The organism is Hymenobacter sp. HD11105, assembly GCF_054051685.1.
Map to the genome: position 1 here is coordinate 859,276 of NZ_JBSWBR010000001.1, position 55,245 is coordinate 914,520.

At 50.2% G+C, this 55,245-nt stretch carries 63 protein-coding genes and 4 tRNA genes (1 of these 67 only partly in view); 60 read left to right on the forward strand and 7 right to left on the reverse strand.

What is annotated here, in order from left to right; all coding sequences use genetic code 11:
* Positions 1–40 precede the first annotated feature (40 nt).
* From frr to ACW9KT_RS03800, 3 genes are all read right to left on the reverse strand, one after another.
* On the reverse strand, positions 41–604 hold the full coding sequence (frr, locus tag ACW9KT_RS03790; protein WP_457078058.1) for a ribosome recycling factor: 564 nt from the start codon (positions 602–604) through the stop codon (positions 41–43).
* 99 nt (positions 605–703) lie between these two features.
* Positions 704–1,480, reverse strand: coding sequence for a UMP kinase (gene pyrH, locus ACW9KT_RS03795; RefSeq protein ID WP_457078059.1), 777 nt, complete (start codon positions 1,478–1,480; stop codon positions 704–706).
* A 68-nt stretch (positions 1,481–1,548) separates the two neighbouring features.
* A complete protein-coding gene (locus tag ACW9KT_RS03800) occupies positions 1,549–2,052 on the reverse strand; it encodes a biotin/lipoyl-containing protein (RefSeq protein WP_457078060.1) in 504 nt (167 codons plus the stop codon).
* Positions 2,053–2,148: 96 nt separating this feature from the next.
* On the opposite strand from ACW9KT_RS03800, the gene ACW9KT_RS03805 reads away from it, so the two are divergent.
* The 52 genes from ACW9KT_RS03805 to ACW9KT_RS04060 all read left to right on the forward strand — a co-directional run bounded on the left by ACW9KT_RS03805 (position 2,149) and on the right by ACW9KT_RS04060 (position 42,053).
* Entirely contained in the window at positions 2,149–4,749 is a 2,601-nt protein-coding gene (locus tag ACW9KT_RS03805; protein ID WP_457078061.1) for a M1 family aminopeptidase, read from the forward strand.
* Positions 4,750–5,004: 255 nt separating this feature from the next.
* A tRNA-Tyr gene (locus ACW9KT_RS03810) sits at positions 5,005–5,087 on the forward strand.
* Positions 5,088–5,189: 102 nt separating this feature from the next.
* A tRNA-Gly gene (locus ACW9KT_RS03815) sits at positions 5,190–5,262 on the forward strand.
* Positions 5,263–5,276: 14 nt separating this feature from the next.
* A tRNA-Thr gene (locus ACW9KT_RS03820) sits at positions 5,277–5,348 on the forward strand.
* Between the two features lie 173 nt (positions 5,349–5,521).
* Positions 5,522–6,712, forward strand: a complete 1,191-nt coding sequence (gene tuf / locus ACW9KT_RS03825) for an elongation factor Tu (protein WP_187309859.1) — start codon at positions 5,522–5,524, stop codon at positions 6,710–6,712.
* 119 nt (positions 6,713–6,831) lie between these two features.
* Positions 6,832–6,902, forward strand: a tRNA-Trp gene (locus ACW9KT_RS03830).
* A gap of 51 nt (positions 6,903–6,953) precedes the next feature.
* Complete coding sequence (gene secE, locus ACW9KT_RS03835) at positions 6,954–7,148, forward strand: preprotein translocase subunit SecE (RefSeq protein ID WP_133271645.1); 195 nt, start codon at positions 6,954–6,956, stop codon at positions 7,146–7,148.
* An 11-nt stretch (positions 7,149–7,159) separates the two neighbouring features.
* On the forward strand, positions 7,160–7,720 hold the full coding sequence (gene nusG / locus ACW9KT_RS03840) for a transcription termination/antitermination protein NusG (protein ID WP_457078062.1): 561 nt from the start codon (positions 7,160–7,162) through the stop codon (positions 7,718–7,720).
* A 129-nt stretch (positions 7,721–7,849) separates the two neighbouring features.
* Positions 7,850–8,293: a 50S ribosomal protein L11 gene (gene rplK, locus ACW9KT_RS03845; RefSeq protein ID WP_084445961.1), complete on the forward strand. Its 444-nt coding sequence runs from the start codon at positions 7,850–7,852 to the stop codon at positions 8,291–8,293.
* A gap of 21 nt (positions 8,294–8,314) precedes the next feature.
* Positions 8,315–9,010 carry a 50S ribosomal protein L1 gene (rplA, locus tag ACW9KT_RS03850; RefSeq protein WP_133271648.1) on the forward strand — a complete coding sequence of 232 codons (696 nt, stop codon included), beginning with the start codon at positions 8,315–8,317 and terminating at the stop codon, positions 9,008–9,010.
* A 17-nt stretch (positions 9,011–9,027) separates the two neighbouring features.
* Entirely contained in the window at positions 9,028–9,582 is a 555-nt protein-coding gene (gene rplJ, locus ACW9KT_RS03855; protein WP_457078063.1) for a 50S ribosomal protein L10, read from the forward strand.
* Positions 9,583–9,649: 67 nt separating this feature from the next.
* Positions 9,650–10,030, forward strand: a complete 381-nt coding sequence (rplL, locus tag ACW9KT_RS03860) for a 50S ribosomal protein L7/L12 (RefSeq protein ID WP_187734061.1) — start codon at positions 9,650–9,652, stop codon at positions 10,028–10,030.
* A gap of 203 nt (positions 10,031–10,233) precedes the next feature.
* A complete protein-coding gene (gene rpoB / locus ACW9KT_RS03865) occupies positions 10,234–14,124 on the forward strand; it encodes a DNA-directed RNA polymerase subunit beta (RefSeq protein WP_457078064.1) in 3,891 nt (1,296 codons plus the stop codon).
* Between the two features lie 115 nt (positions 14,125–14,239).
* The gene (gene rpoC, locus ACW9KT_RS03870; RefSeq protein WP_457078065.1) at positions 14,240–18,589 is read left to right on the forward strand and encodes a DNA-directed RNA polymerase subunit beta'; all 4,350 of its coding nucleotides are present in this window, start codon (positions 14,240–14,242) and stop codon (positions 18,587–18,589) included.
* Between the two features lie 108 nt (positions 18,590–18,697).
* On the forward strand, positions 18,698–19,030 hold the full coding sequence (locus ACW9KT_RS03875; protein ID WP_188547350.1) for a DUF3467 domain-containing protein: 333 nt from the start codon (positions 18,698–18,700) through the stop codon (positions 19,028–19,030).
* A 269-nt stretch (positions 19,031–19,299) separates the two neighbouring features.
* Positions 19,300–19,728, forward strand: a complete 429-nt coding sequence (gene rpsL / locus ACW9KT_RS03880) for a 30S ribosomal protein S12 (RefSeq protein ID WP_084445982.1) — start codon at positions 19,300–19,302, stop codon at positions 19,726–19,728.
* Positions 19,729–19,814: 86 nt separating this feature from the next.
* Positions 19,815–20,282 (forward strand): 30S ribosomal protein S7, encoded by a 468-nt coding sequence (gene rpsG / locus ACW9KT_RS03885; protein ID WP_100337277.1) that lies wholly within the window; start codon positions 19,815–19,817, stop codon positions 20,280–20,282.
* 98 nt (positions 20,283–20,380) lie between these two features.
* Positions 20,381–22,522 (forward strand): elongation factor G, encoded by a 2,142-nt coding sequence (gene fusA / locus ACW9KT_RS03890; protein WP_457078066.1) that lies wholly within the window; start codon positions 20,381–20,383, stop codon positions 22,520–22,522.
* A gap of 21 nt (positions 22,523–22,543) precedes the next feature.
* Positions 22,544–22,849: a 30S ribosomal protein S10 gene (gene rpsJ, locus ACW9KT_RS03895; RefSeq protein WP_084445992.1), complete on the forward strand. Its 306-nt coding sequence runs from the start codon at positions 22,544–22,546 to the stop codon at positions 22,847–22,849.
* Between the two features lie 119 nt (positions 22,850–22,968).
* Positions 22,969–24,246: an O-antigen ligase family protein gene (locus tag ACW9KT_RS03900; RefSeq protein ID WP_457078067.1), complete on the forward strand. Its 1,278-nt coding sequence runs from the start codon at positions 22,969–22,971 to the stop codon at positions 24,244–24,246.
* A gap of 186 nt (positions 24,247–24,432) precedes the next feature.
* Positions 24,433–25,053: a 50S ribosomal protein L3 gene (gene rplC, locus ACW9KT_RS03905; RefSeq protein ID WP_457078068.1), complete on the forward strand. Its 621-nt coding sequence runs from the start codon at positions 24,433–24,435 to the stop codon at positions 25,051–25,053.
* Positions 25,054–25,059: 6 nt separating this feature from the next.
* A complete protein-coding gene (gene rplD / locus ACW9KT_RS03910) occupies positions 25,060–25,698 on the forward strand; it encodes a 50S ribosomal protein L4 (protein WP_457078069.1) in 639 nt (212 codons plus the stop codon).
* The gene (gene rplW, locus ACW9KT_RS03915) at positions 25,698–25,985 is read left to right on the forward strand and encodes a 50S ribosomal protein L23 (RefSeq protein WP_457078070.1); all 288 of its coding nucleotides are present in this window, start codon (positions 25,698–25,700) and stop codon (positions 25,983–25,985) included. The genes rplD and rplW overlap by 1 nt, the downstream gene beginning before the upstream one ends.
* Positions 25,986–26,019: 34 nt before the next feature.
* Positions 26,020–26,847 carry a 50S ribosomal protein L2 gene (gene rplB, locus ACW9KT_RS03920; RefSeq protein ID WP_457078071.1) on the forward strand — a complete coding sequence of 276 codons (828 nt, stop codon included), beginning with the start codon at positions 26,020–26,022 and terminating at the stop codon, positions 26,845–26,847.
* 3 nt (positions 26,848–26,850) lie between these two features.
* On the forward strand, positions 26,851–27,129 hold the full coding sequence (gene rpsS, locus ACW9KT_RS03925; RefSeq protein ID WP_457078072.1) for a 30S ribosomal protein S19: 279 nt from the start codon (positions 26,851–26,853) through the stop codon (positions 27,127–27,129).
* 1 nt (position 27,130) lies between these two features.
* A complete protein-coding gene (gene rplV / locus ACW9KT_RS03930; RefSeq protein WP_457078073.1) occupies positions 27,131–27,610 on the forward strand; it encodes a 50S ribosomal protein L22 in 480 nt (159 codons plus the stop codon).
* Between the two features lie 5 nt (positions 27,611–27,615).
* Positions 27,616–28,503: a 30S ribosomal protein S3 gene (rpsC, locus tag ACW9KT_RS03935; protein ID WP_457078074.1), complete on the forward strand. Its 888-nt coding sequence runs from the start codon at positions 27,616–27,618 to the stop codon at positions 28,501–28,503.
* Positions 28,504–28,541: 38 nt separating this feature from the next.
* Complete coding sequence (gene rplP / locus ACW9KT_RS03940) at positions 28,542–28,964, forward strand: 50S ribosomal protein L16 (RefSeq protein ID WP_084446017.1); 423 nt, start codon at positions 28,542–28,544, stop codon at positions 28,962–28,964.
* Between the two features lie 4 nt (positions 28,965–28,968).
* Positions 28,969–29,181: a 50S ribosomal protein L29 gene (gene rpmC, locus ACW9KT_RS03945; protein ID WP_457078075.1), complete on the forward strand. Its 213-nt coding sequence runs from the start codon at positions 28,969–28,971 to the stop codon at positions 29,179–29,181.
* Between the two features lie 2 nt (positions 29,182–29,183).
* Entirely contained in the window at positions 29,184–29,474 is a 291-nt protein-coding gene (gene rpsQ / locus ACW9KT_RS03950) for a 30S ribosomal protein S17 (protein ID WP_457078076.1), read from the forward strand.
* A gap of 1 nt (position 29,475) precedes the next feature.
* Positions 29,476–29,844, forward strand: a complete 369-nt coding sequence (gene rplN / locus ACW9KT_RS03955; protein WP_073107059.1) for a 50S ribosomal protein L14 — start codon at positions 29,476–29,478, stop codon at positions 29,842–29,844.
* A 12-nt stretch (positions 29,845–29,856) separates the two neighbouring features.
* Positions 29,857–30,159 carry a 50S ribosomal protein L24 gene (gene rplX, locus ACW9KT_RS03960; RefSeq protein WP_084446029.1) on the forward strand — a complete coding sequence of 101 codons (303 nt, stop codon included), beginning with the start codon at positions 29,857–29,859 and terminating at the stop codon, positions 30,157–30,159.
* Between the two features lie 15 nt (positions 30,160–30,174).
* Positions 30,175–30,735 carry a 50S ribosomal protein L5 gene (gene rplE, locus ACW9KT_RS03965; protein WP_133271662.1) on the forward strand — a complete coding sequence of 187 codons (561 nt, stop codon included), beginning with the start codon at positions 30,175–30,177 and terminating at the stop codon, positions 30,733–30,735.
* Positions 30,728–30,997 (forward strand): 30S ribosomal protein S14, encoded by a 270-nt coding sequence (gene rpsN / locus ACW9KT_RS03970; protein WP_084446035.1) that lies wholly within the window; start codon positions 30,728–30,730, stop codon positions 30,995–30,997. The genes rplE and rpsN overlap by 8 nt, the downstream gene beginning before the upstream one ends.
* A gap of 201 nt (positions 30,998–31,198) precedes the next feature.
* On the forward strand, positions 31,199–31,597 hold the full coding sequence (rpsH, locus tag ACW9KT_RS03975; RefSeq protein WP_457078077.1) for a 30S ribosomal protein S8: 399 nt from the start codon (positions 31,199–31,201) through the stop codon (positions 31,595–31,597).
* Between the two features lie 18 nt (positions 31,598–31,615).
* The gene (gene rplF / locus ACW9KT_RS03980; RefSeq protein ID WP_457078078.1) at positions 31,616–32,170 is read left to right on the forward strand and encodes a 50S ribosomal protein L6; all 555 of its coding nucleotides are present in this window, start codon (positions 31,616–31,618) and stop codon (positions 32,168–32,170) included.
* Positions 32,171–32,179: 9 nt separating this feature from the next.
* Positions 32,180–32,533 (forward strand): 50S ribosomal protein L18, encoded by a 354-nt coding sequence (gene rplR, locus ACW9KT_RS03985; protein WP_457078079.1) that lies wholly within the window; start codon positions 32,180–32,182, stop codon positions 32,531–32,533.
* A gap of 6 nt (positions 32,534–32,539) precedes the next feature.
* Positions 32,540–33,136, forward strand: coding sequence for a 30S ribosomal protein S5 (rpsE, locus tag ACW9KT_RS03990; RefSeq protein WP_133271666.1), 597 nt, complete (start codon positions 32,540–32,542; stop codon positions 33,134–33,136).
* Between the two features lie 5 nt (positions 33,137–33,141).
* Positions 33,142–33,321 carry a 50S ribosomal protein L30 gene (gene rpmD / locus ACW9KT_RS03995; RefSeq protein ID WP_133271667.1) on the forward strand — a complete coding sequence of 60 codons (180 nt, stop codon included), beginning with the start codon at positions 33,142–33,144 and terminating at the stop codon, positions 33,319–33,321.
* A gap of 13 nt (positions 33,322–33,334) precedes the next feature.
* Positions 33,335–33,781 (forward strand): 50S ribosomal protein L15, encoded by a 447-nt coding sequence (gene rplO, locus ACW9KT_RS04000; protein ID WP_457078080.1) that lies wholly within the window; start codon positions 33,335–33,337, stop codon positions 33,779–33,781.
* A gap of 13 nt (positions 33,782–33,794) precedes the next feature.
* Positions 33,795–35,111: a preprotein translocase subunit SecY gene (gene secY, locus ACW9KT_RS04005; RefSeq protein ID WP_187309877.1), complete on the forward strand. Its 1,317-nt coding sequence runs from the start codon at positions 33,795–33,797 to the stop codon at positions 35,109–35,111.
* Positions 35,112–35,114: 3 nt separating this feature from the next.
* Entirely contained in the window at positions 35,115–35,885 is a 771-nt protein-coding gene (gene map / locus ACW9KT_RS04010; protein WP_457078081.1) for a type I methionyl aminopeptidase, read from the forward strand.
* A 4-nt stretch (positions 35,886–35,889) separates the two neighbouring features.
* Complete coding sequence (gene infA / locus ACW9KT_RS04015) at positions 35,890–36,108, forward strand: translation initiation factor IF-1 (RefSeq protein ID WP_086592757.1); 219 nt, start codon at positions 35,890–35,892, stop codon at positions 36,106–36,108.
* Between the two features lie 15 nt (positions 36,109–36,123).
* Positions 36,124–36,240 (forward strand): 50S ribosomal protein L36, encoded by a 117-nt coding sequence (gene rpmJ, locus ACW9KT_RS04020; protein ID WP_071890035.1) that lies wholly within the window; start codon positions 36,124–36,126, stop codon positions 36,238–36,240.
* Positions 36,241–36,262: 22 nt separating this feature from the next.
* A complete protein-coding gene (rpsM, locus tag ACW9KT_RS04025; RefSeq protein WP_084446066.1) occupies positions 36,263–36,640 on the forward strand; it encodes a 30S ribosomal protein S13 in 378 nt (125 codons plus the stop codon).
* A gap of 75 nt (positions 36,641–36,715) precedes the next feature.
* Complete coding sequence (gene rpsK, locus ACW9KT_RS04030) at positions 36,716–37,108, forward strand: 30S ribosomal protein S11 (RefSeq protein ID WP_084446069.1); 393 nt, start codon at positions 36,716–36,718, stop codon at positions 37,106–37,108.
* Positions 37,109–37,251: 143 nt separating this feature from the next.
* On the forward strand, positions 37,252–37,857 hold the full coding sequence (gene rpsD / locus ACW9KT_RS04035) for a 30S ribosomal protein S4 (RefSeq protein WP_457078082.1): 606 nt from the start codon (positions 37,252–37,254) through the stop codon (positions 37,855–37,857).
* A 53-nt stretch (positions 37,858–37,910) separates the two neighbouring features.
* Positions 37,911–38,900, forward strand: a complete 990-nt coding sequence (locus tag ACW9KT_RS04040; RefSeq protein ID WP_133271671.1) for a DNA-directed RNA polymerase subunit alpha — start codon at positions 37,911–37,913, stop codon at positions 38,898–38,900.
* Between the two features lie 181 nt (positions 38,901–39,081).
* Positions 39,082–39,693 carry a 50S ribosomal protein L17 gene (rplQ, locus tag ACW9KT_RS04045; protein WP_457078083.1) on the forward strand — a complete coding sequence of 204 codons (612 nt, stop codon included), beginning with the start codon at positions 39,082–39,084 and terminating at the stop codon, positions 39,691–39,693.
* A gap of 204 nt (positions 39,694–39,897) precedes the next feature.
* Positions 39,898–41,169 (forward strand): phosphopyruvate hydratase, encoded by a 1,272-nt coding sequence (gene eno, locus ACW9KT_RS04050; RefSeq protein ID WP_457078084.1) that lies wholly within the window; start codon positions 39,898–39,900, stop codon positions 41,167–41,169.
* Between the two features lie 90 nt (positions 41,170–41,259).
* On the forward strand, positions 41,260–41,577 hold the full coding sequence (locus ACW9KT_RS04055; RefSeq protein WP_457078085.1) for an FtsB family cell division protein: 318 nt from the start codon (positions 41,260–41,262) through the stop codon (positions 41,575–41,577).
* A gap of 71 nt (positions 41,578–41,648) precedes the next feature.
* Positions 41,649–42,053: a hypothetical protein gene (locus tag ACW9KT_RS04060; RefSeq protein ID WP_457078086.1), complete on the forward strand. Its 405-nt coding sequence runs from the start codon at positions 41,649–41,651 to the stop codon at positions 42,051–42,053.
* A gap of 2 nt (positions 42,054–42,055) precedes the next feature.
* Here ACW9KT_RS04060 and hscA read toward each other — a convergent pair whose 3' ends face one another.
* Entirely contained in the window at positions 42,056–43,915 is a 1,860-nt protein-coding gene (gene hscA, locus ACW9KT_RS04065; RefSeq protein ID WP_457078087.1) for a Fe-S protein assembly chaperone HscA, read from the reverse strand.
* 508 nt (positions 43,916–44,423) lie between these two features.
* On the opposite strand from hscA, the gene ACW9KT_RS04070 reads away from it, so the two are divergent.
* The gene (locus tag ACW9KT_RS04070) at positions 44,424–45,254 is read left to right on the forward strand and encodes a murein L,D-transpeptidase catalytic domain family protein (RefSeq protein WP_457078088.1); all 831 of its coding nucleotides are present in this window, start codon (positions 44,424–44,426) and stop codon (positions 45,252–45,254) included.
* 71 nt (positions 45,255–45,325) lie between these two features.
* Here ACW9KT_RS04070 and ACW9KT_RS04075 read toward each other — a convergent pair whose 3' ends face one another.
* Genes ACW9KT_RS04075 through ACW9KT_RS04085 form a run of 3 tightly spaced genes read right to left on the reverse strand, consistent with a single transcriptional unit; the run spans position 45,326 to position 48,280 of the window.
* Positions 45,326–46,387, reverse strand: a complete 1,062-nt coding sequence (locus tag ACW9KT_RS04075; RefSeq protein WP_457078089.1) for an Ldh family oxidoreductase — start codon at positions 46,385–46,387, stop codon at positions 45,326–45,328.
* A gap of 18 nt (positions 46,388–46,405) precedes the next feature.
* On the reverse strand, positions 46,406–47,350 hold the full coding sequence (locus tag ACW9KT_RS04080; RefSeq protein WP_457078090.1) for a Ppx/GppA phosphatase family protein: 945 nt from the start codon (positions 47,348–47,350) through the stop codon (positions 46,406–46,408).
* 48 nt (positions 47,351–47,398) lie between these two features.
* Positions 47,399–48,280, reverse strand: a complete 882-nt coding sequence (locus tag ACW9KT_RS04085; protein WP_457078091.1) for a class I SAM-dependent methyltransferase — start codon at positions 48,278–48,280, stop codon at positions 47,399–47,401.
* Between the two features lie 152 nt (positions 48,281–48,432).
* On the opposite strand from ACW9KT_RS04085, the gene ACW9KT_RS04090 reads away from it, so the two are divergent.
* From ACW9KT_RS04090 to ACW9KT_RS04120, 7 genes are all read left to right on the forward strand, one after another.
* Positions 48,433–48,924, forward strand: a complete 492-nt coding sequence (locus tag ACW9KT_RS04090) for a DinB family protein (protein ID WP_457078092.1) — start codon at positions 48,433–48,435, stop codon at positions 48,922–48,924.
* A gap of 63 nt (positions 48,925–48,987) precedes the next feature.
* Positions 48,988–49,782 carry a diaminopimelate epimerase gene (gene dapF / locus ACW9KT_RS04095; RefSeq protein WP_457078093.1) on the forward strand — a complete coding sequence of 265 codons (795 nt, stop codon included), beginning with the start codon at positions 48,988–48,990 and terminating at the stop codon, positions 49,780–49,782.
* A 62-nt stretch (positions 49,783–49,844) separates the two neighbouring features.
* Entirely contained in the window at positions 49,845–50,357 is a 513-nt protein-coding gene (locus ACW9KT_RS04100) for a GNAT family N-acetyltransferase (protein ID WP_457078094.1), read from the forward strand.
* A 225-nt stretch (positions 50,358–50,582) separates the two neighbouring features.
* On the forward strand, positions 50,583–51,800 hold the full coding sequence (locus ACW9KT_RS04105; RefSeq protein ID WP_457078095.1) for a glycosyltransferase family 1 protein: 1,218 nt from the start codon (positions 50,583–50,585) through the stop codon (positions 51,798–51,800).
* Between the two features lie 100 nt (positions 51,801–51,900).
* Entirely contained in the window at positions 51,901–53,082 is a 1,182-nt protein-coding gene (glf, locus tag ACW9KT_RS04110) for a UDP-galactopyranose mutase (protein ID WP_457078096.1), read from the forward strand.
* A gap of 191 nt (positions 53,083–53,273) precedes the next feature.
* Positions 53,274–54,581, forward strand: a complete 1,308-nt coding sequence (locus ACW9KT_RS04115) for a family 1 glycosylhydrolase (protein WP_457078097.1) — start codon at positions 53,274–53,276, stop codon at positions 54,579–54,581.
* Between the two features lie 3 nt (positions 54,582–54,584).
* A protein-coding gene (locus tag ACW9KT_RS04120; protein WP_457078098.1) for an SDR family oxidoreductase crosses the window boundary here: on the forward strand, positions 54,585–55,245 show its 5' portion. It continues 272 nt past the right edge of the window; 661 of the gene's 933 nt are visible here — the first part of the coding sequence; its start codon is at positions 54,585–54,587; its stop codon lies beyond the right edge, outside the window.

Genomic DNA, 55,245 nt, shown 5'->3' on the forward strand with positions numbered 1-55,245 from the left:
AGCTTCTGAGGGGCTTTTTGTGATTGAGAAACAAGAAGTCTTAAATCGTCATAATTTCAGCTTCTTTCTTACTCATCAGCTCATCAATTTTGGTGATGTAGCTATCAGTAGCCTTCTGCACTTTTGCCTCCGCATCCTTTACCGAATCTTCAGCAGCACCTTCTTTTAGGAGTTTACGGAGCGAGTCATTCACGTCTTTGCGAATGCCGCGGATGCGCACCTTACCGCCTTCCGACTCATTCTTTACTTGCTTCACTAAGTCGCGGCGACGCTCTTCCGTCATGGGTGGAATGTTGAGACGTACGCCTTCTGCATCTGTTTGGGGATTAAGACCTAAATCACTGTTTTTAATAGCTTTTACGATCTCCCCAACAATATTTTTCTCCCATGCTTTAATGTAAAGCGTGCGGGCATCGGGTACAGAAATATTGGCTACCTGACTGATAGGAGTGGGAGTACCATAATAATCTACACGCAAACTCTCAAGCATAGCTGGCGACGCTTTGCCTGCCCGAATACGGCTTAACTCTTGACCAATGTGCTGCAAAGCCTTCCCCATCGATTCCTCCGCCTCGCTCAGATAAAACTGAATTTCTTCGTCCATTGTGGAAATATTGAATGTTAAAAGTTGAGTACTGAATAAGAATCACCAATTAATTCGGCAGTCACTATTCAGAACTCATGGTTTTAGGTGTGCGCGTTACTATGCTGGTAAATTGAGATTAGGCTGCAGACTACTGTGCTTGGCATCCAGAATTTGCCCCCCAGCGCCCTCCATCGACACTCGCGTACCGATATTCTCGCCGTCAATTAGCCGTTGCAAGTTGCCGGTTTTGTTCATGTCGAATACAACGATGGGCAGGTTGTTTTCCTTGCAGAGCGTGAAAGCAGTCATATCCATCACGTTCAGGTTCTTCTCTATCACCTCATCAAATGAGATTTCAGGAAAGCGCACCGCAGAAGGGTCTTTCTCTGGATCAGCCGAGTAGATACCATCTACACGAGTGCCTTTTAGCACCACGTCGGCCTCAATCTCGATGGCTCGCAACGAAGCAGCTGAGTCGGTTGTGAAGTAAGGCGAGCCAATACCAGCTCCAAAAATAACCACGCGGCCCTTTTCCAGATGTCGCAGCGCACGTCGCCGGATGTAAGGCTCGCACACTTGCTGAATAGTAAGGCCGGAAAGCAGCCGAGTATTTACCTCAAGCTTCTCTAGGGCGCTCTGCAAGGCCATGGAGTTGATAACTGTGGCCAGCATACCCATATAATCACCTTGGACCCGGTCGAGGCCAAAGGTTTCGGCCTGCACGCCCCGAAATATGTTGCCGCCACCAATTACTACCGCCAACTGCGTACCCGTAGCAGCCACAGCCTTTATTTCTTCAGCATACTGCATGAGTCGGGCAGCGTCGATACCGTATTGCTGTTGGCCCATTAGCGCCTCACCGCTTAGCTTGAGCAGAATTCGTTTGTACTTCAAAGTGGTGGAAGTTGGTGAATAAGATGCTTACAAAAAAAGGTAGCCTTCACTACCCATTCCAAACGCATTTACGTGAACTGTACGAGCACTTGACCCTTCTGCACGTTATCACGCAAATTTATTTTGATGGCACCGATTGTGACGTCGCTCGGCGCTTTAAGAATGTTCTCCATCTTCATCGCTTCCAAAACTAAAAGCGGCTCCCCCTTCTGCACCGTTTGGCCAACCTCTACCCGAATATCTACAATCAGACCAGGCATTGGGGCTTTCAGTTCGTTCACTTTGTTAGCCGTGGCATTACTCATACCCAGCTTATCGAGCAGTAGGTCAAATCGGTCTTTAGCCTGCACCTCCACAAAACGATTGTTCAGCTTCAACTGAAATGTTTTAGCGACATAGTCAGCACTAATCACCTCCGCTGAGTATGAGCGGCCTTCATAAAGCAGATGATAGCGCCCATCGCCGAGTGCTACAAGGTCCCAGTCAAACGGCTCATTATTTACACTTGTGGTGCCATTGGGTTGGTAGTCAATATCCCAAAGTTGATGGGAACCGGTGCGTACTTGCAGCATAGGGGAGAAGCAAAAAGGGCGGAATGGGGCTTAAAGATAGGCCAAATCTGAAATAATTTCGGAACTTTAGCCGTCCTTTCCTTACTCTCACCCAGCATGAAATACTCGGTCCTCGGCGCTCTTTGCCTGGTCCTTACGTGTCACTTCGGGGCTTCGGCTCAAGCGGTGAAGTCCAATAAACCGGCGGTAAATAAAACGGCTACAAGCAAAAAAACGCCTTCTACTGCCCCTTCTCCAGCCACCTCAATTGTTCCATCTGCTCCCCTTGTAGTGCCCTCGTGGCTGCCGCCCACAAATCCTATTCAGCCTGCTGCTACTATCCTGACCGACGTAATTGATACCAAGCTTGACGTCCGCTTCGATTGGACTAAACAGCAACTCATCGGCACGGCTTTACTCACGCTACGGCCTCACTTCTACGCTCAGAACCAAGTTGTACTAGATGCTAAAGGCTTTGATATCAAAAGTGTGCGGCTCGTAACGGGCAACAAGGAGAAAACACTCAACTACGGCTATGACAAACGTAAGTTGACGGTAACCCTGGATCGGCAGTACACTCGTTCGGAGCTTTACCAAGTGCGTATTAGCTATGTAGCCAAGCCCAATGAACTGCCGACTAATGGTAGTGCAGCTATTACTTCTGAGAAAGGTTTATACTTCATCAATCCTTTAGGCACCGAAAAAGGCAAGCCTAAGCAAATCTGGACTCAGGGCGAGACGGAGGCTAATTCCTGCTGGTTTCCAACTATCGATAAGCCTAACCAGCGCATGACTCAAGAAATTACCATGACTGTGGAAGCGCAATACAAGACGCTCTCGAATGGATTGCTAATTTCTACTAAGAATAACTCGGATGGCACCCGCACTGATGTGTGGAAGCAGACACTGCCCGCTGCTCCTTACTTGACCATGCTGGCTGTCGGCAATTTTGCTGTCGTCAATGACTCGTGGCGCGGTAAGGCCATACAATACTATGTTGACCCAGAGTTTCAGAATACGGCCAAAGCCGTGTTTGGTAATACGCCCGAGATGATGGAGTTCTTCTCCCAGCTTCTCGGAGTAGCCTTTCCATGGGAAAAATATGCCCAAGTCGCCGTGCACGACTTTGTATCGGGAGCTATGGAGAACACAACGGCTGTCACATTTGAGCAGTCTATTGTGCAGCACCGGGCGCGCGATATTCAAGATATGGGCTACGATGCTGAGTCAACTATCGCCCACGAACTATTTCACCATTGGTTCGGCGATTACGTCACTAGTGAGTCGTGGTCTAACCTTCCACTGAATGAGTCATTCGCAGACTACTCAGAATTTCTTTGGGCAGAACACAAGTATGGCGCCGATGCCGCTGCCTTAGTACAGCAGAAAAGCTTGGCTCAATACATTGATGAAGCTCGTAGCAAACGAGAGCCTTTGGTGCGCTATCGTTATGCCAGCCAAGAAGATATGTTTGATCGCCATTCTTATAATAAGGGTGGGCGAGTGCTCCATATGTTGCGCAAGCATGTCGGTGATGAAGCTTTTTTCACAGCGCTTAACCACTACTTAACTCAACATAAATACTCGGCTGTCGAGCTCTCAGAGCTACGAACTGCATTTGAGGATGTGACCGGGGAGGACTTGATGTGGTTCTTCGATCAATGGTTTCTACAACGCGGCCATCCCGAGCTACGCATCACCCACAGCTACGCCGGAGGACAAGTTGCGCTGCGAGTTCAGCAGCTTCAGGATTCGACGTTCTCCCCTATTTATCGTTTGCCTATCACTGTTACCACTTGGGCAAACAACCAGCCTACCGATCATCGCATTGTTGTTACCAAAGCCAATCAAACATTCCAGCTACCTAGTACTCAAAAGCCTAGCTTAGTAAAGTTTGACAACGGGGGGCAATTATTAGCTGATATTGATGAAGAACTAAGTCAAGAAGAGCTTCTGTATCAGTACTACCACGCCCGCAACTATTTACAGAAGTACGAAGCTATTGAGCGCTTGCGCCCTAAACTCGCCGATTTAGCGGTCAGCGGAATGATGCGCAATGCCTTAAACGATAATTTCTGGGCTGTACGTCAGGCCGCTGCTGAAGCTTTGCGCCGTTATAAAGGTCCCGAAGGCAATGCCGTTCGTACTGAACTGAGGCGGGTAGCAGCGAAAGACAAGAAAAGCCAGGTAAGAGCCGCTGCCCTAAACACACTATCTAGCTTTCAAAATGAAGATTTTGGATCTGTGTATGCTACCGCCTTGGCCGATAGCTCTAATCTAGTTGTAGGGGCAGCCATCAATGCATTAGCTAAGGCACCTACAATTGAATCCCGGAAGCAAATCAACGACTTGCAGCAGAGTGCAAGTCCGAGCTTGTTAGGAGCTTTATCTAACTACTATGCACTCAATGGAGGCACGGAACACTACCAGTGGTACTTAAGCCGTATGGGTGAGGTGAGCGACGAGGATTTATATGAGTCCTACTTGCAAAACTTTGCCACATTCATGTTGCGAATGCCACCTGTAGAGCGTGACAAAGGTGTGCAACGCTTAGAAAGCTATGCCCGCACTCACTCCCGGGACATCGTTAGGCTTGGTGCCTACAAAGCACTAAGTACGATGGCTCCAAGCATGCCCACGCTAAAATCGACCTTGTTAGACATTCGCACTAAAGAAAAAGATACCAATCTAAAGACGCTATATACACTATTACAATAGGGGCATCTATAGAGCTTGAGAGCTCTTGAGCAGGCAATTGACTATAGCTATCTCCTATAAGGACAGTGTTGATTAGGGGGCAATTTCTGGGATTTGCCCCCCAGCTGAAGAAAAAATATTAAAAGCTTTTGGACAATGAGCTTGACTTGCATCAGAAAGCCGTTAATTTTGCAACTCCTTTTGCCACCCTACCACTTGGGAAGGTGATTTTGCAGAAGGAGAATTGTTTCTACGAACGGTGGAGACGATACACTTGGGGAGGTTCCAGAGCGGCCAAATGGGACAGACTGTAACTCTGTTAGCGTAAGCTTTCGAAGGTTCGAATCCTTCTCTCCCCACAGAGTTAGTTTAAAGAGTTGAGGTTAAGGTTAATAGGTGAAACAGGTCGCTGCCAATCGCTTTTTTGACTTATTAATTCTCAACTCTTACACTAGTACAATGCGGGAGTAGCTCAGTTGGTAGAGCGACAGCCTTCCAAGCTGTAGGTCGCGAGTTCGAACCTCGTCTCCCGCTCATTAAGTAGATAAGCCGTTTTAGCTCAGTGGTAGAGCACTTCCTTGGTAAGGAAGAGGTCATGGGTTCAAATCCCATAAATGGCTCATAATATCCAGTAACAATACCGGCGGAGCAGCGCGACTGCACCGTTTGGATCTGTCAGCAAGGTAAAGCGACATGCAGAAGCTTCTAAAATAGCACTGCGTTTCGCTTTCTTGTAGGTTAGCTCAGTCGCGTTTTCCTCTCATCACCACTACATTTCTCTAATCTCATTACAATGGCTAAAGAAAATTTTGATCGTTCCAAACCGCACGTGAACATCGGTACCATCGGGCACGTCGACCACGGCAAAACAACCCTGACCGCTGCTATCACCACGGTATTGGCGGGCAAAGGTTTGGCCGCTAAGCGTGACTTCTCCTCGATCGACAATGCTCCTGAGGAAAAAGAGCGTGGTATCACTATCAACACGGCTCACGTTGAGTACGCTACCGAAAACCGTCACTATGCACACGTTGACTGCCCTGGTCACGCTGACTATGTGAAGAACATGGTAACTGGTGCTGCTCAGATGGACGGTGCTATCCTCGTAGTAGCTGCTACTGACGGCCCAATGCCTCAGACCCGTGAGCACATCCTGTTGGCTCGCCAGGTAGGTGTACCTCAGTTGGTAGTGTTCATGAACAAAGTCGACATGGTCGACGACCCTGAGTTGCTCGAACTCGTTGAGATGGAAATCCGCGAGCTTCTCTCTTTCTATGACTTCGACGGTGACAATATTCCAGTTATTCAGGGTTCTGCTCTGGGTGGCTTGAATGGTGATGCTGCTTGGGTTCCTAAGATCGAGGAACTGATGGCTGCTGTTGATAGCTTCATTCCGATTCCAGCTCGTCTAACTGATCTGCCCTTCCTGATGCCTGTAGAGGACGTGTTCTCTATCACAGGTCGTGGTACAGTAGCAACTGGTCGTATCGAGCGTGGTATCATTAACTCTGGTGAGCAAGTTGATATCCTCGGTATGGGTGCCGCTCCCGGCTTGAAGTCGACGGTTACAGGTGTGGAAATGTTCCGCAAAATCCTTGACCGTGGCGAAGCTGGTGACAACGTTGGTCTGTTGTTGCGTGGTATTGAAAAAGAAGCCATTCGTCGCGGCATGGTAATCTGCAAGCCAGGCTCAGTAACTCCTCACCAAAAGTTCAAGGCCGAGGTGTATGTGCTGTCGAAAGAGGAAGGTGGTCGCCACACTCCTTTCTTCAACAACTATCGTCCTCAGTTCTATCTGCGTACCACTGACGTAACGGGTATCATCACCCTGCCAGAAGGCGTAGAAATGGTAATGCCTGGTGACAACATCACTATTCAAGTGGAGTTGATCAGCAAAGTAGCTATGGAAAAAGGTCTGCGTTTCGCTATTCGCGAAGGTGGCCGTACTGTAGGTGCTGGTCAGGTAACCGAGATCCTCGACTAATTATTAGTAATCAAGACGATCCGCCTCCGATTTTTTCGGGGGCGGATTTGTTTTGAACATAGTTTACCTTACATTTGCACTCCCAATTTAGACTTTCATTTCATGGGGGTGCATTTTTTACGGGCGTAGTTCAAGGGTAGAATAGAGGTCTCCAAAACCTTTGATGGGAGTTCGAATCTCTCCGCCCGTGCAAAAAGGCCGCTAGTGCGGTCAAATTTTAAAGCCTAACCTGGCTCCAGACATGAGTAAGCTGACAAATTACATCCGCGAGACTACTGAGGAGATGCGTTATAAAGTAACGTGGCCTTCTTTTGAAGAACTCCAGAAGAGTGCCGGTCTGGTGCTCCTTGGCTCACTCATCTTTGCTGCTGTCGTTGGTCTAATGGACTTGGTGTTCAATACAGGCTTGGAGGCTTTCTATAACTCATTCCGTTAATCGGCTGATCAATGGGAGAGTTGAAGTGGTATGTAGTTCGCTCCGTGAGCGGACAGGAGAAGAAAGCTAAGCAGTATCTGGAAACAGAACTGGGCCGACACAATCTAACGGAAATGGTACCTCAAGTACTCATTCCAATTGAGAAAGTGTTCGAAATGCGTAACGGTAAGAAGCGCGTTCGGGAGCGTAACCTTTATCCAGGTTATATTATTATTCACGCTGACCTCACCCATGGTGAGGTGGACCATATCATCACCAGCACTCCTGGAGTTATTGGCTGGGTAGGTGACAAGGACAATAAGACTGCTTCCAGTAAGCCAGCTCCACTACATATCTCAGAAGTCAACCGCATCCTGGGAATCGTAGATGAGCAAGAAGAACAGACTGCTTCGTTAGAAACTCCTTTTATCACAGGAGAGCTAGTAAAAGTGATTGACGGCGCGTTTAGCGGCTTCTCTGGTACTGTCTCTGAAGTCTTTGAAGAGCGAAAGAAGCTTAACGTAATCGTTAAAATCTTCGGTCGTAGCACTCCAATGGAGTTGAGCTACACGCAAGTAGAAAAAGAATCATAATCCTAAGATTTTATTGTCGCTAGCTAGTCGCTTCGAGCCAGTGATGCTTCCACATAGTAATTCGAAGCAAATTTAAAAACTGAGGGCCCAAGGTGTTACGACCTGCAAGCCTGAAGCCTTTCAAACCCAATGGCCAAAGAAATTAGAGGTTATCTGCGACTGCAGATAAAGGGAGGCGCTGCGAATCCTTCGCCGCCGGTTGGACCTGCACTTGGTAGCAAAGGCCTTAACATCATGGAGTTTTGCAAGCAATTCAATGCTCGCACCCAGGATAAGGCCGGCCAAGTATGTCCCGTTTTGATCACCATGTACACCGACAAGTCATTCGACTTTGTGGTGAAAACGCCCCCCGCGCCGGTATTGCTGCTCGAAGCCGCAAAAATCCAGAGCGGGTCGAAAGAGCCTAACCGGAATAAGGTAGGCTCGGTTACCTGGGATCAGGTGCGCCAGATTGCTGAGACCAAAATGGCTGACCTCAATGCTTTTAAGATTGAGTCGGCTATGAAGCTTGTGGCTGGTACAGCCCGTAGCATGGGTATCACCGTCAAGGGCGATTCTCCCTTTGCCAACTAACTTTTAATCCTAGAAAAGCTCATGGCAAAAGTTAGCAAGAAACGCAAGGAAGCCCTTGCCAAGCATGACCTGACGCAAGTACGCTCATTAGTTGAGGCCGCGAAAATAGTGAAGGACATTACCTACACTAAATTCGACTCATCTGTTGACATCGACGTGCGTCTGGGCGTTGATCCCCGTAAAGCCGACCAAATGGTACGTGGCGTAGCTACGTTGCCCCATGGTACCGGCAAAACTGTTCGTGTACTAGCTCTAGTAACGCCTGACAAAGAAGCTGAAGCAACCGCTGCTGGTGCTGACTTTGTTGGCCTTGACGACTATATCTCGAAAATCGAGAAAGGCTGGACTGATATCGACGTGATTATCACGATGCCATCCGTAATGGCTAAAGTAGGCCGTTTGGGTCGTGTACTCGGTCCCCGTGGTTTGATGCCTAACCCTAAGTCGGGTACGGTTACTACTGACGTAGCTAAGGCTGTGCAAGAAGTAAAAGCTGGTAAAATCGACTTTAAAGTTGACAAGACTGGTATTATTCACTGCAGCGTAGGCAAAGTGTCTTTCGACGATAACAAACTCGCCGAAAATGCTTTCGAAGTAATTCAAACGTTAACGCGTCTGAAGCCTTCGTCGGCTAAGGGTACCTACATCAAGAGCATCACGCTTTCGAGCACGATGAGCCCGGCTGTTCCGGTAGACACGACGGTAACTTCCGCCTAACTAACTGACGACGAACTATGACCCGGGAAGAAAAACAAGACCTCGTCAACGAGTTGAGCGAAAAGTTTCAATCGCACAACGCGTTCTATATCACGGATGCCTCTACGATGTCCGTGGCGAAGATCAACGATTTCCGTCGCCTGTGCTTCAACCGCGGGATGGAGTACAAAGTGTACAAGAACACGTTGATCCGCAAAGCCCTCGATACCCTTGGTGGTGATACCACCGAGATGGATGAGGCTTTGAAAGGCCAATCAGGCATCCTATTCTCGAAAGAGTCAGGCAATGCCCCGGCCAAACTGTTAAAGGATTTCTATAAGCAGCAGAACTATAGCAAAACTGCAGTTCCAAAGCCGGCCTTAAAAGGCGCATTTATTGACAGCGGCGTTTACGTTGGTGTTGATAAGCTAGAAATGCTTAGCACTATCAAAGGCAAGCAAGAACTCCTCGGTGAGATCATCGGCTTGCTGCAGTCGCCTGCAAAGAATGTTATCTCTGCTCTGTCGAGCGGCGGCAGCAAACTGGCTGGTATCCTCAAGACACTTTCCGAAAAAGAAGAGGTTGCAGGCTAACCGCTGCTCATCTTTTTCACTTTCAATTTCCAAACGATTCAATAACCTTTTTTAACAATCTACAGAAATGGCAGATTTGAAAGCATTCGCTGAGCAGCTCGTTAGCCTGACGGTGAAAGAAGTAAACGAACTAGCTACTATCCTGAAGGACGAGTATGGCATTGAGCCTGCAGCAGCTGCTCCAGTAATGATGGCTGGTGGCGGTGGTGGCGCTGCTGCTGACGCTCCTGAGGAGAAGACCTCGTTCGACGTAATTTTGAAGGCTGCTGGCGGTGCTAAGCTGGCTGTAGTTAAATTGGTAAAAGACCTGACTGGCCTTGGCTTGAAAGAAGCTAAAGAACTAGTTGACGGTGCTCCCAAGCCTTTGAAAGAAGGTGTTACCAAGGATGAAGCCGACACGCTGAAGAAGCAACTGGAAGAAGCCGGCGCTGAAGTAGAAGTTAAGTAAGCTGCGGCCCGCTTTTTCTCCTATAAACTTGGATAGGCCTGGCAACTAAGCCAGGTCTTTTCCTGTTTGTAGGCTATAAGTTTTAATAAATTGCCCCCCAGCGCCGCATTGCGGCTTTTCGTGCCTACAGGTACGAAGGTGGGAACGGTCAGGTTGACCAGAGTTAGTAAGCTTCAGTGTCCATTTCTTAAGACCCAAACGCATTGGCTACACCGAAAGCAGAGGCTTTGCAGAAAGCCGTTGAGCGAATCAATTTCGCCAAGATTAAAAAAGTTATCGAGTATCCAGACTTCTTGGACGTGCAGTTGCAATCGTTCCAAGATTTCTTCCAGTTGGAAACTGCGGCCGAAAGCCGTGCCGATGAAGGCCTCTTCAAGGTGTTCGCTGAGAACTTTCCAATCTCGGACTCGCGCGAGAATTTCGTGCTGCAGTTTATGGATTATCACGTCGATCCGCCGAAATATTCGGTCGACGAATGTATTGACCGTGGCTTGACTTACTCTGTACCGTTGAAGGCTAAGCTCCGCCTTATCTGCAACGATACGGATAACGAGGACTTCGAGACGATTGAGCAGGAAGTGTTTTTGGGAAATATCCCATACATGACCGAAAAGGGCTCATTTGTTATCAATGGAGCCGAACGTGTTATTGTATCTCAGCTGCATCGCTCACCTGGTGTGTTCTTTGCCCAGAGCAAGCACACCAATGGTACTAAGCTGTACTCAGCACGTATCATCCCGTTCAAAGGCTCGTGGATTGAGTTTGCCACGGACGTAAACAACGTGATGTATGCTTACATTGACCGGAAGAAGAAGTTTCCGGTAACTACGCTGCTCCGTGCTATCGGTTACGGCACTGACAAAGACATTCTCGACCTATTCGGATTGTCAGAGGAAGTGAAGGCTGAGAAGAAGAGCCTGAAGAAAGCAGTTGGCCGTAAGTTGGCTGCACGGGTGCTTCGCACTTGGACAGAGGACTTCGTGGACGAGGATACCGGTGAAGTGGTATCGATCGACCGTAACGAAGTTCTGTTGGAGCGTGACTCCACGATTCAAGAAGAAGACATCGATGTAATTCTCAACGCAGGCCCCAAGTCCATCATTCTTCACAAGGAGAATGTGAACATTGCCGACTTCGCTATTATTTATAACACCCTACAGAAGGACAATTCCAACTCGGAGAAGGAAGCTGTGGAGCAGATTTATCGTCAGCTCCGTAACACGGAAGCTCCTGATGAAGAAACTGCCCGCGACATCATCCAGAAGTTGTTCTTCTCTGACAAGCGCTACGATCTCGGCGACGTTGGTCGTTACCGCATCAATAAGAAACTAGGCCTTGATAAGAACTGGGAAGCTCGCGTATTGACTAACGAGGACATTGTTCTCATCGTGAAATACCTAATCGGTCTTATCAACTCGAAGGCAGTAGTCGATGATATTGACCACTTGTCTAACCGTCGGGTACGTACGGTAGGGGAGCAGCTTTATGCCCAGTTTGGTGTTGGTCTGGCCCGTATGGCGCGTACTATTAAGGAGCGTATGAACGTGCGCGACAATGAGGACTTTAAGCCAGTTGACTTGATCAACGCTCGTACGTTGTCGTCGGTTATCAACTCCTTCTTCGGTACGAACCAGCTTTCTCAGTTCATGGACCAGACCAACCCGCTGGCCGAGGTGACGCATAAGCGTCGCGTATCAGCACTAGGGCCAGGAGGTCTGTCGCGTGAGCGTGCTGGTTTCGAGGTTCGTGACGTACACTATACCCACTACGGGCGTTTGTGCACTATCGAAACTCCTGAAGGACCTAACATTGGTCTGATCTCTTCATTGTGCGTTCACGCCCGCGTGAATGGCATGGGCTTTATCGAAACTCCTTACCGTGCTGTAAAAGAGGGTAAGGTAGACGTGAGCCACGAAGTGAAGTACCTGACTGCTGAAGAAGAAGATACTCACCACATCGCGCAGGCTAACGCTCGCATCGATGATAAGGGTAACTTCTTGTCAGAGTTGGTTAAAGGCCGTTTCGAGGGCGACTTCCCAGTAGTAGAGCCGGCGGAGTACTCCTATATGGACGTTGCGCCAAACCAAATTGTATCGGTAGCTGCTTCGTTGATTCCGTTCCTGGAGCACGATGACGCTAACCGGGCACTGATGGGCTCGAACATGCAACGTCAGGCTGTGCCGCTGCTCCGTCCCGAGGCTCCTATCGTGGGCACGGGTCTGGAAGGCCGGACGGCTATTGACTCTCGCACGCTTGTTGTAGCCGAAGGCGATGGCGAAATTGATTATGTAGACGCTAATAAGATCATTGTTCGTTATGATCTGACTGCTGAAGATGTACTCGTAAGCTTCGATGCTGAGCGAGTATCATATGATTTGATAAAATTCCGTCGTACTAACCAGGATACTTGTATCAACCTTACGCCGCTGGTGAAGAAAGGTCAGCGCGTAACGAAGGGTGAGCCACTGTGCGAAGGGTATGGCACTAATAAAGGTGAGCTGGCCCTCGGTCGTAACATGCAGGTGGCCTTTATGCCATGGCAGGGTTACAACTTCGAGGATGCTATCGTTATTTCGGAGCGTGTCGTTCGCGACGACATTTTTACTTCTATCCACATTGAGGAGTTCGAGTTAGAAGTTCGGGAGACCAAGCGTGGTGAGGAAGAGTTGACTTCGGAAATTCCGAACGTAAGTGAAGAAGCTGTCCGTAACCTCGACGACAACGGTATCATCCGTTTGGGTGCTGAGGTGAAGGAAGGTGACATTCTCATTGGTAAGATTACTCCTAAGGGCGAAACTGATCCAACGCCGGAAGAGAAGCTACTACGTGCCATCTTTGGTGACAAAGCTGGTGACGTGAAAGACGCTTCGCTTAAGGCGCCGCCATCCCTGAACGGTGTGGTTATCGGTACTAAGCTGTTCTCGCGTCCGAAGAAAGACAAGAACCTGCGCGCTAAGTCGAAGAAGGAAGTAGAGGAGTTGAAAGACCGCTACGCCCAAGAGCTTCGCAGCGTGAAGGCAGTAATGGTTGACAAACTAGTGCAGCTTCTGGAAGGCAAAACTTCTCAGGGTGTAAAGCACAAGTTTGGTGACGAGATCTTATCTAAAGGAGTGAAGTTCGGTAAGAAGAACATCACCGAGGCGCTCTTCCCCGAGAAGAACCCTTACAAGGATGAGAGCAATTACGCTGTACCCGAAGAGGTGAACATGTTCAAGGACCTAATCCTGGAGAACTGGACCGCCGACGAGAAAGTGAATGGGATGCTGCTGCAATTGGTGAAGAACTACGCCAAGCGTCGCAACACCATCACAGCTCGTTTCAAGCGCGACCGGTTTACTCTGGAAGTAGGTGATGAACTCCCCGCAGGTATTGTACAGTTGGCCAAAGTATACATCGCCAAGAAGCGCAAGCTGAAGGTGGGGGACAAAATGGCTGGTCGTCACGGTAATAAGGGAGTTGTAGCCCGCATCGTGCGCGATGAGGATATGCCTTTCTTGGCTGACGGTACGCCAATGGACATCGTGCTTAACCCGCTCGGTGTACCAAGCCGTATGAACATTGGTCAGATCTACGAGACCGTACTTGGTTGGGCTGGCTTGAAGCTGGGCCGTACTTATGCTACTCCAATTTTCGATGGTGCTACCGAAGAGGAAGTATCACGTGAGTTGGCGGAGGCTGGGCTGCCGCACTTCGGTCGTTCTTACCTACACGATGGTTTGACTGGCCAACAGTTTGACCAGCCGGTAACGGTAGGTGTTATCTATATGCTGAAGCTGGGTCACTTGGTGGATGATAAGATGCACGCCCGTTCTATCGGACCATACTCGCTCATTACGCAGCAGCCGCTGGGTGGTAAAGCGCAGTTTGGTGGTCAGCGCTTCGGCGAAATGGAAGTGTGGGCGTTGGAGGCCTTCGGTGCGTCAAACGTACTACAGGAAATTCTGACAGTGAAGTCGGACGATGTTGTCGGCCGTGCCAAAGCATACGAAGCCATTGTGAAGGGCGACGTACTACCCAAGCCAAATATCCCCGAGTCATTCAACGTACTCATTCATGAGTTACGTGGTCTGGCGTTGGAAATTACGCTCGACTAATTAGAAAAGGCGCGGTTCGCTTCTAAGCAATTGGAACGGGCCGTGCCAGCTCTAGTGTTACGATAGGCTGCAAAGCACATTTTACTTCTGACATAGTTTTTAGAAAAACGACAGTATGGCGTTTGCAAAGAATAAAAAACTGGTGCAGGACTTCTCGAAAGTTACTATTTCGCTGGCCTCGCCCGAATCCATCTTGGAGCGGTCGAACGGAGAAGTAGTTAAACCCGAGACGATCAACTACCGGACGTATAAACCCGAGATGGGGGGGCTTTTTTGCGAGCGGATTTTTGGTCCTGTGAAGGACTGGGAATGCCACTGCGGCAAATACAAGCGCATCCGCTACAAGGGCATCATCTGCGACCGTTGCGGCGTAGAGGTAACGGAGAAAAAGGTGCGTCGGGAGCGGATGGGCCACATCGAACTGGTGGTGCCTGTTGCTCACATCTGGTATTTCAAATCTCTGCCCAACAAAATCGGTTACTTGCTGGGCTTGCCTACCAAGAAGCTTGACCAGATTATCTACTACGAGCGCTATGTGGTAGTACAGCCTGGTGTATTAGCCGAAGAAGGCGTACAGCAGCTTGACTTCCTCACCGAAGACGAGTACTTGGACATCATCGATAAACTCCCCCGCGAGAATCAGATGTTGCCCAATGAAGACCCGAACAAATTCATTGCCCGTATGGGTGCTGATGCGCTGCAACTCCTGTTGGAGCGTACCAACCTCGATGAGCTTTCCTATAGCCTCCGCGACTCTGCCGCGCACGAAACTTCGCAACAGCGTAAGGCTGATGCGTTGAAGCGTCTGCGCGTAGTAGAAGCCTTCCGCGATGCGGCTACTCGTATTGAGAACAAACCTGAGTGGATGGTAATCCGCATGGTGCCGGTGATTCCACCGGAGCTGCGTCCGCTTGTTCCATTGGATGGGGGGCGTTTTGCTACCTCCGACTTGAATGACCTGTACCGTCGTGTTATCATCCGTAACAACCGCCTCAAGCGCCTGATCGAAATCAAGGCTCCTGAAGTGATTCTGCGGAACGAGAAGCGTATGCTGCAGGAAGCGGTAGACTCACTCTTCGACAACTCGCGTAAGGTTAACGCTGTGCGCGCCGAAGGTAACCGTGCTCTGAAGTCGCTGTCTGATATGCTGAAAGGCAAGCAGGGCCGCTTCCGTCAGAACTTGCTCGGTAAACGTGTTGACTACTCTGGCCGTTCAGTTATCGTTGTTGGTCCTGAGCTGAAGCTGCACGAGTGCGGTCTGCCTAAGAATATGGCGGCTGAGCTGTTTAAGCCATTCATTATCCGTAAGCTCATTGAGCGCGGTATAGTCAAGACGGTAAAATCAGCGAAGAAAATTGTTGACCGCAAGGACGCTGTAGTGTGGGACATTCTGGAGAACGTGCTGAAAGGCCATCCAGTCCTGCTCAATCGTGCTCCTACCTTGCACCGCTTGGGCATTCAGGCATTCCAGCCTCGTCTCATTGAGGGTAAGGCTATTCAGTTGCACCCGCTCGTTTGTACAGCATTCAACGCTGACTTTGACGGTGACCAGATGGCTGTGCACGTTCCGCTCGGACCGGCCGCTATCCTAGAAGCCTCCACGTTGATGTTGGCTTCGCACAACATCCTGAACCCAGCCAACGGCGCGCCCATCGCGGTACCGTCGCAGGACATGGTACTCGGTCTGTACTACGTGACCAAAGGCAAGCGCAGCACTGATGAAGAAAAGGTACAAGGCGAAGGCCGTATCTTCTACTCGGATGAAGAAGTTGTAATTGCTATCAACGAAGGACAACTTTCGAAGCACGCTTATATTAAGGTGCGTACGAAAGTTCGGAACGAGAACGATGAGTTGGTTACCAAGATCATCGAGACCGTAGCCGGTCGTGTTCTGTTCAACCAGCTGGTTCCTGAGGAAGTAGGTTTCGTTGACGAACTGCTGACCAAGAAGAAGCTGCAGCAGATCATCTCGCTCGTGTTTAAGCGTACGGGCATGGCCCGCACGGCTCAGTTCCTCGATGACATCAAGACGCTGGGCTTCCAGTCGGCATACAAAGGTGGTTTGTCGATGGGTCTGGGCGATATTCAGATTCCTAAGGAGAAGGATGCCCTTATCGCTCAGGCTCAGGCCGACGTGGTAGCGGTAACCCAGAACTACCAGATGGGTCTGATTACCGACAATGAGCGTTACAACCAGGTTATTGACATCTGGACACGTATCAACAACCAGATCACGGAGACACTCATGGGGCGCCTCGAAAAGGAGAACCAGGGTTTCAATTCGATCTACATGATGATGCACTCAGGTGCTCGTGGTTCGCGTGAGCAAATTCGTCAGCTCGGCGGTATGCGGGGTCTGATGGCTAAGCCACAGAAGTCGTTGCAAGGCTCGGTAGGTGAGATTATCGAAAACCCGATTCTGTCTAACTTCAAAGAAGGTCTGGACGTTATCGAGTACTTCATCTCAACTCACGGTGCTCGTAAAGGTCTTGCCGATACAGCTCTGAAAACGGCTGACGCCGGTTACCTGACTCGTCGTCTAGTAGACGTATCGCAAGACGTTATTGTGAACGAAGTAGACTGCGGTACTCTCCGTGGCCTAGAGGTTTCGGCCTTAAAGGACAATGAGGACATCGTAGAGTCTTTGGCTGAGCGTATCCTTGGTCGTGTAGCAGTTCACAATGTTGTGGACCCGCTGACGGACGAGATAATCCTAGCTGCTGGTGAGGAAATCACCGAGGAAATCACTCGTTTGATTGACAACACCGCTATTGAGACAGTGGAAATCCGTTCAGTACTGACTTGTGAGTCGAAGCGTGGTATCTGCGCTAAGTGCTACGGTCGTAACCTGTCTTCTGGCCGCATGGTACAGAAAGGTGAAGCTGTTGGTGTAATTGCTGCTCAGTCCATCGGTGAGCCTGGTACTCAGCTTACCCTGCGTACCTTCCACGTAGGTGGTACAGCTTCGAACATTGCTGTTGAAGCTAGCATCCGTGCTAAGTTCGCTGGTACGGTTGAGTTTGAAGACATTCGTACGGTAGCCACTACCACTGATGAAGGTGTGAAGGGCAAAGTAGTAATGGGTCGTTCGGGCGAAGTTCGAATTGTAGATTCTGCCACTGGCAAAGTCTTTATCTCGAACCACGTTCCTTATGGCTCCTTCCTGATTGTTGACGAAGGTCAGCAAGTAGAGAAGGGTGATGAGCTTTGCAACTGGGATCCTTACAACGCTGTCATCCTTTCTGAGTTCGACGGTACTGTTCAGTACGATGCTATCACGGAAGGTATCACCTATCGTGAGGAGTCGGATGAGCAGACGGGTCACCGTGAGAAGGTTATTATCGAGTCGAAAGCCAAGGATCAGAACCCATCGATCATCGTTAGAGCTGGTAAGAAAGGCGATACCGAAGGTCAGAAGGGTTATAGCATTCCCGTAGGCTCTCACCTTAACGTAGAGAATGGCGACAAGATCAAGGCTGGTCACATTCTGGCTAAGATTCCTCGCGCTATTGGTAAGACTCGTGACATCACCGGTGGTCTGCCCCGCGTGACAGAGCTATTCGAAGCCCGTAACCCATCGAACCCGGCTGTTGTGTCGGAAATCGACGGTGTGGTAACGTATGGTACGGTGAAGCGTGGTAACCGTGAAATCTTCATTGAGTCGAAAGACGGCGTGAAGAAGAAGTACATGGTGCCGCTGTCCAAGCACATTCTAGTGCAGGACAATGACTTCATTCGTGCTGGTATGCCGCTCTCCGATGGTGCCATCACGCCATCCGACATCCTGAGCATTCAGGGTCCGGGTGCTGTGCAGGAGTACCTCGTGAACGAGATTCAGGAAGTATACCGCTTGCAGGGTGTGAAAATCAACGATAAGCACATCGAGGTGGTAGTTCGCCAGATGATGCAGAAGGTGGTTATCCTCGATGCCGGTGACACGACTTTCCTCGAAAATCAAGTGATCGATAAGATCGTCTTCATGGAGGAGAACGATACCATCATCGACATGAAGGTGGTTACCGACGCTGGCGACTCTACGGAGCTGAAGCCTGGTCAGATTGTGAGTGCCCGCCGCCTGCGCGACGAGAACTCCAGCCTGAAGCGCCGCGACCTGAAACTGGTGGAAGTGCGCGACGCACAGCCTTCCGTTTCGCGTCCGACCTTGCAAGGTATCACCCAAGCCTCGTTGGGTACGCAGAGCTTTATCTCGGCCGCTTCCTTCCAGGAGACGACCAAGGTGCTTAGCGAAGCGGCCATCCGTGGCAAGGCTGATGAGCTGCTGGGCCTGAAGGAGAACGTAATTGTTGGTCACCTCATCCCGGCTGGTACCGGCCTGCGCGAGTACACGCGTCAGGTTGTGGGCTCGAAGGAAGAGATGGAAGCGGCAGCCGCTGCTCCCAAGGCTGACACTGAAACGAAGCGCCCCGCTCGCGCAAGCAAGCGTGAGGCTTCTATTCAGGAGTAGTATTTAATACGTGAGTAAAGAGAAAAGCCGACTGGATACTTTCCGGTCGGCTTTTCTCTTTTCACTAATTTTGACTTCATTTTATTATTTGCCTCCCAACCTTAACCTATGAATCAACCTCCTGATCAGAATGCCCCCCAGGACCCAAACGCAATCAATATTGAGTTGTCAGAACAAATTGCGGAAGGCGAGTATGCTAATCTGGCAATGATAGCGCATAGCAGCGGGGAGTTTGTAATTGACTTTATCCGCTTAATGCCGGGCTTGCCAAAAGCAAAGGTTAAAGCCCGTATTGTGATAACGCCAGAGCATGCTAAGCGCTTGCTAGCTGCACTAGCCGATAACGTAGACCGCTTCGAGCAGACTTTTGGGCCGATAAAAACGCAGCCTGACATGCCAAACTTCCCGATGAACTTTGGGGGTACGATGGGTGAAGCGTAAACATTATAAGTAAGCTAAAACCTTATCAGGGTCTTTGCAGCTTATTTATAAACGACTCGAAAAAGCCCCCCAGTTGCTATTTGCGGCTTTTGGTGGGCAAATATGGTAGTGTTATGTATGGTTAAGTGGAGCGAGAGATAAGTCACTTGCTATAAAGCACTTTCCCTAAAACAAACTATTTCAACCTGTTTGCTATTGTAAAGCAACTTCTATACCTTTGCAAGCCTAATTTTTTGGGAGAGAACCCTCCTTGACAAACCATTCCGTAGATGCCTACCATCAATCAGTTAGTACGAAAGGGAAGAGAAAAGCTGACGACTAAGTCAAAGTCGCCGGCACTCGATTCCTGCCCGCAGCGCCGTGGCGTTTGCACCCGTGTATATACCACTACGCCCAAGAAGCCAAACTCGGCGATGCGTAAAGTCGCTCGTGTGCGCCTCACCAACGGCAAAGAAGTCAACGCCTACATCCCAGGCGAAGGCCACAACCTGCAGGAGCACAGCATCGTGCTGATTCGCGGTGGCCGCGTGAAGGACCTTCCCGGGGTACGTTACCACATCATCCGCGGTGCTCTTGACACTGCTGGCGTAGGTGGTCGTACTCAGCGTCGTTCGAAGTATGGCGCTAAGCGTCCGAAGCCAGGGCAGCCCGCTGCAACCGGCAAAGGCGGTAAGCCAGCACCCGGCAAGAAAAAGTAATTAAATAAGAGATGAGTAGTAAGAAGTGAGAGGTGAGACGTAGTTCTTATCTCACTTCTCACTTCTCGGTACTCACTTCTGATAAAATGAGAAAGTCAAAACCAAAGAAGCGCATTCTCCTGCCCGACCCTAAGTACAAGGAGACGTTGGTAACCCGTTTCGTCAACTATATGATGTATGACGGAAAGAAGAACCTAGCCTACACCATTTTCTATGATGCATGCGAACTAGTTGAGCAGCGTACCAAGGAGAATGGCCTCGAAATGTGGCGCAAGGCTCTGAACAACGTAATGCCGACTGTAGAAGTAAAGAGCCGCCGTGTAGGTGGTGCTACCTTCCAAGTGCCGATCGAAGTTCGTCCTGATCGTCGTATTTCAGTAGGTGCCAAGTGGATGATTCAGTACGCTCGTCGTCGTGGTGAGAAGACCATGAAAGATAAGCTGGCCGGCGAAATCATTGCCGCCGCTAAAGGCGAAGGTGCTTCAGTGAAAAAGAAAGACGATACGCACCGGATGGCGGAAGCCAACAAGGCTTTCTCGCACTTCCGTTTCTAAAGGAGAAAATTAGGGACTTGGGGACTAAGGAGCTTCAGGAGATGTTGTATCATTTCTACGCTCTTTGGTCCCCAAGCTCTTAAGACCCTACAAATAAAATGGCTAAACAAGACCTCAAGTACCTCCGCAACATTGGGATTATGGCGCACATCGACGCCGGTAAAACCACGACCTCGGAGCGCATTCTGTATTATACAGGCAAAACCCACAAGATCGGGGAAGTGCACGAAGGTGCAGCCACGATGGACTGGATGGAGCAAGAGCAGGAGCGGGGCATCACGATTACGTCGGCTGCCACCACTACCTTCTGGAACTACCCAACGGACGCCAGTGGCGAACCCACTGACGAAACCAAGCAGTACAAGATCAACCTGATTGACACTCCTGGCCACGTAGACTTTACCGTAGAGGTAGAGCGCTCGTTGCGTGTACTGGATGGCGCTGTAGCGTTGTTCTGTGCAGTATCAGGTGTAGAGCCTCAGTCAGAGACTGTATGGCGTCAGGCTGACAAGTATAAAGTACCACGTATCTGCTTTGTCAATAAGATGGACCGTGCTGGTGCTGACTTCTTCAAGGCAGTGACTGAGATTAAGGATAAGCTAGGTGCTAACCCAGTTCCATTGCAAATCCCAATCGGAGCTGAAGACACTTTCAAAGGTGTTGTCGATCTGCTGACCGGTAAGGCAATCGTATGGGATGATGCTACGCAAGGCAAAGCTTATCACGAGATTCCCGTCCCTGAGGATCTGGTTGAGACAGTAGCTGAATGGCGTCAGAAGCTCGTAGAAAGCGTTGCTGAGTATGATGACGCTTTGCTAGAGAAATTCTTCGAAGATCCAGAAAGCATAACGCGCGAGGAAATGATGGTTGTTATCCGCAAAGCGGTTATCGACATGAAGTTCTCGCCTGTAATGTGTGGCTCAGCCTTCAAAAATAAAGGAGTTCAGTCGATGCTAGATGGCGTTATGGCTTATTTGCCTTCGCCTCTGGATATGCCTCCTATCATTGGTACCAATCCGGATACCAACGAAGAAGAGGTTCGCCTACCTACTACCGAGGCGCCCTTCGCTGCTTTGGCTTTCAAAATTGCTACTGACCCATTCGTAGGTCGGTTGTGCTTCTTCCGTTGCTACAGCGGTACACTGGAAGCTGGTTCGTATGTGTTTAACAACCGTACGGAGAAGAAAGAGCGTATTTCGCGTTTGATGCAGATGCACTCCAACAAGCAGAACCCTATCGACCGTCTTGAGGCTGGTGATATCGGTGCTGGTGTTGGTTTCAAAGACATCAAAACAGGTGATACTCTCACTGATGAGAAGCACAAGCTTGTGCTGGAGTCGATGAGCTTCCCTGAGCCTGTTATTGGCTACGCCATTGAGCCTAAGACTCAGGCTGACGTTGATAAGATGGGTATGGCTATTGCCAAACTTGTGGAAGAAGACCCAACCCTGACCGTAAATACTGATCCAGAAACCGGTCAGACTGTGTTGCGCGGCATGGGCGAGCTACACTTAGAAATTATCATCGACCGTATGCGTCGTGAGTTCAAGGTGGAGATCAACCAGGGTGCTCCTCAGGTTGCCTACAAGGAGGTTTTGACCAAGAAAGTAGAGCACCGCGAGACTTACAAGAAGCAGACTGGTGGTCGTGGTAAATTCGGTGATATCGTATTCGAACTTGGTCCGAAAGAGACTGAGCCAGAAAAGCCAGGCTTTGAATTTGAAAATGCTATCGTTGGTGGTGTAATTCCCCGCGAATTCATTGCTCCAATTCAGAAGGGTTTTGAGGAAGCAATGAAAAACGGCCCTTTGGCCGGCTTCCCCTTGGATTCAATGAAGGTGCGCTTGTTCCACGGCTCTTTCCACGACGTTGACTCGGACGCTCTATCGTTCGAACTCGCAGCTCGTGGTGGTTTCCGTGAGGCAGCCCGCCAGGCTGGTCCCAAGTTGCTTGAGCCTATTATGGCTGTAGAAGTAGTTTGCCCAGATGAGTACACCGGTCCCGTTACCGGTGACTTGAACCGTCGTCGTGGTATCATGAAGGGTATGGACACCAAAGCTGGTGCTCAGCTCATCAAGGCCGATGTGCCATTATCAGAGTTGTTTGGTTATGTAACTGACTTGCGTACCATCTCCTCCGGTCGCGCTTCAGCTTCACTAACCTTCTCACACTATGAGCAGGTACCATCGAACTTGGCTGAAGGCATTGTTGCCAAAACCAAAGGTCACGCCGTTCGCTAATTCGCTTTCAAGACCTAAGACATGAACCAGAAAATTCGCATTAAACTCAAGTCCTACGATCATAACCTCGTAGACAAGTCGTCCGAGAAGATCGTGAAAGCGGTGAAGGCTACGGGCGCTATCGTAAGCGGTCCTATTCCGTTGCCCACTAAAAAGGAAAAATTCACTGTTCTTCGTTCGCCCCACGTGAACAAGAAGTCGCGTGAGCAATTCCAGCTTTGCACGTACAAGCGCCTAGTGGATATATATTCGACTTCGTCGAAGACGGTAGACGCCCTGATGAAGCTTGAACTGCCCAGCGGCGTAGACGTAGAAATCAAAGTCTGAGGACTGATTTCCTTAGTAGTAAAAAAGCCCCCTAGATTATTTCTGGGGGGCTTTTTTTGCTGCGTACGTTTGTAGCACCACTAAGAATTTAGGTTACCTGCTTATCAGATTTCACCATTGTGTCTCTAGCTATCATCCTTTCTGTCAACCGTACCAAGCTAGCAACTACGGCGAGTATTGTGCTGGTGCTTATTGGCCTCTTTACAAATGATTTCTTACCCGAGCTTCCTAGTATAGGTATCATGTGCTTGCTGCTGGTAGCTATATTACATGTTGCTGCGCACCAACGGATCGTGCAAAAGAAGCAGTGGCATGTGTATAGCGCATTCACAGGCGTATTCTTTCTACACCTATTGGCAGGTTTCAATACAAGCGAAGCAAATAGGGAGGCATTCTGGATTGATGTACTTCAACAGCTGCCGTTTTTGGTGCTGCCTATAGCTTTCTGGCTTCTACCGCCTTTATCATCACAAACTTTACGGCTATTATATTTAGTCTTTTTTTATCTGGTGGTGGTATCAGCAATTGGGAGTACAGGGTACTATCTAATGCATGCAGCTGAAATAAATCAGCTCTACTATCAATCTCAAATTATGCCGACTATTCCAGACTATATTCGATTCAGTCTGATGGTCACCTTAGCTATTGCTATTGGAACACTTTTCTTGTTCAACAATGTCGTACTAGGGCGTAACCGGGTGTTAGTACTGCTGGCCACTACCTTCTTGGTTCTGTACTTATACTTATTGTCAGTAAGAAGCGGATTAGTGGCTTTCAACGTGCTGGGTGTTGCAGCGCTAATTTGGCTTTTGATAAGACATAAGTATAGTCAGGCATTTGGGTTAGGTGGGGTGTTACTGATGCTTCCTTGGCTGAGCTTTCTCTGCTTTCCTACCTTTCATAACAAGTACTATAATACTCAGGATGATGTAAGTAGAGTAGAAAAAGTAGGCTCAGCCAACAACTTTTCATTAGTAGGTAGAGTGTATTCTTATAAAGTTGGACTTCAGCTTGCGCAAGCTCATCCTTGGGTAGGAGTCGGAAAAGCAGACATGGAGGATGAGATAGCCGCTTACTACAAAGCAGACTTTCCTGACATCGAACCTTCGGCTTACCTTCTACCGCATAATCAGTTTCTCTATTATCTGGTAGCTTTTGGGGCAATAGGCTTGCTGACGTTTATGGGGTGTTTCTATTACCCTATTTATTGGGAATGGACTAAATCAGGCCCAATAATGATAGCTCAATACATTATTATTTCCTTGTCATTTTTAGTAGAATATACCCTTGACCAAAAAAGTCAGGTGGGTTTATTATTTGCCTTAATATTTCTCCTATTATCACTAAATGGTCTGATGTCCCCAACTCGGTCAGAGCGGGGTTGGCGGCCCAGTTAGTTTTGTAGCCTGCATTCAGAAATGATTGATATAGAGCTTATAGCTTTTCGAGCTCCGACTAGGCAGCTAAGAAAATATTTTAGAAAGCAGTTTGAATAAAGCATTAAAATTCCCTAGCTTTGCACTCCCATTACGAAAACGTCATACGGGCGTTTTCTCTGTGTCTTTTAATTAAACTAAAAACGAATGCCTGGCATCATCGGTAAAAAAATCGGTATGACAAGCCTCTTCACTCCGGACGGGAAGAATATTCCCTGCACGCTCATCGAAGCGGGTCCGTGCGTAGTGACGCAGGTTAAGACTATCGAAAAGGACGGCTACACAGCTGTTCAGCTCGGTTACGGCGAGAAAAAAGCCAAGAATACCACCAAAGCATTGGCTGGCCACTTCGCCAAAGCCGGTACTACTCCTAAGAAAAAACTTGTTGAGTTTCGCCTCGATGCAGAGTCTATATACGCTGCTGGTGCCGAAATTAAAGCTGACCTTTTTGAGGAAGGCGAGTTTGTCGATGTAGTAGGTACCTCAAAAGGTAAGGGTTTCCAAGGTGTTGTGAAGCGTTACAACTTTGCTGGTGTGGGTGGTCAAACCCACGGTCAGCATAACCGTCTTCGTCACCCAGGTTCTATCGGTGCTTGCTCTTGGCCTTCACGTGTATTCAAAGGAATGCGCATGGGTGGTCGCATGGGTGGTGATCGTGTGAAGATCCAGAACTTGAAGGTGATGCGCATTTTAGCCGACAAAAACCTGATTCTGGTTAGCGGCTCGGTTCCCGGCGCCAAGAATTCTTACGTGGTCCTGGAAAAATAACGCGAGATGGAACTGTCAATATATAACATCAAAGGCGAAGACACAGGCCGCAAGGTTACGCTGTCTGACGCTATCTTCGGCCTAGAGCCGAATGAACATGTGATGTACCTCGACGTGAAGCAGTACTTGGCTAATCAGCGCCAGGGTACGCACAAGTCGAAGCAGCGTCATGAAGTGCAAGGCACTACAAAAAAGCTCAAGAAGCAAAAAGGTACGGGCGGTGCTCGTGCTGGTAGCATGAAGTCGCCAGTATTTATCGGTGGTGGTCGCGTATTTGGCCCCCAGCCCCGTGATTATGGCTTCAAGCTGAACAAAAAGACGAAGCGGGTTGCTCGTTTGTCGGCTCTGAGCACTCTAGCTCAGGAAGGCAAAGTGGCTTTGGTAGAAACCATCACGCTGAATGCCCCCCGCACAAAAGATTTCCTTTCAATTCTGACTGGTCTGAAGCTGAACAACGGCAAGAAAACCTTGCTCGTAACTGGCGAAGCCAATAAGAACGTGCTGCTATCGGCGCGCAACATTCAGAAAGTGACCGTGTCAACGCCTATCGCGCTTAACACGCACGACCTGCTCAACACAGACACGCTGTTGCTGTCAGAAGACGGGCTGAAGTCGTTAGAACAACTTTATACCCCTGCTGAGTAATGAGCACGTTGAAGAAACCTATCGTGACCGAGAAGGCCACGGCTCTGAACGAAAAAGGTCAGTACGCTTTCGAAGTAGAGCGCACAGCCAATAAAGTTCAGATCAAAAAAGAGATCGAACAGCTGTATGGTGTGACGGTGACGGGCATTAGCACTATCCGGACCAACGGCAAAATGAAGTCTAAATTCCAAAAAGGTGGTGCCGTAACGGGTCGTCGCCCTCACGGGAAAAAGGCTATCGTGACTGTTAAGGAAGGCGATATCATCGACTTCTATAGCGGTATATAAGGAGAGCTTACTCGCAAGCGCATTTTAAAATAAAATGGCACTCAAAAAACTAAGACCAACATCACCGGGTCAACGATTTCGCATCGCCCCGGCCTTCGACGAGATAACCACGTCGACGCCGGAGAAATCGTTGTTGGCACCCATGGAAAAATCCGGTGGCCGAAACAATTCGGGCAAAATGTCCAACCGCTACATTGGTGGTGGACACAAGCAGAAGTATCGTATCATCGACTTCAAGCGTGACAAAGCTGGTGTTCCAGCCACGGTAAAGACAATCGAGTATGATCCTAATCGCACAGCTCGCATTGCACTACTCAACTACGCTGATGGCGAGAAGCGTTATATTATTGCTCCCGCTGGCTTAGAAGTAGGAACTACTGTAATTGCTGGCCCTGGTGTCGCTCCTGAAGTAGGTAATGCATTAGTGCTGCGTGAGATGCCCCTCGGTACCATCGTTCATAACATTGAATTGATGCCCGGTGGTGGTGCTGCTATTGCTCGCTCAGCTGGCACATATGCTCAGCTAGTAGCTCGTGAAGACAAATATGCTACGTTGAAATTGCCCTCTGGTGAGATGCGCATGGTACTCGTTACCTGCATGGCTACGGTTGGTACGGTTTCAAATGGCGACCATATGAATGTGCGTCTTGGCAAAGCCGGTCGTAATCGTTGGATGGGCCGTCGTCCACGTGTTCGTGGTGTTGCAATGAATCCAGTCGATCACCCAATGGGTGGTGGTGAAGGTAAGTCGTCGGGTGGTCACCCACGTAGCCGCAACGGTATCTTCGCTAAGGGTCAGAAGACTCGCAATAAGAATAAGTACTCCGAGCAACTCATCGTAAACCGTAAAGGCAAAAAGTAAGCAATGGCACGTTCGCTAAAAAAAGGGCCGTACATTGACTTCCGGCTCGAGAAGAAAGTAACGGCAATGGATGATGCCGGCAAAAAATCAGTGGTTAAGACTTGGTCGCGCCGCTCAATGATTTCGCCGGACTTCGTAGGCCACACATTCGCTGTACACAATGGAAATAAGTTTATTCCTGTGTATGTGACTGAAAACATGGTTGGTCATAAGCTCGGTGAGTTCGCGCCTACGCGCAACTTCCGTGGCCACGTAGCCAAGAAAGATAAAGGCAAGCGCTAAGATGGAAGCAACAGCTAAACTCCGCAATGTGCCTACCTCGCCTCGCAAGATGCGCATGGTAGCCAATCTGGTCCGCGGTCAAAAAGTGACCCGTGCTCTGGGCTTGCTAAAGTTCGAAGCCAATTCAGGCGCTGAGCGCATCGAGAAACTGCTTCTTTCTGCTTTGTCTAACTGGCAGCAGAAAAACGAAGACGAGCGCATCGAAGACGCTAACCTTTACATCAAAGAAATTTTCGTTGATGAAGGCCGTCAGTTGAAGCGTTTGCGTCCTGCTCCTCAGGGTCGCGGTCACCGCATTCGCAAGCGCAGCAATCACGTGACTTTGGTAATTGATTCGAAAGTTGAGCCTCTCGGTAGCAAAGCTGCTGTTAAGCAAGCCTCGGAGCAAAAGCCGACTGAAGCGAAAGCCGGTGCCACTCGCACCCGCCGCCGCTCGACTAAGAAAACCACTACTGAAAACACGGCAGAAGCCACCGCATAAGCACTATGGGACAGAAAGTAAATCCGGTTGGCTTCCGCTTAGGTGTCATCAAAGGATGGGACTCGAACTGGTACGGCGGTAAGGACTTCGCTGATAAACTAGTAGAGGACGAGAAAATCCGCAAATATATCCTTGCTCGTATTCCGAAAGGTGGTATTTCCCGCATCGTAATCGAGCGTACCCTGAAGCGTATCACCATTACTATTAACACGGCTCGTCCGGGTGTGGTAATTGGTAAGGGCGGTCAGGAAGTTGATAAGATCAAAGACGAACTGAAGCAGATCACCAGCAAAGACGTTCAGATCAATATCTTCGAAATCAAGCGTCCAGAACTTGATGCAAAGCTGGTAGGTGAGAGCATTGCTCAGCAACTACAGGCTCGTATCTCGTTCCGCCGTGCAATGAAGCAAGCTATTCAGGCTGCTATGCGTGTTGGTGCTGAAGGCATCAAAGTGCAGTGCGGTGGTCGTCTTGGCGGCGCTGAAATTGCTCGCTCGGAGCAGTACAAGGAAGGTCGTACTCCACTGCACACCTTGCGCGCTGACATTGATTATGCTTTGTCAGAAGCTCAGACCGTGTATGGCAAGATCGGTATCAAAGTGTGGATCATGCGTGGTGAGGTGTTTGGCAAGCCTGACTTGTCACCTAACCAGCAACCTGCTAACCAAGGTACTGATAGCCGTGGCGGTAACGACCGTGGCCCACGCGGTGAGCGTGGCGACCGTGGTGGTGATCGTGGCCCACGCCGCGACCGCAATGACCGTGGCGGTGAAGGCCGTGGCGACCGTGGTGGTGATAACCGCGGTGGTCAAGGTGGTGGCCCACGTCGCAACAGCGGTGCTGGTGGGGCTGGGGGGCAAAACCGCGGTGGCGGTGGCGCTCCTCGTCGCTAACCCTTTCTAATTTTTCGAATTTATAATTTTCGATAATCATGTTACAACCGAAAAGGACCAAGTATCGCAAGATGCAAAAGGGTCGCGTAACAGGCTTAGCCTACCGCGGCAGCTCCATTGACTTCGGTTCATTTGCTATCAAGTCGCTGGAAACTGCGTGGATTACGGCTCGCCAAATTGAGGCTGCCCGTATCGCTATGACCCGTGCCATGAAGCGTGAAGGTCAAGTTTGGATCCGCATTTTCCCTGACAAGCCTATTACAAAGAAGCCTGCTGAAGTGCGGATGGGTAAAGGTAAAGGCTCGCCTGAGTATTGGGTAGCCATTGTACACCCTGGCACTATCATGTTCGAATCGGACGGTGTTCCGCTCGAGGTAGCCCAGGAGTCACTGCGTCTAGCGGCGCAAAAGTTGCCCGTGAAGACCAAGTTTGTTGTTCGTCGCGACTACGTAGAAAACTAGTAAGATGAAAAACGCTGATATCCGTGCTCTCTCAGTAGAAGAGCTGAAGAACCAGATCAAAACCGAACAAACTAGTGGTCAGTCGCTGCGTTTTGCGCACGCTATCTCTCCCCTAGAGAACCCGATTCGCCTGAAGCATAGCCGTAAGAACGTAGCTCGTCTGAAGACTGAGTTGACCCGTCGCGAGAACGAGCAGGCAAATAACACTGCTAAATAACGATGGCAACCAATACAGACCAGCAGACCCCCGCTACCGTTGAGCGGAACCTGCGCAAAGAGATTACGGGGCGTGTCTCTAGCTCCAAGATGGACAAATCTATCACCGTGGTGGTAGAGGAAAAGCAGAAGCACCCCATCTATGGCAAATTCGTGAGCAAGACTACCAAGTTCATGGCTCATGATGAAAACAACGAGTGTGGCGAAGGCGATACCGTGCGGATTATGTCCACGCGGCCGCTAAGCAAAAACAAGCGTTGGAGATTAGTAGAAATCGTAGAGCGCGCCAAGTAAGATGATACAACAAGAATCCCGTCTGACCGTCGCTGATAATAGCGGCGCAAAAGAAGTGCTCTGCATCCGTGTCCTCGGCGGCACCGGTAAAAAATATGCTAGCGTAGGCGATAAGATCGTTGTTTCGATCAAGTCGGCTATTCCTTCTGGCAACGCCAAGAAAGGCACTGTATCAAAGGCAGTGGTTGTTCGCACGAAGAAAGAAGTACGTCGCAAAGACGGTTCTTACATTCGTTTCGACGACAACGCTGCGGTACTACTCAACAACAACGATGAGCCCCGCGGTACCCGCATCTTCGGACCTGTGGCTCGCGAGTTGCGTGAGCGTCAGTTTATGAAGATTGTATCACTGGCCCCAGAGGTTCTATAAGCATAGTAGCAAATGGCAACGAAAGCAAAAGACCAAAAGCCCGTGAAATTGCACGTAAAAACTGGCGATACCGTTAAGGTTATCGCTGGTGATGAGCGTGGCAAGACTGGTACTATCAAATCGGTGAACCGTACTTCACAGCGCGTTATCATCGAGGGGTTGAACCTAGTGACAAAGCATAATAAGCCAAGCGCTAAAAACCCACAGGGTGGTATCACTAAGATCGAAGCTCCTATTCATGTGAGCAACGTGCAGCCCATTGACCCTAAGACGGGTGAGCGGGTACGCAAAAATGCCCCCCAGCAAAACGCCTAACCCGGCTTTACGACAATGGCTCGACTCAGAGAAATATATCAGAAAGACGTGGTGCCTGCGCTCCAGGAGAAATTCCAGTTTAAGAGCGTAATGCAGGTGCCACGCATCACTAAAATCTGTATCAACCGTGGTATCGGTGCAGCAGTAGCTGACAAGAAACTAGTTGATAATGGTGTGGACGAACTAACGACTATCACTGGTCAGAAAGCAGTTCCTACTATTGCCAAGCGTTCGGTATCTAACTTTAAGCTTCGTGAAGGCATGCCGATCGGTGCTAAAGTTACCTTACGTGGCGAGCGTATGTACGAGTTCATGGACCGTCTGTTAACGGTTGCTTTACCTCGTGTACGTGACTTCAAAGGCATTAACGATAAGGGTTTCGATGGCCGGGGTAATTATACCCTCGGTATCAAGGAGCAGATTATCTTTCCAGAAATCTCCATCGATAAGATTAAGTCGATTTCTGGAATGGATATAACCTTCGTTACAACAGCCGAGAACGACGAGCAGAGCTATGAGCTGCTTAAGGCTTTCGGAATGCCCTTCACTAACGCCAAGAAAGAAAACAATGGCTAAGGAATCCGTTAAAGCAAGAGAAAGAAAGCGTATCGCTACAGTTGCTCGTTATGCTGAGAAGCGTAAGGCACTTAAAGCTGCTGGTGATTACGAAGGTCTGGATAAGTTGCCACGCAATGCTTCGCCAGTACGTGTTCACAACCGCGACAAGATCAATGGTCGTCCTCGTGGTTACATGCGTAAGTTCGGCATTAGCCGTGTTACATTCCGTGAGATGGCACTAGCTGGTAAGATCCCCGGAGTTACTAAATCTAGCTGGTAGTTTGATAACAGCCAGTATACCTTCTAATACCGGTATACTGGCTGTTCTTTACTCCAATTACGGGTAACCCAAGAAACCATTGGCCGTGCCCTGAAAGCCGAGCCAAGTAGTCTTAACTGAAAATTTCGTTGTTGCTTTCTGCAGCTGCGAAATTTTCTTATCTTTGCGCTCCCTAAAAAGGAGTGTACTTTTCTACATCAAATGAATACAGATCCAATTGCCGATTATTTGACCCGGGTGCGTAATGCTATAAAGGCAAACCACCGGGTAGTAGAAATACCGGCTAGCAACATCAAGAAGGAAATCACGAAAGTGCTCTACCATAAGGGCTACATTCAGAGCTACCGCTTTGATGATTCGTCGGTTCAAGGCACTATCAAAATTGCACTTAAGTACAACCCTGCTACTAAGCAGCCAGCTATTACGAAGCTGGAGCGTGTAAGCTCTCCTGGTTTGCGCAAGTATGCACATGTGGAGAATCTGCCACGTGTATTGAGCGGCCTCGGAGTTGCTATCCTATCTACGTCGAAAGGCGTAATGACGGAGAAAGAAGCCAAAAACGAAAACGTGGGCGGCGAGGTGCTGTGCTACGTTTACTAAGCGAGAGGAAACAGAAATATGTCACGCATTGGTAAACTGCCGATCAGCCTGCCCACAAATGTGCAGATTGATATCAGCAAGGAAAACGAAGTTACTGTTAAGGGTCCTAAAGGATCTCTGACTACTCCCGTAGACCGCGACATCACCGTTTCTACTGCCGATGGTCAATTGGTAGTAGAGCGTCCAACCGAGCAGAAGCGCCATAAGGCAATGCACGGTTTGTATCGTTCGCTTATAAACAACATGGTTGTTGGTGTAAGCGACGGTTACACTGAGCGTTTGGAATTAGTAGGTGTAGGTTACAAGGCTGCAATGGCTGGTACTACGCTGGAACTTTCATTAGGTTACTCGCACAATATTTTCTTGGCTTTGCCTAAGGAAGTAACCGCTACCGCTCTTACTGAGAAAGGTAAAAACCCTATTGTTACATTGACTAGCATCGATAAGCAATTGTTGGGTCAAGTAGCTGCAAAAATTCGTTCGTTACGCAAAGTTGAGCCTTATAAAGGCAAAGGTGTACGTTTCGTTGGTGAGCAGATTCGTCGCAAGGCTGGTAAAACAGCTTCGAAATAATTTCGCATTATGGCTTTTGATAAAGCATCAAGAAGAAAGCGGATCCAGCGCATCATCCGTACGCGGGTGGCTGGCACGTCCGATCGGCCGCGTTTGTCGGTGTTTCGCAGCAATAAGGGTATATATGCCCAAATTATTGACGACACCATTGGCCAAACGTTGGTATCTGTATCATATAAGCACGTAACAACGGCTGATGATGCTACTCCCGTAGCTTCTGCTGCCGCAGTAGGTAAAGAAATTGCCTCCCGCGCTCAGGAAAAGGGTATCACTAAGGTAGTGTTTGACCGTTCAGGTTATCTCTATCATGGCCGCGTTAAATCATTGGCAGAAGGAGCCCGCGAAGGCGGCCTCAATTTCTAAATCATCATGGCAGAATTTAACAACAGCAACCGTGGTGGTGGCAATGACCGTGGCGGGAACGATCGTCGCGGTGGTGGTAATGACCGTGGCGGTAACCGGGATCAAACTCCTCGCGCTGGCGACACGGATCTAAAAGAAAAAGTAGTAGCTATCAACCGAGTAGCCAAAGTGGTGAAAGGAGGTCGTCGCTTCAGTTTCTCGGCAATTGTAGTAGTCGGTGACGGCAACGGTACTGTAGGTTTCGGCCTAGGTAAGGCTAACGAAGTAACTGATGCAATTGCAAAGGGTATTGATGATGCTAAGAAGAACTTAGTAAAAGTGCCTCTTTATAAGCATACTGTTCCTCACGTTATGGAAGGAAAGTACTCGGGTGGCTTCGTTTTGGTACAGCCGGCAGCAGCTGGTACTGGCGTTATTGCTGGTGGTGCTATGCGTGCCGTATTTGAAAGTGCTGGTATCAAAGATGTACTAGCTAAATCAAAAGGCTCGTCTAACCCGCACAACGTGGTGAAGGCTACCTTCGATGCTCTTTTGAAGATGCGCGACCCTATGCAAATCGCGCAGCAGCGCGGCATCACTCTCCAACAAGTTTTTAACGGCTAGACGAGATGGCGCAGATCAAAATAAAATTGGTAAAAAGCGTGATTGACCGCCCTGAGCGTCAGAAGCGTACAGTTCAGGCCTTGGGTCTGGGTAAAATCGGTAGCACCTCGGAGAAAGAAAACACCCCCCAGATTGCTGGTATGGTGGCCGCTGTGCAGCATTTGATCGAAGTAACCGAACTCTAAGAAGTAACTCAACATGAATCTCAGCAATCTAAAACCTGCCGTCGGCGCAACACGCAATGAAAAGCGCATCGGACGCGGTACGGGTTCGGGCCGCGGTGGTACATCTACTCGTGGTCACAAAGGGCAGAAATCACGTTCGGGCTACTCTAAGAAGTCAGGCTTCGAGGGTGGTCAAATGCCTCTGCAGCGTCGTGTACCGAAGTTCGGTTTCACGAACATTAACCGCGTAGAGTACAAGGGTATTAACCTTGACGCTCTCCAGAGCCTAACGGAGAAGGATAGCACAGCCACTATGGATGTTGCTTACTTCGTAACCAATGGCCTTGTTTCTAAGAATGCAAAAATCAAGATTCTAGGCCGCGGTGAAATTACCCAAGCTGTAGAAGTGCATGCTCATGCTTTCTCTAAATCTGCTGTTGAAGCGATTGAAAAAGCAGGTGGCAAAGCAGTGACTTTATAAAGCCTGATTGGCAATGAAGAAGTTTATCGAAACGATAAAGAATATTTTTGCGATTGAGGATCTGCGTATGCGGATTCTCAATACGCTTTTTTTCATTGCTATCTACCGGCTAGGTTCATTCGTAGTGCTGCCTGGGGTAGATGCTACCAGACTAAAGCAGGGAGCTGAAGGTCTCTTCGGAATCCTTGATACCTTGTTGGGTGGAGCATTCAGTAATGCCTCCATCTTCGCATTAGGCATCATGCCTTACATCTCGGCTTCCATTGTATTGCAACTGCTAACAATAGCAGTTCCATACTTCCAAAAGCTACAAAAAGAAGGGGAGTCAGGTCGCAAAAAGATCAATCAATACACTCGTATCCTGACTATCCCGATTGTGATGGCTCAGTCGATTGGCTTTATCGCTACTATAACTCCAGAGGCTATCATTTCGCCTGGCACATTCTTTACAATCTCCACCATGATTATTATCACGGCTGGAACATTATTCTGCATGTGGCTTGGTGAGAAGATTACTGACAAGGGTATCGGTAATGGTATCTCAATGATCATTATGATCGGTATAGTTTCCCGATTCCCAGGAGCTATTATTGGTGAAGCAGCAGCTAAAGGCATGCGTGGTTCACTAATTTTCCTGATCGAGATGGTCGTACTCTTCTTAGTTGTAATGGCTGTGATTGTGCTAACTCAAGCAGTGCGCCGCATTCCAGTACAATATGCCAAGCAGGTAGGTGGTACCACACAGCTTAATGCCCAACGTCAGTTCATTCCTTTAAAGGTCAATGCGGCGGGTGTAATGCCAATCATCTTTGCTCAATCATTAATGTTTGTTCCTGCCATTGTTGCTTCCATTTGGCAAAATGATAGCGATACTGCAAGCTATATAGGAGTTAAGTTTTCTGACTATACATCATGGCAATATAACCTTGTGTTTGCTACCCTGATTATTGTCTTTACTTATTTCTATACTGCTATCAGCGTTAATCCTAACCAGATTGCTGATGACTTGAAGCGCAGTGGTGGCTTTGTTCCTGGAGTGAAGCCTGGTCGCGATACGTCCGAGCATATGGATGAGATTTTGACTCGCATCACTTTACCTGGTGCAATTGCTCTTGCTCTTATTGCAATCTTTCCTGCTTTAGCTTTGTTGGCTGGCGTAACTCGCCCTTTCTCTGCTTTCTACGGTGGCACTTCACTAATTATTATGGTAGGCGTGGTACTTGACACGCTCAACCAAGTGGAAAGCTACCTACTTATGCGTCATTATGACGGTATGATGAAGACAGGAAAGCTGAGAGGTAGATCGCAAAATGTAGCGATGGCTTCTTAAGTCATGATCGTTTACAAGACTGAAGAAGAAATAGAACTCATACGGGCTAGTGCGAAAGTTTTAGCCCAGGCCCACGGAGAAGTCGCGAGCCTTATTAGAGAGGGAGTTACTACCCGCGAGCTGGATAAGCGTGCGGAGGAGTTCATCCGAGACAATGGAGGGCAACCTTCATTTAAAGGCTATAATGACTTTCCATTTAGCCTTTGTATTTCCCCTAACTCGGTTGTAGTACACGGGTTTCCTAGTGATTACACTTTAAAAGGGGGTGATATTGTTTCAATAGACTGTGGTGTCTTCCTCAATGGTTATCACAGCGACAGTGCTTATACCTATCCAATTGGGGAGGTAGCGCCTGAAGTACTAGACTTATTAGCTCATACTAAGCAGTCTTTATACTTGGGTATTGAACAAGCAGTAACTGGTAACCGAATGGGTGATGTCGGGTACGCTATTCAAAGCTTTGTGGAGAAACAAGGTTATGGAGTAGTAAGAGAGTTGGTTGGTCATGGTTTAGGCAAGAAGCTCCACGAGCGACCTGAAGTCCCTAATTACGGTAAACGTGGTTCAGGGCTTAAGTTGCAGACGGGGTTGGTGATTGCAATTGAGCCAATGGTCAATTTAGGTGTCAAGCATATCGTCCAAGAGAAAGATGGTTGGACCATCCGCACTAAAGACAAGAAGCCCTCGGCACATTTTGAGCATACAGTAGTTGTTAGAAAAGACAAGGCGGAAATTTTAACCTCCTTCGAGTACATAGAAAAAGCCTTACAGTAGCCTTATGGCCAAACAATCCTCCATTGAGCAGGACGGAGTAATTCTAGAAGCACTCTCTAATGCGATGTTTCGTGTAGAGTTGGAAAACGGCCACCAGTTAGTGGCTCACATTTCTGGAAAGATGCGTATGCACTACATCAAAATTCTGCCTGGAGATAAGGTGAAGCTGGAAATGTCGCCCTATGACTTGTCAAAGGGACGCATTGTTTACCGTTACAAATAATTCACTGACGAAGACATGAAAGTCAAAGCATCGGTCAAAAAGCGCAGCGTTGACTGTAAGGTAATTCGCCGCAAAGGCAAACTTTACGTCATTAACAAAAAGAACCCTCGCTATAAGCAGCGTCAGGGTTAAACCATTCGTTTTATAAAAGCATATGGCTCGTATTGCAGGGGTTGATATCCCGGACAACAAGCGCGGCGAAATCGCCCTCACGTACATTTTCGGCATTGGCCGTTCTTTAGCTCAGAAGATTCTTGGCCAAGCTGGTATCTCTGTTGACAAGAAGGTTAAAGACTGGACGGAGGCTGAAGCCAGCGAAATCCGTGCTATCATCGCCGCCCAGCACAAGACTGAGGGTGTTCTACGCTCGGAAGTGCAGCTCAACATCAAGCGCCTGATGGACATTGGCAGCTACCGTGGATTGCGTCACCGTAAGGGACTTCCAGTTCGTGGCCAGCGTACCAAGAACAACTCACGTACTCGTAAGGGTAAGCGTAAGACTGTTGCCAACAAGAAGAAGGCTACTAAATAACCAGTAGCGGAAATCGGTGCTTGCTTAGCATACTGAGTGGGCATCAACACCTTCCGCATTTTTTGCGATAACTAAATGGCACAAAAGAGAAAAGACAAAGCCAAGAAGCGCGTTGTCGTTGTTGAGCAAGTAGGCCAGATTCATATCAAGGCTTCCTTCAACAACATCATCATCTCCATCACCAACAATAATGGTCAGGTTATTTCCTGGGCTTCTGCTGGTAAGATGGGCTTCCGTGGCTCGAAGAAGAATACTCCATACGCTGCTCAGATGGCAGCTACGGATTGCGGCAAAGTAGCCCATGATTTGGGCATGCGCAAAGCCGAAGTATTTGTGAAAGGACCAGGCTCAGGTCGTGAGTCGGCTATCCGTACCCTCCAGAATGTGGGCATTGAGGTAACTACCATCCGCGACGTAACACCGCTGCCCCACAACGGCTGCCGTCCGCCTAAGCGTCGTCGCGTCTGATATACTGAACAGGCAAAGCGTAGGCTATTCGTCTGCGAATTTGCCCCCTGGTGTCGGGTTTCCGATGCGTATGCACCTGTTGCAACGCGTCTGCGAGGCTCGACATTCGTGGTTCAACCCCTGCAAAACTCAACATCCTCGAAATGGCACGTTATACCGGTCCTAAAACCAAGATTGCCCGTCGCTTCGCTGAGCCGATTTTCGGCCCGAGCAAGGCACTCAACAAAAAGAATTACCCACCCGGCCAGCACGGTCGTGGTCGCCGCAAGAAGCAGTCGGAATACGCTATCCAGTTGATGGAGAAGCAAAAGGTAAAGTACATGTACGGTGTACTAGAGAAGCAATTCGAAAACCTGTTCCACAAAGCTGCTGCACTTCCCGGCATTACTGGTGACAACCTGTTGGCTCTTCTCGAGTCGCGTCTGGATAACACTGTGTACCGCTTAGGAGTAGCTCCTACTCGTCGTGCTGCTCGCCAGTTGGTATTGCATAAGCATATCACTGTTAACGGCGAAGTGGTTAACATTGCTTCTTACAAACTGCGTGCTGGCGACATCATTGGCGTTCGTGAGAAGTCAAAGTCGCTGGAAACAATCACCACTAGCTTAAGCGCTCGCAATGCCCGTGCTTTCTCGTGGTTAGAGTGGGACGGCAAGGAAATGGTGGGCAAGTTCACCAATGCCCCCTCACGTGAGTTGATCCCGGAGAAAATCCAGGAGCAGTTGATCGTCGAGCTTTACTCGAAGTAATTGCCTTTTGGCATTCTTCGTTTTTCCCTTGTTGTATTTTTAAAGCCCCACTTATGTCAATCTTAGCTTTTCAAATGCCGGAGAAAGTTGTGATGGAGAAATCCGATGACTTTTACGGAACGTTTGAATTCAAGCCGCTGGAGAAAGGCTACGGCGTCACGATCGGCAACGCTTTGCGCCGCATCCTGCTGTCGTCGCTGGAGGGCTATGCCGTTACATCGGTTCGCACGCCCAGCGTGCTGCACGAGTTCATGACTATTGAAGGTGTGATTGAGGACATGTCCGAAATCATTCTTAACCTGAAAATGGTCCGCTTCAAGAAGGTAAGCGACGCTATTGAGGACAAAATCACCGTTCGCATCAAGGGCCAGGAGACATTCACGGCCGGCGATATCAATAAGTTTACCAACGGGTTTCAAGTGCTGAATCCGGATTTGGTTATCTGCCATGTAGATGCCAATACTGAGTTGGAGTTTGAACTAGCTGTGCAGAAAGGCCGGGGCTACGTACCCGCCGAAGAGAATAAGCCTACCGATCAGGTATTCGGGCAAATTGCTATTGATGCGATCTTCACACCTATTAAGAATGTGAAGTACAGCATTGAGAACACCCGTGTAGAACAAAAGACTGACTATGAGAAGCTTCTCATAGAAATTCAGACGGACGGTTCTATCCACCCCGAAGAAGCATTGAAAGGTGCTGCTAACATTCTGATTCAGCATTTCATGCTGTTCTCTGATAATACAATGACCTTCGAAACGGCTAAGGCCGAAGAAGAGGAGACTGTAGATGAAGAGACACTGCACATGCGCAAGGTTCTGAAGACGCCATTGGCGGATATGGACTTGTCGGTGCGTGCTTACAACTGCCTCAAGGCTGCCGACATCAAAACGCTTGGTGACTTGGTACAGTTGGACATGAGCGACATGATGAAGTTCCGCAACTTCGGTAAGAAGTCGTTGACTGAATTAGAGAATCTAGTAGAAGAGAAAGGTCTGAACTTCGGTATGGACCTGAGCAAGTATAAGCTAGACGAAGACTAGTATTTCAGGATGATGGCTGGACTGCTGATGGCTTAATGCCTGGGCAGTTCAGCCATTGGTTTTAATTTTATTTCAGTGTACCCGAGGTTGGGCGGTTCTAATGAGGTGGCTGCTAAGAGCATGCTGCCCGCCGTGGTTGCCCTACGCAAGTACATACACCCCGCATTCGCACAATAACACAATGAGACACGGTAAAACCATTAACCACTTAGGCCGCACAACTGCGCATCGCAACTCTATGCTGTCTAACATGGCTTCTTCGCTGATCATGCATAAGCGTGTATCAACGACCGTAGCCAAAGCTAAAGCTCTGCGTAAGTTTATCGAGCCTTTGCTGACTAAAGCAAAGAGCGATACGACTCACGCCCGTCGTACAGTTTTCTCGACTCTGCAAGACAAAGAATCAATAAAGGAGCTGTTTGGCGATGTAGCAGCCAAAATTGCAAACCGTCCCGGTGGCTACACTCGCATCATTAAGCTCAGCGAAAATCGTTTGGGTGATAATGCTGAGTTGTGCATCATCGAGTTGGTTGACTACAACGAGACGTTGCTAGAAGCTAAGAATGCTGGTGAAGCTAAGGCGACTACCCGTCGCTCACGTGGCCGCAAGAAGTCAGCTACGGCTGGTGAAGGTGGTTCATCAGCTGAAGTTGTAGCTGAGCCTACAGCCGCTGCAACAACAGCTGCTCCGGTAGTAGCTACTGCTTCTCCCGAAGACACGCCTACGACGACCGTTCAGGAAGACGAAACTCGTGATGAGACAAAGGCTAAGGACGAAGAAGCTGCTTCGTAGTCCTAAGTTATTCAAACAAAAAAGGGGCGTGCCAGACGGCATGCCCCTTTTTTGTTTAAGAAATTGCGGGGGGCAAAATCTGCTTCATGGTTACTAGGTCGCTTTCCTCTAAAGCTAATTCCTTACCTTGCTTACGCCTTTTGGCATACACTACCTTTTATCAAAGCAGCTTTTCGCTTCATTTTCAACCTTCATTCTTTCATCATGAGCACTATCTCCGCCATTCACGCCCGGCAGATTTTTGATTCGCGCGGCAATCCAACTGTTGAAGTAGACGTGACGACCGACAACGGAGTAGTAGGCCGTGCCGCCGTGCCATCGGGAGCTTCAACCGGTAAACACGAAGCCGTGGAGCTACGCGACGATGACAAGTCGATGTATATGGGTAAGGGCGTGCTGAAAGCCGTAGAAAACGTTAATAGCACGATAGCGGAGGAGTTGATTGGCTTCTCAGTGTATGAGCAAAGCTTGCTCGACCGGATCATGTTGGAGCTGGATGGTACCCCGAACAAGGCTAACCTTGGAGCTAACGCTATTTTGGGCGTCTCCTTGGCTATTGCTCGGGCGGCGGCACAAGAGGCAGGCATGCCACTGTATCGTTACGTGGGTGGCGTCGGAGCTTCTACGCTGCCTGTGCCAATGATGAACATCCTGAACGGCGGCTCACACGCTGACAACTCCATAGACTTCCAGGAGTTCATGATTATGCCCGTTGGAGCCGAGTCATTCTCGGAAGGCTTGCGCTGGGGCACTGAGATATTTCATCATCTGAAAAACGTGTTGAAGAAGCAGGGCCTAAGCACCAACGTAGGCGACGAAGGCGGTTTTGCCCCGAATATTAAGTCCAACGAGGACGCTATCAAGGTGGTGTTGCAGGCCATCGAAACAGCTGGCTACCGTCCAGGCGAGGACGTCATGATTGCCATGGACGCTGCCGCCTCAGAGTTTTACGAGAACGGAGTCTACCATTTCAAGAAGAGCACTGGCGATAAGCTAACATCCTCTGAGATGGTGAGCTACTGGGCTGACTGGGTCAATAAGTACCCTATCCTAAGCATCGAGGATGGCATGGATGAGGACGACTGGGCCGGCTGGAAGCAGCACACGGAAAACCTGGGGGGCAAAATTCAGCTCGTAGGTGATGACTTGTTTGTAACCAATGTGGACCGTCTGCAGCGTGGCATCGATGAGAACATCGCTAACGCTATTCTCATTAAGGTAAATCAGATTGGTACGCTCACCGAGACTATCGATGCTATCAACTTGGGTCGTCGTAATGGCTATAAGAGCGTGATGTCGCACCGATCGGGGGAGACGGAGGATAACACGATTGCTGATTTAGCGGTGGCGTTGAACACGGGCCAAATCAAGACGGGCTCGGCTTCGCGCTCCGACCGGATGGCTAAATACAATCAACTGCTGCGTATTGAGGAGGAGTTGGGCGAAATTGCTTACTATCCTGGGCGCAAGATGTAGCACTTGAAGTCAGCTGATTTTTGGCTGAATACGTTAGAACGGCACCGTGGCTTAGTAGGCTGCGGTGCCGTTTTTAGTATATTTGAGCCTATGGGTTGGTCTACTTTCTTTACTGCCGTGTCGCGCGTGGTGCGCAGCTTCTACTTCCTCACCGGAGCTAGCTTTGTGGTCTGGATGTGCGTGTTTGATGCGAATGACTTGTTCAAACAATACGACATGTACGAGAAGTGGCGAGAGCTGCAAACCGAACGCGAGTACTACCTGACCAATATCGAGACTGTGAAGAAGGAGCGTGCTGAGCTGCTAAGCAGCCCCGAACTGCTGGAGAAATTTGCCCGTGAGCGGTACATTATGAAGCGTCCTGGAGAGGATGTGTTCATTCTGGTGCCTCAAGAAGAGCAGGATTAATGAAGCTTCAACGCAGCCATAGCTGCCTTAAACGAATCAGCTCATGGCCGCTGGGGGGCAAATTGCTATGCTTGGCGCTCTTGTTCCTGCTTAGCTTTCCGGTAGCTGCCCAGCCTTCCCAGATACAAGTATCGCGTCAGTTTCTGCTGGCTGTGCTGCGCGGCGACAATGCCGCTGCCTACAAATTGCTGGCACCCGAAATAAGCAAAACGGTGTCTAAAAAGCAGTTCAAAGAGGCCGTGCGACCCTTGTATCAGCAAGGCCGAGACTTCGGTCAACCAATAGAGTTATACAAGCTGGGCCTACGTTTAGGCGAAGAAGCAACACAGCGCTACTTCTATGCCTTCACGTTCAAAAGCGACACATTACAAACCCGGCCCCGCGTGATGCTCGATGTGACGTTTCGAGACACGACGGCTACACGCATCCTGAGCTTTGGGATGATTCCGGCGCCGCAGGGCAAACAGAAAAAGTAATTCTACTCGATCTTCTTACCCGTCATAGCTTGTTTGATGGAGATGTTCATTACTCGCTCGGCAAAGGGGCTGGTCAGACCTTCTAGCTCATCAACGGCCTTGAGAATGGTGTCCTTATCTTGAGTAGTAAGGGCATCTTTTAAGTTCTCAACCGAGGCTGCCGTTTGGGTGATTTCGTCTTCGGTCAAGTACTGAGAGTTTTTATCTACGAAGCGCTCTACCTGATAAATCATCTGCTCAGCAACGGTACGGGCCTCGATGACCATACGCGCCGATACATCCTCGCGGGCGTGGGTGAGCGAGTCCATTAGCATTTGCTCTACTTGCTCGTCGGTGAGGCCGTACTGGGGCTTTATTTCGACGGCTTGGTGAGTATTTGAGCGTAGCTCTCGGGCTTCTACCTTTAGAATACCGTCGGCATTGAGAATAAAGTTGACATCCACTTTGGGTAAGCCAGCAGGCATGGCGGGAATGCCGCGCAAGTCGAACTCGGCCAGCTTGCGGTTCTCTTTTACCAAATCCCGCTCGCCTTGGTAGACGGATATTTTGAGGTTTACCTGGCCATCAACGCTGGTAGTGTACTGGCGACCGGCTTTGGTCGGTATCTTGGAATTTCGAGGGATAATTGGGTCCATGAGGCCGCCCAGCGTTTCGATGCCGAGCGTGAGCGGCGTTACGTCGAGCAGGAGTACATCACGGCGGTTGCCGCCCAGAATATCGGCCTGAATGGCAGCGCCGAGCGCTACGACTTCATCGGGGTTTAATGAGCTGTTGGCGGGCTGCTGAAAAAAGGCCGATACGGAATCATAAACTAACGGCACGCGGGTGGAGCCGCCTACCAGCAACACGGCATCCAGATCTTGGGGCGTGAGTTTGGCGTCTGTCATGGCTTGGCGACAGGCAGCTAGGGTGCGATCCACTAGGGGCTGTACTAGCTCATTGAACTTGGCTTTGGTTAGAGGCAGTACAGTACCGCCAAAGTCACTGCTGAAATCATCGTTGTCGCTGAGGTGGCGCTTGGCTTGTTCGGCCAGCAGACGCAGCTGTTGTTGTGCTTCCACGTTCTGGAACAGCACCGTGGATAGCTGATATTCGGTGGCCCAGTACTCGTAGATGGAGCGGTCCATGTCGTCGCCGCCTAGAAAGGTGTCGCCGTTGGTGCTGATTACTTCGAATATTCCCTGCTGAATGCGCAGAATGCTGATATCGAAGGTGCCGCCGCCGAGGTCGTACACGGCTACGGTCTTCTCTTCATCGGGCGAGAGGCCAATGCCATAAGCCAGCGCGGCTGCGGTGGGCTCGTTTACAATGCGCAGCACTTCTAAGCCCGCCAAACGGCCGGCGTCGCGGGTGGCTTGACGCTGTGAATCGTTGAAGTAAGCGGGCACCGTGATGACGGCCTTATTAACGGGCGTTTTGAGGGCGTGCTCAGCACGGGCGCGCAACTCTTTTAAAATCTCGGCCGAAAGCTCGATGGGGGAATAGAATTGCCCCCCAACCCTGATTTTGACCAAGCCTTCGCTATTATCATCGATAATCTTGTAGCCGAGCTGGCCAGCGTGCTCACCCAAGTCGCGGTACGACTTACCGAGCAGGCGCTTTACAGAGTAAATCGTGTTCTGCGGATCGGTGAGCAAGTATTGCTTGGCGTCGGTGCCGACGATGGGGTCATTGCCGTCGGTGGGGAAGTGCACGACGCTGGGTACGATAGTGCCGCGGCCTTGATCATTGATGGCTACTGGCTGACGGCCTTCGGGATGGATGTAGGCGACCAGACTATTAGTAGTGCCTAGGTCAATACCGACAATGATTTCTTCCTGTTGAATACTCCCCGTAGAGAGGTTGATTGCGACTTTAGCCATGTATGCGGAGGACGGCGCGCCGAAGCGGCGGATGAGCAAAACGGAGTGGTAGAGGATAAGAACCAGGGCCGTATTGGAGCAACAAAAGTAGAGAAGAAAAGTGGGCAGCGTTTGTGTACGCCTCAGACTCGAAATAGGTAATGAATCTGAAGCAAGATTAATACGCTCTTCAATATGAATCAGAGTTGTTTTATAGCCTGCGCTTTCTAGGCGAGTAAGCTAGCACCGGATTTAAGGCTTGTTATTCTAGAACTCATAAGCGAGCAAATACAGCCGCAATAACAGCAGTGATTACTGTGGAAGTGAGAACCAAGCCGATCCTGTAAACAGTATGCATTTGCACAAGTGCAAATGCATAAGGAATCTAAAAGGCACTTTTAATGTTAGCCTAATCTCTAAAGCTTTTGATTAAAATATATCGTTTCACTTAGGTCTGCGTATAAAGACCTTTGTGTGAAGAAAATAAGCTCTCCTTAGCTTAGGTAATCACTCTTTAAATACTAAGAAGATGGAAAAGGCAAGTGTAGTACAGCGTAAGCGTTTGAAGCGCCGTGCTCGTCGGGTAGCCCGTCGTGCTCTACCTTTTTTGGCTTCGCTGTTTCTGGCTACTCCATTAGCTTCTCCCATTAAGTCGACAATGGCTAGTGCGAAGGGAGTAGAGGTGAAGATGCCGACGGAGAAAGAGATGGAATCCGCTTTCTTTAACCAGCGCATGCACGATTTGTATCGTGACCTAAATGTGGAGCAGCAGGGCTTACGCTACGAGGTGTTTGAGAAAGCCATGACTGGCTACCTGAATCTGCGCACCGAAAATAAGCTCGGCGACAAGCAACTTCTGACGGTTGTTGACTTTGAGAAGCCATCAACCGAGAAGCGCTTGTGGGTGATCGATCTGGAAAAGAAGCAGGTAAAGTTTAATACGCTTGTTGCTCATGGTCGTAACTCGGGTGAGAACCTGACCAAGAGTTTTTCCAATAAGAATGAGTCAAATATGAGTAGCCTGGGCTTCTACGTCACTCAGGATGAATATATTGGCAAACATGGCCGCTCGTTGAAGCTAGAAGGCGTAGACGAAGGCTATAATGATAATGCCTTAGACCGTTCAGTGGTAATGCACGGTGCAGACTATGTAAGCGAAGAGTTTGTGCGCCAAAATGGCCGTTTGGGCCGTAGCCTCGGCTGCCCAGCCTTACCTATGGATCAATATGCTGAGATTATTGATGAAGTAGGCGGCAAAACCTGCTTGTTCTTGAATGGTCCTGACACGGAGTACTCATCGAAGTACCTGGATCAGGATGTAGCAGTAGCTTCTCTTGTTGAAGCGAATCAGATGATTTAACTATTCTTTCGATAATGAAAGCCCCCCAGAAATCTCTGGGGGGCTTTTTCGTGTTTAAGCTGTTGGGTGAATTAGAGCGACACGCCAAACTTTTGCCCCACCGTTTCCAAATCGCGCACTACGGTTTCAAGCAAAGGAATGCCCCCCAATAGGCGTTCGGCCGATATGAGACGTTCCGGGTCGCCGGGAATCAGCACTTGCTGGCCCTCAACGGCACGGGCTTGGCGAAACGTAGTAATCCAGTTGTCCATGTGCGCTTTAAACTCGGCAGCAGGCCGGAAAGCATCGACCCGCATGGCGCCGAAGAAGTGACCAATGCCTTGGCCCACCGGATCGGCGGGCGGCTGGAGGAAAGCTACGAAGGGCGGCACCCACGGACCATAATTGGCCCCCGACAACACGGCCGAGAAGATATCGACTATACTACCCAAGCAGTAGCCTTTATGCGAGCCAGTTTCGCCCCCCAGCGGCAGTAGGGCGCCACCATCCTTCAACTCGTTGGCATTGGTGGAGCTGTTACCCTGTGCATCCTGAATCCACCCGGCGGGAGCGGGCTGCTGCTTGCGCTGCAAGATCTCAAGCTTACCGTTGGCGGCGGTGGTAGTGGCAAAGTCAGCTACAAAATCGGGCTGCTCACCGGCGGGGATGGCTACAGCAATAGGATTAGTGCCCAGCAACCGATCCAGGGAGTGAGTAGGTGCTACTAAGGGGCTGGCGTTGGTCATGGCAATGCCAATCATGTCGTGGGCCAGGGCCTTCATGGCGTGGTAGCCAGCAATGCCGAAATGGTTGGAGTTCTTCACCGACACCCAGCCAGTACCGGCCAGCTTAGCTTTTTCCAGCGCCACTTGCATGGCTTTAGGCGCTACAACCAGGCCCAGGCCACCATCTCCATCCACGACGGCCGTGCTGGGCGTCTCGTACACCACGCCTACCCGCGGCTTCGGGTTGATGCGGCCCGCTTCCCACAAGCGCACGTAGCCAATAAGCCGTGCCACGCCGTGCGAGTCGATACCGCGCAAATCGGCCGCCAATAGCGCTTCCGTCGCGGTCGTTGCGTCGTCTTCAGGGCAGCCGATGCTGCGAAAAACGGATTCGGTGAACGTAAAGAGATGGCTATAGGAGAAAATCATAAGAATAGGCCAGCCAAATTAATGTGTCAGAATTTCGGCTAACAGACCCTCTTTCAGCGCGTAGGCTGAAGCCCGAATGCTAGTGAAGCCGTAGGTTTTCAGCACAAAATCGATAAGCACGCAGGCTACTACAATCATATCGGCGCGCAGGGGTGTCATGCCGGGCATGGACAGGCGTTGCTCGTGGGTACTGGCCAGCAGCAGTTCGTAGCTCTGGTAAAAGCTTTGGGGGGCAATTTCGGTGACGGGCGGTATTTCGGTGCGAAGGTCGCCCTGTTGAGCAGCCTGCAAATCACCTAGCGTATCAAAGGTGCCAGATGCGCCTACTAAACCTACGGGCTGAAACTCCTGCACGGCGGCAGTGAGCGGCGCGAGCTGAGTAGCCAGATACGCTTGCTCAGCGCGCACATCATCGGTAGTGAGTGGGTCGTGTTGGAAAAATAGATCAAGCAGCCGCTGGGCTCCAATCTCAAAGCTTTGCTTCCAAAAAATAGAAGCTTCATCGGCAATAATAAACTCCACGCTGCCCCCACCAATATCCATGAGCAAATGCGGCTCCTGACCCAGCGCCACAGCCTGCCGAATCCCCTGGCAAATAAGCTCCGCCTCTCGGTCGCCGGGAATCACGTCGACTTTGATACCGGTCTGCTCGAAAATAGCCTCAACTAGCTCGTTGCCATTGCGGGCACTCCGCACGGCGCTGGTAGCGGTGGCGCGTACATCGGTCACTTGGTGCAGCTCTATTTCCTCCTGAAAAGCGGCCAGGGTGTGCAACGCCCGCGCAAATGCCTCAGGCGCAATTTCGCCGTTGCTGATGCCGCCTTCGCCCAGCTTTACGCCTACTTTAGTGCGCAAAAGGGTAGTGGGCCCGGCGGTGGAGCCCGTGGGGGGCATTTCTACAATCAGCAGGTGAAAGGTGTTGGTGCCCATGTCAATAAGGGCCAGGCGCGCAGGTTTGGTCATTGTCATGGGCTAAAAGAGTAGAAGCTTAATTTTCAGGTAGGCCTCCGGTTAGAAGCTGAATCGGCAAAACGTACCGAGTGGCAGCTTGCGCTGGCCCTGGTCGTGCAAATAGATTTCGCCGATTTCACGGGTTCCTTGAATAGCGGGGAAAATGTTAGAAACCAGATTGTCGAGGATGAGCGCTGAAAAGCCCAGCGAGTACAAGTTGATAAGAAAGAAATGGTCTTGCGGATCGAGTAGCTCTTTGCAAAGCTTTAACAGCTCATTCAACTCATCTTCTAGCTGCCACTTTTCTCCGTTCGGGCCGCGGCCGTAGGCGGGCGGGTCCAGAATCAGGCCTTGGTACTTGCTGCCGCGCTTTACTTCCCGGCGCACGTACTTCATGGCGTCTTCTACCAGCCAGCGCACGCCGTCGAGTTGGCTGGCTTCCATGTTATCGCGGGCCCAGAAGTTGACTTGCTTAACGGAGTCGAGGTGGGTGACATCAGCGCCGGCTGCACGAGCAGCCAATGTGGCGGCGCCGGTGTAAGCAAACAGGTTGAGCACCCGGGGCTGAGCGGCGCGGCGCTTCTTTGTTTGCTCAAAAATGAAGCGCCAGTTAGGGTCTTGCTCCGGAAAAAGCCCCACGTGCTTGAAGGCCGAGAGGCCCAGCCGAAAGCGCAGATGCAGATCGTTCTGGTCGTAGTTTATTACCCATTGCTCAGGCATACCGGGCTTGAGCTGCCATTGGCCGCGCTCTTGGCTGCCTTTTTCGCGGCGGAAAGTGGCATGGGCGCGGGCCCACTCGCTGGGGGGCAAATGCTGGTCCCAGATGGCCTGAGGTTCGGGCCGGGCAAGGACGTAGCGTCCGAAGCGTTCGAGTTTTTCGAAGTTGCCCGCGTCGAGCAACTCATAATCGGGCCAGGTGCCGGTAGTGAGGAATGAATACATAGGGCGTCATGAAACCGCCGCCGGGCGGGTCGCCAAAGGTAAGGCAGCCGCGTAAGCTTTGCGTTTGATTCAGTTAATTTAGGAGCCAGCCCTGGCCCGCATTGTTTTGACGCCCTTACTGGCCCTGCTAAACCAACACTAGTCAAGCCGTTATGTCTGAAATTCAGCGTATTGTTAACCAGCTCCAACGCGCCTTCGACGGCGACGCTTGGTTGGGGCCATCATTGGGAGCTACGCTTGAAGGCTTGAGCGCCGCCCAAGCTGCAACGCGGGTGTTGCCCACTGCACACAGCATCTGGGAAATCGTGCTGCACCTGACGGCCTGGATACGCACTGTACAGCAGCGCGTCCAAGAAGGCCAGTTGATTGAGCTATCTGACGCAGACGATTGGCCCCCTGTGCCGCTCTCTGCTGATGCGGCTGCATGGCAGCAGGCGCTGGCTGCCCTTGCCCAAGCTCATACCGAGCTGTTGGCTACCGTCACCCAACTATCCATCCCCGACCTCGACCGCCTGTTGGGTACTTCCCGCGACCGGCCCCAGGGTGTCGGCGTCAGTTATTATGTCATGCTTCACGGCTTGGCGCAACACAATCTCTATCACGCCGGCCAAATAGCGCTGCTCCGCAAGGTCGCTGGCGCGTAAGCTCCGAAACTCGTCACCACCGCTAGGAGTTAGACTTTGACCGACAAATGCCACCTTTGTAGTATGACTATCCGCTTTCATAAATACCAAGGCACCGGCAACGACTTCGTGATGATAGACGACCGGACGTTGCAGTTTGACGCCAATAACCATCAACTCGTGCGCCACCTCTGCGACCGGCGCTTAGGCATCGGGGCCGATGGTCTTATTCTGCTACGTGAGCACCGCGACCTAGACTTTGAAATGGTGTACTTCAACGCCGATGGCTACGTGGGTTCCATGTGCGGCAATGGGGGGCGCTGCACCGTGGCTTTTGCCAAGCATATAGGGCATATTAAAAATGAAACCCGCTTTCAAGCCGTCGATGGGCCGCACGAGGCGCGCGTTGATGCCGACGGCATCGTACACCTGCGCATGCAGGACGTGCTGGGCCAGCAGGAGGTAAGCGAAGACGGCATCTTCTTGAATACTGGTTCGCCCCACATTGTGCGATTTTTGCCCCCCAGCAGCCTCACTGAGCTAAACGTAGTAAGCGAAGGCCGGGCCGTGCGCTACAACGAGCGGTTCCGGGAGCGGGGCACCAACGTGAATTTCGTGGAAACGCCTCCCACGCCCGAGCTGCCCTGGCAAGTGCGCACATATGAGCGCGGCGTAGAAGACGAGACTTTATCCTGCGGTACGGGCGTCACGGCGGTAGCGCTGGCCGCTTCTCGCCGCGGGGCCACTAGCCCCGTACACCTGCGCACACCAGGCGGCGACCTGCGCGTTTCTTTTGATTCACAGCCCGATGGTTCCTTTATCAATGTCTACCTGAGCGGACCCGCTGTGCGCGTGTTTGAAGGCATAGTGGAAGGCTAGCTAACCAACGTAATTTGCCCCCAGCGCCGAACCTATGCGCCTGGGGGCAATTTTTTATTCTTATGCATTCCGAATTGGTTTTTCTGCGCGCCCTCGAAGACTCTGATCTGGAGTTCTTGTACGCGCTCGAAAACGACCCTACTATCTGGGGCGTATCGGATACGCTGGCGCCAGTGTCGCGGCATGCTTTGCGCCAATACCTAGGCCACGCTGCTGCCGATTTTTTTGAAGTGCGCCAGTTGCGGCTGGTGATTTGCGCCAAAACAGACGGCCGGGCCGTTGGAATACTAGACTTATTCAACTTTGAGCCTTTACACCAACGCGCGGGGATTGGTATCACGGTGATTAATGAAGAGCGACGGCAAGGGTATGCGCAAGCTGCGCTAGTGTTAGCGGTAGACTATGCTAGGCTTACGTTGCGTCTGCATCAGCTATATTGTACTATTTCTAGCGTTAATGAAGCTAGTCTGCGGCTTTTCCAGGCCACCGGATTTCAACAGGTAGGTATTAGGCGAGAGTGGCTCAGGACCGTTGAGGGTTGGGAGGACGCAGTTGAGCTTCAAAAAATATTATAACCTGTACAGTATAAGACAATTGCTGGCAGATTAGTGAGTTAGCTACAACGCATTTATTCCCTCTATTCGCTACGGTTGAGGTCGGTGCCGACTAATTAAAGTAGCATTAAGAAAAGCAGCATCCTTTTTAGCAAAGACTCGTATAGGAGAAGCGTTGCAAAACCGAGGAATTATACTGCTGAGTTAGGCCCTCTGGTTTACTACATACTTTCTAGCTACTCTTCTATGCCGATTTCTACCTCGGCGGATGCGCCACCACGCGCTTCAGCCACAGCGTCTAACCAGCCTTCCTCTTCCCAAACTGATATTGCCGCTGCATCCTCTTACTCTTTACCTGACATCATTTGCTTCGCCCATTTACACTGGGATTTTGTGTGGCAGCGCCCACAGCATTTGCTGTCTCGTTTTGCCCAGCAGGGCCGCGTATTTTATGTTGAAGAGCCATTCGTTCATGGCGATGATCCGAATTTAGAAGCGCACTTTGAAATAAAAGAGCGTCAGAATGGATTGAAAGTATTGGTAGCTCACCTACCCGCTGGTCTGAATGAGGAAGCCACTGATCAAGCCCAGGCGAAGTTGCTGAGCCAGTATTTTGCTGCAAACAACATCAATCAGTTTGTTGCGTGGTATTACACGCCCATGGCGCTGAGCAAGTCGCGCCATTTGCAGGCGGCGCTTACAGTGTACGACTGCATGGATGAGCTGGCAAATTTCAAATTTGCCCCCCCGCGCCTTCGTGAGCTAGAACAGGAGCTATTTAAGCGCGCTGATTTGGTGTTTACCGGCGGACAAAGTCTATATGAAGCCAAAAGCAAGCAACACGACGATGCCCACGCTTTCCCTAGTAGCATTGATAAGGCTCACTTCGGTCAGGCCCGTGAGGCCGGCGAGGACCCCGCTGACCAAGCAAGCATTGCGCATCCTCGCGTTGGGTTTTTTGGGGTAGTAGATGAGCGCCTGGACATTGAGCTATTGGGTGAGCTAGCGAAAGCTCATCCGGAGTGGCAATTCATCATTATTGGCCCCGTAGTGAAGATTGAAAAGTCGGCACTGCCGAGCACGCCCAACATTCATTATCTGGGGGGCAAAGACTATAAGGAACTCCCTATGTATTTGCGGGGTTGGGATGTAGCTACGCTGCTTTTTGCTGATAATGAGAGCACAAAGTTCATTTCTCCCACCAAAACCCCGGAGTACCTTTCGGCAGGTAAACCGGTAGTGAGTACGCCTATCCGCGACGTAGTACGCCCCTATGGCGAATTAAATCTGGTGCAAATCGCTTCCACGGCTGACGAGTTTGGGGTAGCAATTGGCCGGGCATTGCAGCAAAAAGACGATGCTGAGTGGCTCGCTCGCACTGACGCATACTTAGCCACCATTTCCTGGGATCTTACCTGGCAGGATATGGTACGCCTGATGCAGCAGCGCTTAGCCGCCAAGTAAAAAAAGTTGGATAATACCGAATAAACGTGAGTCTACGTACTACACGACACCAGTTGCAGCCTTACCGCCCCTTTCCCCTCACCAAAACACAAACTTAGCTATGTTCGATTACCTGATCGTTGGGGCCGGCTTCGCTGGCAGCGTACTAGCCGAACGGCTAGCAACCCGCTCAAACAAGAAAGTTTTAATCATTGATAAGCGTAATCATATCGCTGGCAATGCTTACGACCATTATAATGAAGAGGGGATATTAGTCCACAAATATGGTCCCCACATCTTCCACACTAACTCCAAAGACGTATTTGAATACCTCTCCAACTTCACCGATTGGCGTCCGTATGAGCACCGCGTATTAGCGTCCGTAGACGGACAGATGGTACCCATGCCCATCAACTTGGACACGATCAATAAGCTGTACGGCCTGAGTCTGAACAGCTTTGAAGTAGAGCAGTTCCTAGAGTCGCTGGCTGAGACTATTCCGGTTATTAAGACCTCGGAAGACGTAGTAGTAAGCAAAGTAGGCCGCGAATTGTACGAGAAGTTCTTTAAGAATTATACCCGTAAGCAATGGGGTATGGACCCCTCGGAGTTGGATAAGTCAGTGACCTCGCGCGTGCCTACCCGCACCAACCGTGACGACCGCTACTTCACTGATACTTACCAGGCTATGCCGCTGCACGGCTACACCCGCATGTTTGAGAAGATGCTCGATCATCCAAACATCAAGGTCATGCTGAACACGGACTACCACGAAATCATCGACTTCGTGCCCTTCAAGGAAATCATCTTCACAGGTCCGGTAGATGAGTATTTTGACTTCAAGTTCGGGAAGTTGCCTTACCGTTCTTTGGAGTTCAAGCACGAAACACTGAACGTGGAGAAGTTCTTGGCCGCGCCGGTAGTGAACTATCCCAACGAGCACCTGTACACGCGCATTACGGAGTTTAAGGCCCTTACCGGTCAGCAACATCCTAAAACCAGTGTGGTGTATGAGTACCCCAGAGCTGAGGGCGATCCTTACTATCCAATTCCGCGCCTCGAAAACGCCGAGCTGTATAATAAGTACAAGAAGCTAGCCGACGAAACGCCCAATGTTTACTTCGTGGGTCGCTTAGCTACCTATAAGTACTATAACATGGACCAGGTAGTAGCGCAAGCACTTACCTTGTATAAGAAGCTAACCGAGAAAAGCGAAGAAGCCCAAAAAGTAAAAAAACCAGCCATTTCTGGCTCGGCTTCGTTAGTAGAAAAACTAGTATCCCGCGCTCCGGCTAAGGAATAACGTTTTTAGTACAAACCGGCTGTCAGACGTCTGTCACCCTGCGTTGGCAACGAGTAGTTTTTAAGTCAAAAATGCCCCCCGGCTGCCGACTGCAAAGCTCCTCGTTCCGCTCAGGGTGACAGAACTGTTTTCGGATGGTGCCAACTCAACACTGGTAGTACTGGTGCAGGCAGCCACAAACCGATAGAAGGATGGAAAAAGTAGAAATGTGGGGGGGCATTGAGTGTACCATACGACGAATTGGCGACGGATATTCCGACCAGCTCGTGAGTAGTGGCCACCGCACCCGAATTGAAGACTTAGACCTCTTCGCTGAGTTAGGAATTAAGAAGCTACGTTACCCTATTCTCTGGGAGCAGGTAGCCCCGGAAAGCCTAGATAACCCCGACTGGACTTGGACCGATGAGCGTATGGCCCGCCTGCGCGAACTAGGCATCGATCCTATCGTAACCTTACTACACCACGGTAGCGGACCCCGCTATACGGCCCTGCACCAGGATAATTTTGTACCCGGCCTGGCGCGCTTTGCTCGTATGGTGGCCGAGCGCTACCCTTGGATAAAGAATTTCACGCCCGTAAACGAGCCGCTGACTACAGCCCGCTTCAGTGGCTTGTATGGCATCTGGTATCCACACGGGCTCGATGATAAAACCTTCGTACGCATTCAGCTCAATCATATCAAGGGTACGAGGGAGGCTATGAAGGCCATTCGGCAGACAACGCCTGATGCTCAACTGATCCAGACTGAAGACCTGGGCAAGACGCACTGCACGCCCGCGTTGGCCGAGCAGGCCGAGTACGAAAATAACCGGCGCTGGCTCACCTTCGATTTGCTCTGCGGACGCATCGACAACGAACACCCCATGTGGGAGTACCTGCGTAAAAACGGTGCCTCGGAAGCCGAACTGCTCAATTTGGTCAATGACCCGCTACCGCCCGATGTGTTAGGCGTCAACCACTATATCACCAGCGAGCGGTTTCTGGACGAAAATCACCATTACTTTCCTGCCCAGCACCTTTGCCAGAGCGAAGCCCGCACCAACTACGCCGATGTCGAGGCCGTGCGCGTGAAGCTCGTGCCGCTGGCCGGTCTTGAAACACTACTACTGGAGGCTTGGGAGCGTTACCAACTCCCTATCGCTATTACGGAAGTACATCTGGAATGTACCCGAGAAGAGCAGATGCGCTGGGTGAAGTATTTCTGGGACACAGCCAACAAGCTGAAAGAGGATGGCGTCGATATGCGCGCCATTACCATCTGGTCTTTGCTAGGAGCTTACGATTGGAACACCTTGCTCACTCAGGAGGGTGCCTTTTACGAAAGCGGCGTATTTGATATGCGGGGGGGGGAACCTCGCCCTACTGCGCTATTTAAAATGGTAAAAAGCCTCGCCACGAAAGGCCATTATGATCATCCGTTGCTACAGTCTAAGGGCTGGTGGGAGCGGGATGACCGCTTTATCTACCACCATCACTGTCCTGCTTCCAAATCTGCCTGAGCTATGAAAATACTTGACATGAACGATCTGGCCGCCGAGCTAAACAAGCCGGCGGTTCAACCTTTGCTCGTTACTGGTGCAAACGGAACCCTCGGGCGCGCTTTTCAGCGTATTTGTGCCATCCGAGGCATCGAAACTGTAGCCTTAGGCCGCAGCGAAATGGATATCACCGATCCGGTTTCGGTCGAAAAAGCAATAACCCAATACAACCCCTGGGCTGTGGTAAATACCGCAGGCTATGTACGGGTTGACGAGGCCGAAGCCGACTTTAAGCGGTGCTACCTCGAAAATACAACTGGCCCAGCCATCATAGCTGCCGCCTGTGCCTACCGAGAAATCCCCTTTCTAACATTCTCCTCCGACCTCGTCTTCGACGGCAACAAGTCGGCGGCATATGTCGAAACGGACACGCCGAGCCCCCTGAACGTGTACGGCAATAGTAAGCGCCTCGCCGAGCGCGATGTGCTGGCTTGTATGCCCAGCGCGCTGGTAGTGCGCACCAGTGCTTTTTTCAGCCCCTGGGATGAGTATAACTTTGTGTACTACGCGTTGCGGGCCGGTCATAATAAGCAAGCCTTTGAGGCCGCTGACGATGTCTTGATTTCGCCTACCTACGTTCCTGACTTGGTAAACGAGTCTTTGAACCTGCTTATTGATGAGGAAC

Excerpts from the sequence above, each read along its gene's own strand:
- frr (WP_457078058.1), bottom strand. The coding sequence starts at position 604 with ATGGACGAAGAAATTCAGTTTTATCTGAGCGAGGCGGAGGAATCGATG.
- ACW9KT_RS03800 (WP_457078060.1), bottom strand. The coding sequence starts at position 2,052 with ATGCTGCAAGTACGCACCGGTTCCCATCAACTTTGGGATATTGACTAC.
- ACW9KT_RS03805 (WP_457078061.1), top strand. The coding sequence starts at position 2,149 with ATGAAATACTCGGTCCTCGGCGCTCTTTGCCTGGTCCTTACGTGTCAC.
- tuf (WP_187309859.1), top strand. The coding sequence starts at position 5,522 with ATGGCTAAAGAAAATTTTGATCGTTCCAAACCGCACGTGAACATCGGT.
- secE (WP_133271645.1), top strand. The coding sequence starts at position 6,954 with ATGAGTAAGCTGACAAATTACATCCGCGAGACTACTGAGGAGATGCGT.
- nusG (WP_457078062.1), top strand. The coding sequence starts at position 7,160 with ATGGGAGAGTTGAAGTGGTATGTAGTTCGCTCCGTGAGCGGACAGGAG.
- rplK (WP_084445961.1), top strand. The coding sequence starts at position 7,850 with ATGGCCAAAGAAATTAGAGGTTATCTGCGACTGCAGATAAAGGGAGGC.
- rplA (WP_133271648.1), top strand. The coding sequence starts at position 8,315 with ATGGCAAAAGTTAGCAAGAAACGCAAGGAAGCCCTTGCCAAGCATGAC.
- rplJ (WP_457078063.1), top strand. The coding sequence starts at position 9,028 with ATGACCCGGGAAGAAAAACAAGACCTCGTCAACGAGTTGAGCGAAAAG.
- rplL (WP_187734061.1), top strand. The coding sequence starts at position 9,650 with ATGGCAGATTTGAAAGCATTCGCTGAGCAGCTCGTTAGCCTGACGGTG.
- rpoC (WP_457078065.1), top strand. The coding sequence starts at position 14,240 with ATGGCGTTTGCAAAGAATAAAAAACTGGTGCAGGACTTCTCGAAAGTT.
- ACW9KT_RS03875 (WP_188547350.1), top strand. The coding sequence starts at position 18,698 with ATGAATCAACCTCCTGATCAGAATGCCCCCCAGGACCCAAACGCAATC.
- rpsL (WP_084445982.1), top strand. The coding sequence starts at position 19,300 with ATGCCTACCATCAATCAGTTAGTACGAAAGGGAAGAGAAAAGCTGACG.
- rpsG (WP_100337277.1), top strand. The coding sequence starts at position 19,815 with ATGAGAAAGTCAAAACCAAAGAAGCGCATTCTCCTGCCCGACCCTAAG.
- fusA (WP_457078066.1), top strand. The coding sequence starts at position 20,381 with ATGGCTAAACAAGACCTCAAGTACCTCCGCAACATTGGGATTATGGCG.
- rpsJ (WP_084445992.1), top strand. The coding sequence starts at position 22,544 with ATGAACCAGAAAATTCGCATTAAACTCAAGTCCTACGATCATAACCTC.
- rplC (WP_457078068.1), top strand. The coding sequence starts at position 24,433 with ATGCCTGGCATCATCGGTAAAAAAATCGGTATGACAAGCCTCTTCACT.
- rplD (WP_457078069.1), top strand. The coding sequence starts at position 25,060 with ATGGAACTGTCAATATATAACATCAAAGGCGAAGACACAGGCCGCAAG.
- rplW (WP_457078070.1), top strand. The coding sequence starts at position 25,698 with ATGAGCACGTTGAAGAAACCTATCGTGACCGAGAAGGCCACGGCTCTG.
- rplB (WP_457078071.1), top strand. The coding sequence starts at position 26,020 with ATGGCACTCAAAAAACTAAGACCAACATCACCGGGTCAACGATTTCGC.
- rpsS (WP_457078072.1), top strand. The coding sequence starts at position 26,851 with ATGGCACGTTCGCTAAAAAAAGGGCCGTACATTGACTTCCGGCTCGAG.
- rplV (WP_457078073.1), top strand. The coding sequence starts at position 27,131 with ATGGAAGCAACAGCTAAACTCCGCAATGTGCCTACCTCGCCTCGCAAG.
- rpsC (WP_457078074.1), top strand. The coding sequence starts at position 27,616 with ATGGGACAGAAAGTAAATCCGGTTGGCTTCCGCTTAGGTGTCATCAAA.
- rplP (WP_084446017.1), top strand. The coding sequence starts at position 28,542 with ATGTTACAACCGAAAAGGACCAAGTATCGCAAGATGCAAAAGGGTCGC.
- rpmC (WP_457078075.1), top strand. The coding sequence starts at position 28,969 with ATGAAAAACGCTGATATCCGTGCTCTCTCAGTAGAAGAGCTGAAGAAC.
- rpsQ (WP_457078076.1), top strand. The coding sequence starts at position 29,184 with ATGGCAACCAATACAGACCAGCAGACCCCCGCTACCGTTGAGCGGAAC.
- rplN (WP_073107059.1), top strand. The coding sequence starts at position 29,476 with ATGATACAACAAGAATCCCGTCTGACCGTCGCTGATAATAGCGGCGCA.
- rplX (WP_084446029.1), top strand. The coding sequence starts at position 29,857 with ATGGCAACGAAAGCAAAAGACCAAAAGCCCGTGAAATTGCACGTAAAA.
- rplE (WP_133271662.1), top strand. The coding sequence starts at position 30,175 with ATGGCTCGACTCAGAGAAATATATCAGAAAGACGTGGTGCCTGCGCTC.
- rpsN (WP_084446035.1), top strand. The coding sequence starts at position 30,728 with ATGGCTAAGGAATCCGTTAAAGCAAGAGAAAGAAAGCGTATCGCTACA.
- rpsH (WP_457078077.1), top strand. The coding sequence starts at position 31,199 with ATGAATACAGATCCAATTGCCGATTATTTGACCCGGGTGCGTAATGCT.
- rplF (WP_457078078.1), top strand. The coding sequence starts at position 31,616 with ATGTCACGCATTGGTAAACTGCCGATCAGCCTGCCCACAAATGTGCAG.
- rplR (WP_457078079.1), top strand. The coding sequence starts at position 32,180 with ATGGCTTTTGATAAAGCATCAAGAAGAAAGCGGATCCAGCGCATCATC.
- rpsE (WP_133271666.1), top strand. The coding sequence starts at position 32,540 with ATGGCAGAATTTAACAACAGCAACCGTGGTGGTGGCAATGACCGTGGC.
- rpmD (WP_133271667.1), top strand. The coding sequence starts at position 33,142 with ATGGCGCAGATCAAAATAAAATTGGTAAAAAGCGTGATTGACCGCCCT.
- rplO (WP_457078080.1), top strand. The coding sequence starts at position 33,335 with ATGAATCTCAGCAATCTAAAACCTGCCGTCGGCGCAACACGCAATGAA.
- secY (WP_187309877.1), top strand. The coding sequence starts at position 33,795 with ATGAAGAAGTTTATCGAAACGATAAAGAATATTTTTGCGATTGAGGAT.
- map (WP_457078081.1), top strand. The coding sequence starts at position 35,115 with ATGATCGTTTACAAGACTGAAGAAGAAATAGAACTCATACGGGCTAGT.
- infA (WP_086592757.1), top strand. The coding sequence starts at position 35,890 with ATGGCCAAACAATCCTCCATTGAGCAGGACGGAGTAATTCTAGAAGCA.
- rpmJ (WP_071890035.1), top strand. The coding sequence starts at position 36,124 with ATGAAAGTCAAAGCATCGGTCAAAAAGCGCAGCGTTGACTGTAAGGTA.
- rpsM (WP_084446066.1), top strand. The coding sequence starts at position 36,263 with ATGGCTCGTATTGCAGGGGTTGATATCCCGGACAACAAGCGCGGCGAA.
- rpsK (WP_084446069.1), top strand. The coding sequence starts at position 36,716 with ATGGCACAAAAGAGAAAAGACAAAGCCAAGAAGCGCGTTGTCGTTGTT.
- rpsD (WP_457078082.1), top strand. The coding sequence starts at position 37,252 with ATGGCACGTTATACCGGTCCTAAAACCAAGATTGCCCGTCGCTTCGCT.
- ACW9KT_RS04040 (WP_133271671.1), top strand. The coding sequence starts at position 37,911 with ATGTCAATCTTAGCTTTTCAAATGCCGGAGAAAGTTGTGATGGAGAAA.
- rplQ (WP_457078083.1), top strand. The coding sequence starts at position 39,082 with ATGAGACACGGTAAAACCATTAACCACTTAGGCCGCACAACTGCGCAT.
- eno (WP_457078084.1), top strand. The coding sequence starts at position 39,898 with ATGAGCACTATCTCCGCCATTCACGCCCGGCAGATTTTTGATTCGCGC.
- ACW9KT_RS04055 (WP_457078085.1), top strand. The coding sequence starts at position 41,260 with ATGGGTTGGTCTACTTTCTTTACTGCCGTGTCGCGCGTGGTGCGCAGC.
- hscA (WP_457078087.1), bottom strand. The coding sequence starts at position 43,915 with ATGGCTAAAGTCGCAATCAACCTCTCTACGGGGAGTATTCAACAGGAA.
- ACW9KT_RS04070 (WP_457078088.1), top strand. The coding sequence starts at position 44,424 with ATGGAAAAGGCAAGTGTAGTACAGCGTAAGCGTTTGAAGCGCCGTGCT.
- ACW9KT_RS04075 (WP_457078089.1), bottom strand. The coding sequence starts at position 46,387 with ATGATTTTCTCCTATAGCCATCTCTTTACGTTCACCGAATCCGTTTTT.
- ACW9KT_RS04080 (WP_457078090.1), bottom strand. The coding sequence starts at position 47,350 with ATGACCAAACCTGCGCGCCTGGCCCTTATTGACATGGGCACCAACACC.
- ACW9KT_RS04085 (WP_457078091.1), bottom strand. The coding sequence starts at position 48,280 with ATGTATTCATTCCTCACTACCGGCACCTGGCCCGATTATGAGTTGCTC.
- ACW9KT_RS04090 (WP_457078092.1), top strand. The coding sequence starts at position 48,433 with ATGTCTGAAATTCAGCGTATTGTTAACCAGCTCCAACGCGCCTTCGAC.
- dapF (WP_457078093.1), top strand. The coding sequence starts at position 48,988 with ATGACTATCCGCTTTCATAAATACCAAGGCACCGGCAACGACTTCGTG.
- ACW9KT_RS04100 (WP_457078094.1), top strand. The coding sequence starts at position 49,845 with ATGCATTCCGAATTGGTTTTTCTGCGCGCCCTCGAAGACTCTGATCTG.
- ACW9KT_RS04105 (WP_457078095.1), top strand. The coding sequence starts at position 50,583 with ATGCCGATTTCTACCTCGGCGGATGCGCCACCACGCGCTTCAGCCACA.
- glf (WP_457078096.1), top strand. The coding sequence starts at position 51,901 with ATGTTCGATTACCTGATCGTTGGGGCCGGCTTCGCTGGCAGCGTACTA.
- ACW9KT_RS04115 (WP_457078097.1), top strand. The coding sequence starts at position 53,274 with ATGGAAAAAGTAGAAATGTGGGGGGGCATTGAGTGTACCATACGACGA.